Below are 57456 nucleotides of genomic sequence, written 5' to 3' on the forward strand. Positions count from 1 at the left end.
GCCTACATCCGCGCCGGGGACGTGATCGTGGCCGACGACGACGGCGTGCTGGTCGTGCCCCGCGAGGACGCGCCGGCCGTCGCCGAAGCCGCCGCCACCCGCATGGCGGGCGAGGAGGGCAGACGCTCCCGATTCCGTGAGGGCGTGCTCGGTCTGGATTTGTACGGCCTGCGCGCCGACCTCGACCGTCTCGGGGTGCGCTACATCGACGCTGAAGGAGACCCGCAGTGAGCAGCCTGGAAGACGTCCTGAACGATGCCGGGACCGGCGTCGCCGACCATCTCCGCAACCTGCCGACCGGGCCCAACGCCTACCCGGGCGTACCGCCGGAGTTCACCAACTGGCGGGAGGAGCAGTGGGCCTGGCAGCACACGTGCGTGCTGTTCAACCAGTCGTTCCACATGGCGGAGCTGCTGGTGGAGGGCCCGGACGCGCTGAAGCTGCTGTCGCGCCTCGGGGTGAACAGCTTCGCGCGTTTCCCCGTGGACACCGCCAAGCAGTTCGTGCCGTGCACCCCCGACGGCTACGTCATCGGCGACGTCATCCTGTTCCACCTGGCCGAGAACACCTTCAACCTGGTCGGCCGCATCCCCGCGCTCAACTGGGTGACCTTCCACGCCGAGACCGGCGGCTTCGACGTCACGGTCACCCTCGACGAACGCTCGGCGGCCCGGCCCGACCCGTTCGACCGGGTGCACTACCGCTACCAGATCCAGGGCCCCCACGCCGCCCAGGTGATCGAGAAGGCCACCGGGGCGCCCGCGCCCGAACTGAAGTTCTTCCACATGACGTCCATGACCATCGCCGGCCGCCGGGTGCGCGCGCTGCGGCACGGTATGGCCGGTCAGCCCGGCTACGAGCTGTGGGGCCCGTGGGCGGAGGGCGAGGCCGTGCACGCGGCGCTGGTCGAGGCCGGCGCCGAATACGGCATGCGGCTGGTCGGCGGCCGGACCTACAGCTCCAACACCCTCGAATCGGGCTGGATCCCCTCGCCCCTCCCGGCCATCTACACCGGCGAGGCGCTCAAGAGCTACCGCCAGTGGTTGCCCGCCACGAGCTACGAGGCCAACGCCAGCATCGGCGGCAGCTTCGTCTCCGCCGACGTCGAGGACTACTACCTCACCCCGTGGGACCTCGGCTACGGCCACATCGTCAAGTTCGACCACGACTTCGTCGGCCGCGAGGCCCTGGAGAAGCTGGCCGAACAGGAGCACCGCGTCAAGGTCACCCTGGCGCTCGACACGGCGGCCTTCCTGCGCGCCATGGCCACCCAGCTGGAGCACGGCGACCCGGCCAAGTGGTTCGAGTTCCCCTCGGCGGTGTACGCCATGCACCCGTACGACCAGGTGCTCGTCGACGGCGAACCGGCCGGCCTGTCGACCTGGATCGGCTACTCGTGGAACGAGCGCACCATGCTCACCCTGGCCATGGTCGACCCCGCGCACGCCGCGCCCGGCACCGAGGTCACCCTCGTCTGGGGCGAGCCCGGCGGCGGCAGCCGCAAGCTCACCGTCGAGCCGCACGCCCAGATCGAGGTGACCGGCGTGGTCAGCCCGGTGCCGTACTCGGAGGTCGCCCGCCGGGCCTACGCCGACGGCGGCTGGCGGCGGGCCGGATGACCGAGATCCCGGAGACCCCCATCCTCGACCGCGCCCACCAGCTGCGCGGCTACCGGATGAACAAGATGGCCATGGGCCTGAGCCGCCCCGAGGGCCGGGCGGCCTTCCTCGCCGACGAACGCGCCTACCTCGACCGCTTCGACCTCACCGAGGAGGAGATCACGGCCGTCATGTCCCGCGACTGGCGCACCATGATCGGCCTGGGCGGCAACCTGTTCCTCATCCTCAAGATCTCCGCCGTCGACCCGGTGCGCATCACCGAGATCGGCGCCCACCAGGTCGGCATGGACCACGAGTCGTTCCTGCGGGACCGGCTCGGGAAGAAGGAGTAGACGTTGGCCACGATCGTCGGCGGCCTGGGCACCTCACACGTCCCCTCGATCGGCGCCGCGCTGGACAAGGGCCTGCGCGACACCCCCGAGTGGAAGCCCTTCTTCGACGGCTACCTGCCGGCCCGGGAGTGGGTGCGCGAGCAGCGCCCCGACGTCGCGGTCGTCGTCTTCAACGACCACTTCAACGCCCTGTTCCTGGACCGGGTGCCCACCTTCGCGGTCGGCTGCGCGGCCGAGTACCACCCCGTCGACGAGGGCTGGGGCCCGCGCGCCATCCCGCCGTTCGCCGGCGCGGCCGACTTCTCCTGGCACCTGGTCGACCACCTCGTGGAGAACAGGTTCGACCCGGAGATCATCCAGGAGATCCGGGTCGACCACGGCCTCCAGGTGCCGATGGAGCTCTTCTGGGGCCGCCCGGCCGACGCCTGGCCGGTCAAGGTCGTGCCGATCTTCGTGAACGTGCTCCAGTACCCGATCCCGCTCCCGATCCGCCTGTACGAGCTCGGCCAGGCCCTCGGCCGCGCCATCGAGAGCTACGACGGCGACGAGAGGTTCGTCGTCCTGGGCACCGGCGGCCTGTCGCACCAGCTCCAGGGCAGCCGGGCCGGCTTCCTCAACCCGGCCGCCGACCGCCGGTTCCTGGTCGACATCGCCGAGAACCCGGCCGAGCTGGCGAGCTGGAGCCGCCAGAAGTACGTCGAGACCTTCGGCGGCGAAGGAGCGGAGGTCATCATGTGGCTCGTCATGCGGGGCGCGCTCACCCCCGAGGTCGTCGTCCGGCACCGGCACTACTTCTCCCCGGCGTCGATGACCGGCGCGGGCATGATCGTGCTGGAGAACGCGTGACCGTCTTCGTACTCGTCCACGGCGCCTGGCACGGCGGCTGGGTCTGGCAGCGGGTCGCCCCGCTGCTGCGCGCCGCCGGGCACGAGACGCACACCCCCACCCTGACCGGCGTCAGCGACCGCGCCCACCTGCTGACCCCCTCGGTCGGCCTGTCCACCCACGTCGACGACGTCGTCGCCCTGATCGAGGCCTACGACCTCCGTGAGGTCGTCCTCGTCGGCCACAGCTACGCCGGCCAGGTCGTCACCGGCGTGGCCGACCGCGTCGCCGACCGGCTCGCCCGCCGCGTGCACCTCGACGCGTTCGTCGGCCGCGACGGCGAGGCGGCCATCGACCTGCTGCCCGCCACGATCGCCCACCACTACCGCGAGTCGGTGGCCGGCCCCGGATTCGGCTGGCTCATCCCGGTCCGCAGCCTGAGCGTGCTCGGCGTGACCGAGGAGAGCGACGTCGGCTGGCTCACCCCCCGCCTCACGCCGCACCCGTGGCTGACCTACACCGAGCCGCTGCGCCTGACCGGAAAAGGCGACCAGGTGCCCGCGACGTTCATCGAGTGCGTCGGCTGGATGCGCGTCTTCACCCCCCAGGCCGAACGGGCCGCCACGCTGGGCTGGCCGGTGTTCGAACTGCAGACCGGTCACGAGGCGATGGTCACCGCGCCCGCGGACCTGGCCGAACTCCTCCTCCGCGTCGCCGCCGCCTGAACCGGCGGCGACCGGCCCCCCGCGCCGCACGGCGGCGCGGTGCGGGGGGCCGCGCTCGTGCAACCGTTTCCCGGAGGCCGGGGGCGCTTCAGCGATCTTCCCAACTGGGTGGACGCGAACGGACGCCGTCTCCGGCTGATCGTCGTTGACAAGATTCTGAAACCGATTCCTGACTGAGGTGCGGGCGGATCGGCCGCGTCCGCGTATGGCAGGATCGGCTCGTGGTCGTGACAATCAAGGACGTGGCGAGGCTGGCAGGCGTCTCGGTCTCGTCGGTCTCCCGGACCCTGGCCTCGCCCGAGAGCGTGCGGCCCGGGACCCGGGAGCGGGTGCTGCGGGCCGCCGCGGAGGTCGGATACTCGCCCAACGCTGCGGCGAGGGCGCTGACCACCGGGCGGACGTACAACGTCGGTCTCGTCGTCCCCGACCTGGCCAATCCCTTCTTCCCGACCGTCGTCAAGGCGATCCAGTCCCGGGCCCGGGAGTTCGACTACTCCGTCCTGCTCGTCGACACCGACGAAGACCCCAGCGCCGAGGTCGAGCTGATCCGCAAGCTGGTCAAGCAGGTCGACGGGTTCCTGCTGTGCGGTCCGCGGGCCGCCGACGAAGACCTGCGCTCGTTCATCGGCGAGACGCCCGTCGTCACGGTGAACCGGCGGGTCGGGCCGATCCCGTCGGTGATCTGCGATCACACCGACGGCGTGCGCCAGGCGGTGGGGCATCTGGCGGCGCTGGGGCACCGCGCCATCGCCTACGTCGGCGGGCCGCGCGCCTCGGCGGTCAACCGGGAGCGGGCGCGGGGGTTGCGTTCGATGTGCACGTCGATGGGCATCGAGCTGGTCGACCTCGGGAACGCGGCGCCCAATTTCGACGGTGGCGCGGCCGCCGCCGACCTGGTGCTGGCCGCGCCCGTCACCGCGGTCCTCGCCTACAACGACCTCCAGGCGCTCGGGCTGGTGAGCCGGTTCAAGGAGCGCGGGGCGTCCGTGCCGGAGCAGATCAGCGTCGTCGGGTTCGACGACATTCCGCTCGCCGGCCAGGTCAGCCCGCGCCTGACCACCATCGCCCAGCGCGGCGACCTGCTCGGCCGGGCCGCGGTCGACCTGCTGCTCGACCTGCTCCAGGACCGCGTGGGAGCGGGCGGCCCGCGCCGGGTCATGCCGACACAGCTGATCGTGCGGGGGTCGACCGGACCGGCGGCCGCCTGACGGGCCCGGTCGTCACAGTCCCGCCAGGGTCGCCGCCGCGCCGTGGCGGGTGAGGTCGGCGAACGCGGCGACGATCAGCTCGCGGAGCCGGGTGTCGTGGGCGAAGGCGGCCGGGAAGACGGCCCGCAGGCCGAGCAGGGCCTCCACGACGCCGGCGGGGCCCGGCCGGGCATCGGCGAGCGCGGCCCTGATCCGGCCGGCGAGCGGGTCGTCGAGCGGCAGGGGCCGGCCGTCGTCGGCCGTGCCCTGGACGAAACGCATCCACGCGGCGACCACCAGCGCCGCCCTCGGGGTGGGCCTGCCCTGTGCCCGGCGGTCGAGCACGGTCCGCACGATGCGCGGGGGCAGCTTCTGGCTGCCGTCGGTGGCGACCTGCAGGGTCCGGTGGCGGATCGCGGGGTTGCCGAACCGGTCGAGCACGCTCTGACCGTACGCGGCCGGGTCGACGCCCGCCGGGGGAGTGAGCGTGGGCAGGATCTCCTCGGCGAGCAGGAGTTCGGCGAACTCCCGGGCCCCCGGAAGGGCCAGGGTCTCGGCGATCGTGGCGCGGCCGGCGAGCGCGCCGAGATAGGCCAGCGAGGAGTGCAGGCCGTTGAGGGTGCGGAGTTTGAGCTGGTCGTAGGGGCCGGTGTCGTCGGTGAGCACCGCGCCGGCGTGCTCCCAGGCCGGGCGGCCGTGCGGGAAGGCGTCCTCGACGATCCATTGCCGGTACGGCTCCGTCTGCACGGCGGCCAGATCGTGCACCCCGAGCCGGGCCCGCACCAGATCGAGCGTGCCCGGGGTGACGGCCGGGACGATCCGGTCGACCGTCGTACTGGGAAAGGCGACGTTGCCGGCGATCCACTCCTGTTCTCTGGTGCCGGCGGCGCGGACGGCCTGGCTGACCAGGTCGCGGAGCCGGCCGCCGTTGCCGGGCAGGTTGTCGCAGCTGACGACGGCCAGCGGCCCGGCGTCGGCGCGGGCCCGCGCGAGCAGGCCGCGCGCGAGCAATCCGGTGATCACGCCGGGTTCGCCGGCCGCGACGTACGCCTTCTCCGTCAACGTCAACGTCACCACCCGGATGCGCGGATCGGCGAGCAGCGCGACGACGGCCCCGGGGTCGCCGGCGGCGTACAGGACGCCGGTGAGCGCCGCCACCACCCGCACGTCGGTGTGGTGCGCGGCCGTGGACGCCACCGCGAACATCAGATCCTGAGCCCGCAGCGCGTCGAAGACCGCGCGGGAACGGGGCGCGACGGCGACGATCCCCCAGTCGCCGCCCGCCGAGGCCATCGCCTCCTCGGTGTAGACGGCCTGGTGCGCCCGGAAGAAGGCGCCGAGCCCGAGGTGGACGACGCCGGGACCCGCCGCGCCCGGCTCGATCAGCGGCCGGCATTCGGCGGGCAGCCCGGCGAGGGCGCTTCGCCGGAGCAGCGCCCCCGGCCCCGTCATCACCACGGCAGCACCGCGGCCGGCGACCGGTCGAGCCGGAAGACCCGTTTGGGCAACCGGTAGGCCAGGTCGACGATGGTCTCCGCGGCCTCGTCCATCGGCAGGCGGTGCTCGGCCACCAGCCGGGCGAGGTAGCCGGCGTCGATCCGGCGGGCCACCTCGTGGCGGACCGGGATGGAGCAGAACGCGCGGGTGTCGTCGACGAAGCCGGCGGTGTTGTAGAAGCCGGCGATCTCGGTGACGGTCTCGCGGAAGCGGCGCAGCACGTCGGGCGAGTCGAGGAACCACCACGGCGCGCCGAGGTACATCGCCGCGTAGCCGCCCGCCATCGGGGCGAGCTCGCGGGTGAAGGTGTCCTCGTCGAGGGTGTAGACCACCAGGCGCAGCCGAGGGTCGTTGCCGTGCGCCGACAGCAGCGGGGCCAGACCGTGGACGTAGTCGGTCGCCTGCGGGATGTCGCCGCCCACGTCACGGCCGTAGGAGGCGTGCAGCCACCGGTTGTGGTCGCGCACGGCGCCCGGGTGCAGCTGCATCACCAGGCCGTCGTCGATGGACATCCGGGCCGACTCGACGAGCATGTGGGCGCGGAACGCCTCGGCGCCGGCGGGGTCGATCCGGCCGCGCAGCGCCGCCGTGAACAGCGCCTCGGCCTCGCTCTCGTCGAGCACGAGGGTCCGGGCGGTCGGGTGGCCGTGGTCGGCGGACGTGGCGCCCGCGGCGATGAACGCCTCCCGGCGGCCGCGCAGCGCGGCGAGATAGCCCCGATAGGCGCCGGTGTCCTCCCCGGTCAGCTCGCCGAGCTGGGCCACGTTGCCGGCCCAGTTCTCGAACTCGGGGTCGACCACGTCGTCGGGCCGGAACGTGGTGATGACCCGGCCGCCCGGACCGCCCCAGCCGTCGGCGGCGAGCCGGGCGTGCCGGCTCAGGTCGTCCAGCGGCGATTCGGTGGTGGCCAGCACCTCGATGTTGAAGCGGTCGAACAGCGCCCTCGGGCGGAACGCGGGTTCGGCCAGCCGGGCGGCGATCTGGTCGTACACCTCGTCGGCGGTGGCCGGGCCGAGCGTGGTATGCACGTCGAAGACGTCCTGGAGCACCCGTTCGCTCCACAACCGGGTCGGCGTGCCCCGGAACAGGTGCCAGTGTTCGGCGACCAGCCGCCAGATCTCCCGTCCGTCGGTCTGCGCCGGGCCGGCGTCGGGCGCCCCCGGGCGCGGGGCCACCCCCAGCAGCGACGGCGCCACCCCCTGGCTCAGCAACATCCGGGTCAGGTAGTGGTCGGGCACGACCAGGAGCTGCGCCGGATCGGGGAAGGGCAGGTCGTCGGCCAGCAACGACGGGTCGACGTGTCCGTGCGGGGAGATGATCGGCTGGTCGTGGGCGAGCGCGTACAACTCCTGGGCGATGGCCCTGAGGTACGGATCGGGCGCGAACAGCAGATGGGGGGAGGCCACGGAACTCCTTCGGCACGACCGGGGATTTTCACACTGAGCCAACCGTTTCCAGTTTGTCAATGCGGCATGCGGCGCTGTTCACAGGGGCGTTTCCGAGGTCCGGCGGTGACGTGGACGTCATCTATTGACAATGTTCCGGAAACGGTTCCAGACTGACCGCACGGTTACCGGGTCCGCGTCGAGAGATCGGGAGGGCCCCGTCGTGACGGTGACGATCAAGGACGTGGCCCGGCTGGCGGGCGTGTCCCCGTCCTCTGTCTGCCGCGCGCTGGCCGATCCCGGCCAGGTGCGGCCGGGCACTCGTGAGCGGGTGCTGGCCGCCGCGCGGGAGCTGGCGTACTCCCCGAACCGCGCCGCCCGCAGCCTGAGCACGGGCCGCACCGGCAACATCGGCGTCGTCCTGCCCGACATGGCCAACCCCGTCTTCCCGGGCATCGTCAAGGCGGTCCAGACCCAGGCCCGCAAGGCCGACCACGCCGTGTTCCTCAGCGACGTCGAGGAGGACCCGGCGCTGGAGGTGCACATGATCCGGACGCTGGCCAAGCAGGTCGACGGTTTCCTGCTCTGCTCGCCCCGGTCATCCGACGGGCATCTGCGGTCGTTCGCCGATCAGACCCCCATCGTCGTGCTCAACCGCCGCGTCGGCCGGGTCCCCTCGGTCACGGCCGACAACGCCGACGGGATGCTCCAGGCGGTGACGCACCTGCACGCGCTCGGGCACCGCCGGCTGGCCTACGTGGCCGGGCCGCGCACCTCGTGGTCCAACCGCGAGAGGACCCGGAGCCTGCGCCAGGCGGCCGCCTCCTTCGGCATCGAACTGGTCGAAACGGGCCACGTGCCGCCCGAGCTGGAAGGAGGCGTCGCGATCGCCGACGTCGTGGTGGCGTCGGGGGCCACCGCGGCGGTCACGTACAACGACCTGATCGCGCTCGGCATGCTGAACCGGCTCCACGCGCGCGGGATCGGCGTGCCCGGTGAGATGAGCGTGGTCGGCTTCGACGGCATCCTCATGTCCGGGCTGGTGAGTCCCGCCCTGACCACCGTCGCCGTGCCCATGGAGCAGCTCGGGCGGGTCGGCGTCGACCTGCTGCTGGAACTCCTGGCCGGCCGGCGCACCGGCTCCATCCGCCGGGTTCTCCCCACCCGGTTGCTGGTCCGGGCCTCCACCGGGCCCGCACCGCACCGCTGAACCCACGCACCCCCCCATGGAGAGCAGAGTCATGCGTACGTACAGACACCCGTTACTCGCGGTGGCAGCCGCCGCGGCCCTGCTGACCGCCGCGTGCGGAGCGCCCGGCCGCGGCGCCGGACCGGCCCCGACCGGCGGTCCCGTACCGGAGAAGCCGTCCTCACCGGTGACCCTCAACATCCTCGACGTCGCCGGCAACCTCCAGCTCACCCAGGGGATGATCGAGGAGTTCGCGGCGAAGAACACCGACGTCGTCTCCCGGGTGACCTTCACCAAGGCCACCTCTCCCGAGCTGGTCGGCAAGATCAAGGCGCAGCAGGCCGCCGATCGCGTCGACATCGACCTGGTCCTGACCGGCGTCGACGGCCTGGCCGCCGGCATCGAGCAGGGGTTGTGGACGCCGCTGCTGCCGGCCCACGCCGACCGGCTGAGCGGCATGGGCGGCTACCTGCCCGGCGCGGCGGCGATGCAGAACCTCGCCGGCGACCACGGCGTGACCGTCACCTACTACCCGTCGGGACCGCTGATCGAATACCTGCCGGCGAACGTGCCCAACCCGCCGACCGACGCCCAGGAACTGCTCGACTACGCCAAGGCCAACCCCGGCGCCGTCCAGTACGCCCGCCCGTCGAACTCCGGGCCCGGCCGCACGTTCCTGATGGGCCTGCCCTACCTGCTCGGCGACGAGGATCCGAAGGACCCGGTCGACGGGTGGGACAAGACCTGGGCCTACCTGAAGGAACTGAACAAGCACATCACCCTCTACCCGTCGACCACCAGCGAGACGATGAAGAACCTGGCCAACGGCTCGGCCAAGATCATCATTTCGACCACCGGCTGGGACATCAACCCGCGGGTGCTCGGCACGGTGCCCAAGGAAGCGAAGATCGGCACCCTCGACGGCTTCCACTGGGTCACCGACGCCCACTACGCCGTGGTGCCCAAGGGCGTGCCGGCCGACCGGCAGGCCGCCGTGCTCGCCCTGGTGAAGTGGATGCTCACCCCAGAACAGCAGGCCAAGGCCTACGACAAGGGCTACTTCTACCCCGGGCCCGCGATCAAGGACGTACCGCTGTCGATGGCGCCGGCCGAGAGCCGCCAGGCGATCGAGGAGTTCGGGCGGCCGGAGTACGACCAGCTGATCGCCGGCAACCCCCTGGAGGTGCCGCTGGGATCCAAGGAGCTCGTCGCCGCGTTCGACCGCTGGGACCGCGAGGTCGGTGGGGCCAAGGTGAGGAGATGACGACGGGCAGCCGGTTCGACCGGCTGCGCCTCGACGGGGTGTCGCGCCGCTTCGGCGGCGCCGACGCCCTGGCCGGCCTCGACCTCACGATCGAGCGGGGCGAGTTCATCACCCTGCTCGGCCCCTCCGGCTGCGGCAAGTCGACCGCCCTGAACTGCCTGGCCGGGCTGCTGCCGCTGACCCGGGGCAGCATCTGGCGCGACGAGACCCGCCTCGACACCCTGCCGCCCGAACAGCGCGGCTTCGGCATGGTGTTCCAGAACTACGCGCTGTTCCCGCACATGTCCGTACGGAAGAACATCGCGTTCGGGCTCCAGATGCGCAAGGTCGCGCGGGCCGAGGTACGCCGCCGCACCGACGAGGCGATCCGGCTGGTACACCTGGAGTCCCACGCCGACAAGCTCCCCGGTCAGCTCTCCGGCGGACAGCAGCAGCGGGTGGCGATCGCCCGCGCGGTGGTCGTCGAGCCGTCGCTGGTGCTCATGGACGAGCCGCTGTCCAACCTCGACGCCAAACTGCGGCTGGAGATGCGTACCGAGATCCGCCGGCTGCACCAGTCGCTCGGCCTCACCACCGTGTACGTCACGCACGACCAGGAAGAGGCGCTGTCCATGTCCGACCGCCTGGTCGTGCTGCGCGCGGGGCGGGTCCAGCAGATCGGCACCCCCGAACAGGTGCACACCCGGCCGGCGAACCGGCACATCGCCGACTTCATGGGCTTCCGCAACCTGCTGCCGGTCCGGGTGGGCGAAATGGCGGGCGCGGGCGTCATCGTCGACGGGGGAGGGCTCCACCTCACCGGCAGCCCGGTCGGCGAGCCGCGTCCGGGCGAACCGGCGGTCGCCGCCATCAGGCCCGAGGACATCCGGATCGCCGCTCACCCCGGTGAGGGCGTCGAGGTGACCGTGGAGGTCGTGGAGTATCAGGGACGGGAGGTGAGCGCGGAGGTCCGGACCGGCGACGGGACCCTGCTGCACCTGCGCACCGCCCGGCGGCTGGCGCCCAAGGACCGGATCGAGGTCGTGCTCGATCCCGGCCGCCTGCTCGTCTTCCCGGCCGGCCCCGACGAGCAGGGGAGCGAACCGTGACCCCCGTCGCGCTCCGGCACCGGCTGGCCGAACGGGGGATCGACGCGCGGCTCCTGCTGCTCGGCCCGGCGGCCCTGTTCGTCGCCGCCCTGTTCATCTACCCCTTCTGCTATGGCATCGCGGTGTCGTTGCAGCCCGCCGAGGGCGGTCCGTTCGCCGCCTACCAGTCGTTCTTCGCCGACGCCTACCAGCGCGACACCATCGCCACCACCCTGTGGATCGCCCTGCCGGCCGCGCTGCTCAACGTGCTGGCCTCGGTCCCGATCGCCTACCGGATGCGCGGCCGGTTCCGCGGGAAACGGGTCCTGACCACCGTCCTGGTCGTCCCGATCACCTTGGGCACGGTGCTGACCGCCGAGGGGCTGCTGAACTTCCTCGGCCCGACCGGCTGGTTCAACCGCGTCCTGCTCGGCCTGGGCCTGGTCGACGCTCCGGTGAGCCTGACCCACAACTACTGGGGCGTGTTCCTCTCCCTGGTCATCACCGGGTTCCCGTTCGCGTTCCTGCTCGTGCTGTCCTACCTGTCCGGCATCGACCCCAGCCTGGAGAAGGCCGGCGCGGTGCTGGGCGCGGGCTGGGCGCAGCGCTTCTTCCGGATCACGCTGCCGCTGCTCGCGCCGGGGCTGGCCACCACGTTCTGCCTGACGTTCGTGCTGGCCTTCAGCGTGTTCCCGTCGGCGATCCTCGTCGGCGACCCGTCGGGAACCACCCGGGTGATCTCCATCGCCGCGTACGAGGCGGCCTACGTGCGCTACGACTACGCCGGCGGGGCCGCCGCGGCGATCGTCATGGGCCTGGTCGAACTCGTCGTCATCGGCCTGGTGCTCGGGCTGCGCGGCCTCCTCTACACCGGCTCGACCTCGGGAGGAAAAGGGTGACGCGCCCGCCGCGACGGATCGTCGCCACCCCCGCCGCCTGGGCGGTGTGGGGCGCCGTGACCCTGTTCTTCGTCGGCGTCGCCGGCGTCATCGGCTCGGTCCTGGTCAACTCCTTCGGCACCCGCTGGTTCGACACCTGGTTGCCGGAGGGCTACACCACCGACTGGTACGGGCAGGCGTGGGAGGAGTTCACCCTTCTCCCGGTCCTCGGCGTCACACTCATGGTGTGTCTCCTCGTCACCGGGATCTCCGTGCTGGTCGGCGTGCCCGCCTCGTACGTGCTGGCCCGCCGGTCCTTCTACGGCCGCCGCGCCGTCTACCTGATGTTCCTGCTGCCGATCCTGATGCCGCCGATCACCTACGGCATCCCGCTGGCCACCGTCCTGTACGAGTACGGCTTCGCCGGCCACCTGTCGGGCGTCGTGCTGGCCAACCTGGTGCCGTCGATCCCGTTCGTCATCCTCACCATGACCCCGTTCATCGAGCAGATCGATCCGGCGGTCGAACGCGCCGCCCGCGTGTGCGGCGCCCGCACCCGCCAGGTGTTCCTCCGGATCCTGGCGCCGCTGCTCATCCCCGGGATCCTCGCCTCGTCGATCCTGGTGGTCGTGCGCACCGTCGGCATGTTCGAACTGACCTTCCTCACCGCGGGGCCCGACTCGCAGACGCTCGTCGTGGCGCTGTTCTACTCCATGTCCGCCTCGGGCATCCGCGCCCAGCAGTCGGTTGACGCGATGGCCGTCATCTACACCGCGATGATGCTGGTCCTGCTGGTCGTCGCGCTCCGCTTCGTCAACCCCACCCAGCTCGTCGCCCGCGTCAAGGAGGATCCCGAGTGAAGATCGAGGACGCTCGTGTGATCGTCACCAGCCCCGGCCGCAACTTCGTCACCCTCAAGATCGTCACCGACGAGGGGGTGACCGGCGTCGGCGACGCCACCCTCAACGGCCGCGAACTCGCCGTCGCGAGCTACCTGACCGACCACGTCGTCCCCGCCCTCCTCGGACGCGACCCCAGCCGCATCGAGGACACCTGGCAGTACCTGTACAAAGGGGCGTACTGGCGGCGCGGCCCGGTCACCATGACCGCCATCGCCGCCGTCGACACCGCCCTGTGGGACATCAAGGGCAAGGTGGCCGGCCTGCCGGTCTACCAGCTGCTCGGCGGCCGGTCGCGCGAGGGCGTCACCGTCTACGGCCACGCCAGCGCCCCCGACACCGAATCGGTCCTCGCCGAGGTCGCCCGGTACGTCGACCTCGGCTACAAGGCCGTCAGGGTGCAGACCGGCGTACCGGGACTCCAGACCACCTACGGCGTCGGCCGAGGCCGGATGTTCTACGAACCGGCCGACGCGGCGGTCCCCAGCGAGGCGACCTGGTCGACCGAGCGCTACCTCGCCCACACCCCGCAGGTGTTCGCCCGGGTCAGAGACGAGTTCGGGCCCGACCTGCGGCTGCTGCACGACGTCCACCACCGGCTGACCCCCATCGAGGCCGCCCGGCTCGGCCGCGACCTCGAACCCTGCCGTCTGACCTGGATGGAGGACCCCGTCCCGGCCGAGCTGCAGGAGGGCTTCCGGCTCATCCGGAAGCACACCACCACCCCCATCGCGGTGGGGGAGGTGTTCAACACCATCTGGGACTGCCGGCAGCTGATCACCGAACAGCTCATCGACTACATCCGCACCACCGTCGTGCACGCGGGCGGCATCACCCATCTCCGCCGCATCTTCGACCTGGCGGCGCTCCACCACGTGCGCAGCGGCTCCCACGGCGCCACCGACCTGTCACCCGTGTGCATGGCCGCCGCCCTCCACCTGGACGTCAGCATCCCCAACTTCGGCCTGCAGGAGTACATGCGCCACACCGAGGAGACCGACCAGGTGTTCCCGCACTCCTACCGCTTCGAGGACGGGTACCTGCTCCCTTCGGAGAGCCCCGGTCTCGGGGTCGACGTCGACGAGACGCTGGCGGCGCGATATCCGTACAAGCCCGCCTCGCTGCCCGTCAACCGGCTGGAGGACGGCACCATGCACAGCTGGTGAACCGGTCACGACGCAGTCGACCGGCATCGGCCTGCCGTTCGGGAACGAGCCGCCGACGGCGACGCCGAGCAGCAGGAAGTAGCCGTGGTGCGCGGTCACGTGCGTATTCCCTGGTGGGCGGGCGCCGCTTGTCTCGCGGCGGTCAACAGGTCCTGGACGAAACGCGAGAGCGCTCTTTTCGAGATGGATGCCATCGGCGGTGAGATGCGCCTCGGGCGGCGCTTCGAGGCTCCCCGGGGGGCAGGGATGCACAGCATTGGCTGAGGCGTGGATGCCGTGCCCCGACCCAGCTTCGCCGCGCAAGCCGCCCTATTGGGGGGCGGCCGTTCCATCCGTTGACGGCGTGGATGCCGGACGAGTCGGATCGCTTCCAGGACGCGGCCCTCGGCGCCGAGGTCGTGCCCCGACCCGGGTCCACCGCGTAAGCCGGCCGTTCCATCCGTTGGGCGTGACCGCTGTGTCGACGGGATGTTCGTAGCGCGCTGCGATGCCGGGAACGGCGACGGCGGTCAGGCGCCCGGGGCGATCGCGCAGGCGGAGACGCAGAACCAGACGCCTTCACGCTTCTGGTACACGTCCGTGTACAGAGCTTCCTGATCCGCTCCATCGGCGATCATGGTGTACGTCGCGGTGCCGTGGATCAACGCGACATCGCCGAGGATGCGGATCCTGGCTTCGCGCAGAGCCAGATCCCTGAAGGGCCGGGGCTTGGCGATGTATTCGAGGTACTCCTCGCGGTTGCGGGTGACACCCGGTGTCTGCACGATGAAATCCTCGGCGAGGAACTCATCGAAGCGCTTGGCGTCGCTGGCCTGGTCCGAATGGATGTAGTCGAGGTTGAGTTGCTCGAGGATCGCCAGGTCTTCGGCCGACTGCTTGGTCTCGTTCATTTCTGGCTCCTTCTTCACGCGGATGCACGCCCACCACCGCTGGGTTGTCGTTTCCGCGCGGTGTTGTGTGGCGTCGGCGTGAGTGATTGTTGAGCTGATCCGTCGCCCTGCCTTACTCCAGGATCGACGCAACCGATTCCACGGTTGGTGGCTCCTGCGTGCCCCGTTCGCGAGTTCCTGCAGGCGGACCGACATAGGTTCAACGCCTTGATGACGGGACTATTTAGTCCAGATTATGACATCGCGGCAGCGTTGCCAAGTGTGCGCTTGGACTCGGCCGCCCGGCCTGGGACCTGCCTCGACCAGGGCTGACCTGTGGCGATTCGGCAGTTCTAGATCACCGTTTTCCGTGGCCGCCAACCATCCTCTGGCAGCGTCTTGGACACTCGCACCCTGCCAACGATGTCACTCGCACCTTGCTCGCAATCTCAGTGACACCTTGCTCATGATCTCAGTGACACCTCGCTCACAATGTCAGTGGCCCTCCGCTCGCGATGCCATTCGCAACCCTGCTCGCGGTGCCGCTCGCGCCCTGCTCGCGATGTGATGTGCGCCGGCGGCCGCTCTCTCTGTGGGGCCGCCTCCTGGACCTGATAACGTGGACTATATGGTCCACGCGGCGGTGCTGGCGGCTTCTCGAAGCATCGTCCTGCTAGGTAGATAGACTGAGTGCTGAGTCGGAATACTGCATCGCAGGTCAGTCAATGCGATGAGAGATCGCGGTCCTCTATTCGGTCGCCTCTTGAGCCCGAAGGGGTGTCGCGCTGCTGCTTGAACGATTCAACTTGTGCAAGGTCGCCGCAACCATGATCTTGTACTGGCCGCAGGCCGCGTTCATCGCGAGAGACAGTCGATCCCCGTTCTTCCGCGGGAGGCCCAAGAATGCCATGTTCTTGTTGACCGCGATATCGCACTGGACTGGTTGATTCATGGCGCAGGTCCCGCGAGAAAGTCATCCGCCGCGGCGCCGATGGCCTGTGGCGATTTCTGATCGAATGCTCTTGGGGCGGTAGCGCGACAGGCCGCCTGACACGTGCCGCAGCAGCAATTCCCAGCGGTGACCCGCCCTTACGCGTGACGTCGACGATCAAAACCCTCGCGGTCAACGATCAAACCCTCGCGGTCAAACTGTCGGCATCACGGAAGAAGCCTTGCATGACCGGTGCGGGTCACCGCGCAGGGCGGCGCCATCGATCGGGAGACCGTGCTTCTTCTGGCCGGCGCGTTCGTAAGGCCGGAGTGCGGTTCCAGGCCGGCGACGACCTTGCGATGGGGCCGGCCCCGAGACGATCTCGACACCGGCGGTCGCAGGATCGCCCGAAAGGAGTGGATCATGCTTGCTCTACTGGTGGACCACGACGTCCCAGGCGGTTTGCGGCTCGGTGAGACCGCGGATCCCGTTCCCGCGGCCGACGAGGTGCTCGTCGAAGTGCGCGCCATCTCGCTCAATCACGGCGAGCTGCGTGGCGCGATCTTGAATCACGGTGAGTTGCTCGGCGTCGCCAAGCAGTCCGCCGGTTACGTTCCCGGGTGGGACGCCGCAGGCGTGGTGCGCAGCCCTGCGGCCAGCGGATGCGGACCGCCGGTGGGGAGCCGGGTCGTCACCTATGGACCGTCCGGTGCGTGGGCGCAGCTGCGGGCGGTCCCGGTCGGTGAGCTGGCGGTCGTGCCGGAAGAGGTGGACCTCGGCGCGGCCGCGACGCTCCCGGTGGCCGGGGTCACCGCGCTGCGCGCACTTCGCCGGCTCGGCTTCGTGCTGGGTCGGCGGGTTCTCGTCACCGGGGCGTCAGGGGGCGTCGGGCGGTTCGCGGTGCAGCTGGGAGCGGCGGCCGGGGCGCACGTGATCGCCTCGGTCGGCAGTGCGGAGCGCGGTGAGGGGCTCGCCGGGCTGGGAGCGGCCGAGGTCGTGGTCGGGCTCGACGGGGTCGAGTCGGGGCTGCACGGCGTGCTCGACAACGTCGGCGGCCCTCAGCTCGCCCAGGCGTTCGCCCTCCTCGCCGAGGGCGGGTCGGTGCAGTTGATCGGCGCCGCGTCCGGTGAGCCCACGGTGTTCGAGCCGTATGCGACGGTCGGGGAACTGCGCAGCCTCCAGTCGTTCCTCATGGGCGCGGAGCTGGCCGGGGACCTCGCCGTCCTCGTGGGGATGCTCGCCTCGGGCCGCCTCGACCCGCAGATCGGCCGGCGCCTGGACTGGACGGACGTCGCCCGCGCGGCGGAGTCGCTGTTCGCCCGCCGGATCGCGGGCAAGGCCGTGCTCGACGTGAGCTGACCGGTCAGTCGGCGCGTTCGCGTGGTGCGCGGTCGGGTACGGTCGCGCGGCCCGGGTGGCGACCGTCGACGAGGTCCCGGTACTCGGGGTGGTCGGCGATGTAGTCGGCCACGAAGGTGCAGTAGTTGGTGAGTTTCAGGCCCTGCGCTCGCAGGTCGTCGAGGGCGTGCTTGACCAGCCGGGTCGCGATCCCCTGGCCTCGGTACTCCGGCTGGATGATCGTGTGGCTGAACGTCACCCGTCGATCGCCTCGCTGCGGATGGTAGACGATCATGCCGACGACCTGTCCGCCGACCACGGCGTCGTAGGACTCGCTGTCGCCGTTCTTCAGTACGTTCATCTCAGTGCTCACGTGGTCTCTCCTCATGGGCGGACGCGGATGACGGTCTTTCCCTTGGCCCGCCCTGTCGGGTTGAAGGCCGCGACGGCGTCGTCGAGGGTGGCGACGGTTCCGATGGCCGTGCGCAGCCGTCCGTCTCGCACCCTCTGGACGATCTCCTTCAGCTGGCCGCGATCAGCCTCGACCACGAAGTCGATCGCCCGGCCGTCGGCGGGCCGTGCTCCGGGCGGGCCGGCGATGGTCACCAGTGTTCCGCCGGCTCGAACCAGACCGGCCGACCGGTTCCCGACGTCTCCGCCGATGACGTCGAACACCAGGTCGACCGCGCCGACGTCTTCCAGGGTGTCGTTCTCGAGGTCGGCGAACTCCCGCGCGCCGAAGTCGAGCGCCGTCCCGCGGTCGGCGGCGCGTCCGGTGCCGATGACGTAGGCGCCCGCCTCGCGGGCGAGCTGCGTCGCCATCGAGCCGACCGCGCCGGCCGCACCGTGCACCAGGACACTCTGCCCCGCCTGGACGCCTCCGTGCTCGAACAGCCCCTGCCACGCGGTCAGGCCGGAGATCGGCAGGCTCGCGCCCACCGTGAAGTCGACGTCGCCCGGCAGCGGCGCGAGGTTGCGCGCCTCGACGGCCGCGTACTCGGCGAGGGTGCCGTCGCGAGTCCAGTCGGTGAGGCCGAACACCCGCTGGCCCACCGACAGTCCCCGGGTGCCGTAGCCGAGGGCGCTGACCACCCCGGCCAGCTCGTGGCCGGGGATCGACGGCGTCCGGTCACGGCCGAGGCGGTCGGTCCAGGTCGAGGGCCAGGTCAGCTCTCCCGGAGTGAATCCCGACGCGTGAACCTCGACCAGCACGTCGTTCCCGGCGGCCTCGGGCCGGGGCCGCTCGGCCAGCCTCATCCCGGCCGTGCCCGCGGCCTCGTCCGTCACCACGATCGCTTTCATTCCACAGCTCCTTGATCGAGGACTATTTGGTCCAGAACGGATCCATAAAGATGCACGCTAGCAGATGAGTCATGCCTGCAAGCCTTATCAATGGGGACCATATAGTCCATTCAGTGGCGGCAGTCAAACAGGGTAGCCTGAGCTGGTGAGCACGCCGGAGAACGCTCAGCCGGGGCAGCGGCTGACACCACGCGGGGCCGCCACCCGGGCGCGCATCCTGGCGGCCGCTCTTGAGCTGATGTACGTGAAGGGCGTGAACGCGACCACGCTCGACGACGTCCGGGCCGCGAGCAACACCAGCAAATCCCAGTTCTACAACCACTTCCCGGACAAGGAGCGACTGGTCCGCGAAGTCGTCGCGGCGCGCGCCGCGCAGATCCTCGAACGCGAACGCGGCAACCTCGAGCGCCTGAAGTCGTTCCGCGGCCTGGTCCGCTGGCGCGACGCGCTGGTGCAGCGCAACGCATTGAGGAACGGCGCCTACGGTTGTGCGCTCGGCTCGATGGCCAGCGAACTGGCCGACCAGGACGACCAGGCCCGCGCCACGCTCGCCCAGTCGTTCGTGGAATGGGAGGGGCTGCTCGCGGCGGGCCTGCGGCGGATGCGGGACGACGGCGTGCTCAGCCCCGACGCCGACCCGGAAAGGCTCGCCACGGGTCTCATGGCCGCCCTCCAAGGCGGGTACCTCCTCGCCGAGACCGCACACGACATCAAGCCCATGGAGATCGCCCTCGACATGGCGCTCGACCACGTGAAGTCGTTCCTCACCACGTGACAGCGCGCGGACGCAGCCTGGTCTGCCACACGTGAGGATCATGCTGGAGTGAGCGGCGAATACGGACTGTAGGGTCCTCAGCCGATGCACTCGGTGGCGGTGCGGATCAGGCCCGCCAGGGCGAGTGAGCGGCTGTGGGCCGGCCAGGCGATGTGCGTGACCACCTGGGGTGCGTCGATCAGCGGGATGGCGGCGTGTTCGGCCCACAACCAGGCGCGGGCGGAGTCGGGCACGACCGCGAGGGTGCGTCCAAGAGCGATGAGCTGGGCGAGTTGTGTCTGGTCGCGGATCTCGGGCCCAGGGCCGGGCGGGTAGACGCCGTAGCTGGGCCAGCGGGCGAGCGGCAGGCCGGGCACGTCGGCGACCTCGGCGACCGTCAACGACGCGCGGGCGGCGAGGGGATGCCGGGCGGGCAGCACGGCGATCTGTCCTTCGGTGGTCAGTTCCTCGCTGTCGAACCCGGCGAGGGAGTTGAACGGCGTGTGCATCAGCGCCGCGTCGGCGCGGCCGTCCCGCAGCAGGCCCTCCTGGTCGCAGAAGCCGCAGAGCAGCACCTCGATCTCGGCCGCGCCGGGGACCGCCGCGTACGCGTCGAGGAGTTTCTGCAGCAGCTCATGGGAGCCGGCGGCCTTCACGGCCAGCACCAGGCGGCTGCGGGGAGCATCCACGCCGCCGGCGCGCTGGGTGCGCCGGACGGCCGCGGCGGTCGCGTCGAGGGCGGCGCGGCCTTCGTACAGGAGCACCTCGCCCGCACCCGTCAAGGCCACCCCTCGGCGGTCGCGTTCGAACAGCACGACGCCGAGGCGGCGTTCGAGCTGCTTGATCGCCCGCGACAGCGGCGGCTGGGCCATGCCGAGCCGCTCGGCGGCGCGGCCGAAGTGCAGTTCCTCGGCGACGGCCACGAAGTAGCGCAACTCACGCGTATCCACGCTCCGACGATACCCGCCGGGTATCACAGCCCACCGCATCGGTGTTGGCCGCGCCAATCGTCCCCGGACGACCATCGAGGGCATGAACGAAACGAAGACCGCGCTGGTGACGGGCGCGAACAAGGGGATCGGCTACGCCATCGCGGCCGGACTGGGCGCCCTCGGCTACCGCGTCGGCGTGGGCGCGCGGGACGAGTCCCGTCGCGAGACCGCAGTGGAGAAGCTGCGGGCCGCGGGGGTGGACGCGTTCGGGGTGCCGCTGGACGTGACCGACGACCGGAGCGTCACCACGGCGGCCACCCTGATCGACCGGCTGGACGTCCTGGTCAACAACGCGGGCATCTCCGGCCCGTTCGGCCCGGGATGGGTCCAGGACCCGACGGCGCTCGACCTCGACGCGGTCAGGACGGTCGTGGAGACCAACGTCATCGGCGTCATCCGGGTGACCAACACGATGTTGCCGCTGCTGCGCCGATCGCCGTCGCCCCGCATCGTGAACGTCTCCAGCAGCGTCGCCTCGGTGACCCGCCAGGCCGACCCCGGCATCGTGGCCGGTCCCGTCATGGCGGCCTACTCGCCGTCGAAGTCGTTCCTCAACGCCGTCACCGTGCAGTACGCCCGCCAGTTCGCCGGGACCAACATCCTGATCAACGCCGCCTGCCCCGGCCTGGTCGCGACCGACTTCACCGGCTTCACGGGCCGCGCCCCGGAGGAGGGCGCCGCCACCGCGATCCGCCTCGCCACCCTCCCCGACGACGGCCCGACCGGCGGCTTCTTCGAGGACGCCGGCGTCATCCCGTGGTGAGCGATTCCGGGGACCGATGAGAAAGGGCGCCCTGCCGTCCGCAGGGCGCCCTTCCCGGCTCGGTCCTACCGGAACGCCCACGTGAAGAGGTGCAGGGTGCCCTCGTCGGATGGGCCGAACGTGATGCTCTTCAGCTTCTTCGCCGGGTTCAGCGCGATCGGCTGCGCCGCGAACACGTGCGCCGGGATCGGCTGCATCGCCCACGAACCCCCGTACAGCCGGTAGGGGCTGGAGGCGATGATCGTGTTGCCGTACTGCGGGGAGCCGCCGCCGTAGCTGAGCAGCCAGTCGCTCATGCCCAGGCTCGCGGTGGCGGTGGTGCCGTCGGTGTACGTGAGGGTCGCGTCCACCTCGGGATAGCCCCCGGTGCCCGCCCCGAGGAAGGCGATCTGGGTCGCCCCGGTGGGGGCGGCGACCTCCAGCGGCTTCCGGCCGGGCAGGATGTCGTCCCACTCGCCTGGAGCGCGGTTCGGCCAGGTGAACGCGAAGCCGTTCCAGTTCACCGTCGCCCCCGGGGTGAGGCCGCCCGCGGCCAGCCCCTGGGCCGAGTAGCTGAAGTTGGCGCCGTCCACGTTGGCGCTGCCGGGCTTCGTGTCGTCGCCGATGCTGGCGTTGTTGTGGTGCCAGGCGGGGGTGCCGGGCTTGGCCACGTTCACCCGGATGCCGGCGAAGACCTGGCCCGAGCCGATGATCGGGATGCTGACCATGCCGAGCGGGGTGCCGCTGGGCACGGTCACCGTGATCCGCTGGGAGGCGGCGGCGCCGGCCGCCGGGTAGAGGGCGCCGCTGCTCGGGGCGACCGAGATGCCCGGCGGGGGCTTGGCCTCCCAGCGCACCGACGCGGCCGACCTGCTGGTCGAGCGGGCGGTGATGGTGGTCTCGAACGTCCGGCCCGGTTCGGCGGGGCCGCTGCCGGGGTTCAGGCCCAGCACGACCGGCTTGGCGCCGTCGTTGAAGGCGGGGGGCGCGTCGGCGAGGGCCGCGCCGAACGAGGTGTTCGGGGTGGTCGAGGTGGTGAAGTCGAGCCGGCCGCCGTTCCGCGCGATCGACTCCGGCAGCCACGCCTTCGTGGTGGCGACGCCGTTGACCTTCAGTGTCTTGACGTAGCGGTTGGCGGAGTAGGGCGCGTTGATCACCAGGTCGCCGGCCGGGCGCCTGATCGTGATGGAGTCGAACAGGGGCGTGTTGACCAGCAGTTCGGCGCGGCCGGGGATGGCCGGGAACAGGCCGATCGCCGACCAGACGTACCAGGAGCCCATCGCGCCGAGGTCGTCGTTGCCGACCAGGCCGTCGGGGGCCGAGGAGAAGAGCTCCTTCTGGATGCGCCGCACCAGGTCCTGGGTCTTGTACGGCTGCCCGGCCCACGCGTACAACCACGGTGTGGCGGCCGACGGTTCGTTGCCGAGGTAGGCGTAGGGCTGGTTCGGGCCCGCGTTGAGGACCTTGAAGAACTCGTCCAGGCGGGTGGAGGCGGCCGTGTTGCCGCCCATCGCGTCGAACAGGCCGCGCACGTTGTGGGGGACCAGCCAGTGGTACTGGGCGCCGTTGCCCTCGATGTAGGAGTTCATCGTGCCCGGGTCGAAGGGCGAGCGGAACGCGCCGTCGGCCATCTTCGGCTGGATCCACGTGTTGGCCGGGTTGAAGGTGGCCTGCCAGGCCTGGGCGCGCTTCATGAACTCGCTCGCCGTCGAGCCGTCGCCCAGGCGGGCGGCGAGCTGGGCGATGCCGAAGTCGGCGATGCCGTACTCGAGGGTGGTCGAGGGGTCCATCGGGACGTGGCCCTTGGCCATGTAGTCGGCGTTGCCGGGGCGCTGGTCGTAGCCGTGCTGCGGGTGGCCGATGTCCTTGGGGCCGACCCGGCGGGCCGACTCGGCCATCGCCTTCAGGGCGGAGGGGGCGTCGAAGTCGCGGGCGCCGAAGGCGTACATGCTGGCGAGGATCGAGTGGAACGGGTCGCCGACCATGACGCCGGTGATCGCGTTCTGGTGCGACCAGCGGTCCCAGACGTTGCCGACCGACTGCGCGTTGTCGTACATGGACTGGGCGATGTCGCTCGCCACGTCGGGGGCGAGCAGGGCCAGGAGCTGGACCTCGCTGCGGTAGATGTCCCAGCCGGAGAAGGTGGCGTAGTGGTGGTGTCCCGGCTCGACCTTGTACGTCTGGCCGTTCATGCCGGTGTACGTGCCGTCGACGTCGTCGAAGACGTAGGGCTGGAGCAGCGCGTGGTAGAGGTTGCTGTAGAAGGTGCGCTGCTGCTCGTAGCTCCCACCGGTGATCCGCACCTGGCCGAGCCGGGTGTTCCAGGCGGCCCGCGCCTTGGCGGCGACCTGGGTCACGTCGTCCTGGCCGATCTCGGCGGCCAGGTTGGCCTTCGCGCCGGCCAGGCTCACGTACGACAGGCCCACCCGCATCTGGACGGGCGTGGCGGGGTCGAACTCCAGGTAGGCGCCCGAGCCGGGGCCGCTCACCGAGACGTCGCCCGAGGTGACCACCTCGGCGTTGGCGACCTTCGCCTCCGAGGCGTTGCGCACGCTCGCGCCGCCCGGCGTGACGGTGCCGTCCTTCCAGGTGCCGTAGCCGAGAATCGGCTGGTCGAAGGTGGCGTGGAAGTACACCTTGTAGCGCATCGGCGGGCCGCAGAAGCCGCCCGTCTGCACCCAGCCGGTGACGGTGTTGCCGCTGATCCGGGTCTCGCCGTCGTCGACGCCGTTGACCGAGCCGCTGGTGTTCAGCAGCAGCGTGCCCGGCTTGCCCGCCGGGAAGCCGAAGCGGGCGACCCCGCCGCGGGTGCTCGCCGACAACTCGGTCTTGATCCCGGTGTCGAGGACCGAGCTATAGAAGCCGGGGGCGGCCCGCTCGTTCTCGTGCTTGAACGTCTGGACGTAGTCGCCCCCGTGGGTCGCGGGCGAGCGGCCGATCCGGCCGGAGATCGGGATCACGGGGAAGTCCTGCGCGCCCGTGCAGCCGGGCCCGGAGATGTGCGTCATCGAGAACCCGCGCAGCCGGTCGTCCTCCCACGCGTAACCGCCGCCGGCGTTCTCCATGGTGTCGGGGCTCCACTGCATCATGCCGAACGGCACGACCGCGCCGGGGAAGTTCATCCCCGCGCCGCCGCCGTGGCCGAAGTCGGCGGCGCCCGCCTTGGTGCCGAGGAACGGGTTGACCAGAGCGGCCACGTCGCTGACCGGCGTGGGCACGGTGTCGGCCACCGCGCCCGCCGGCAATGCCATCGCCGCCAGAAGCGCGGCGACCGTCGGTGCTGACCATATGGACAAAGGGCCCTCCATTGTTCGCGTGATCACAAAGAGGAAACGGGGCCGTGAGATGACGGGTCAATTGGCAGAACTGGCGGTCACAAGTTGCCAATAGACGTCTGCGCAGGTCACCGGCTTGCGAAGGGGTGACGGCGGAGAATAGGGGTTGGCCGCCGGAGCCGCGGCCGGGCACATTCGGCGAAACACCGGTCTGTTCTCTCAGAGAATCGGGATTCGCGGATGACGACCATGCCGATCGTCGAAATCGAGATGGATCACCGGGCTCCCTCGGCCCGGCTGGCCCGGCTGCTCGACCCCGGTTCGGCGGTGCCGCTGCACGCCGGCGACGACAGCGGGGTGCAGGCCGTGTGCGGGCGGGTGGACGGTTCGGTGGTGGTCGCGTACTGCACCGACGCGACCCGGATGGGCGGCGCGCTTGGGGGAGCGGGCGCGGAGCGCATCGTCGAGGCCATCGGCGCGGCCGAACGGCTCGGCTGCCCGGTGATCGGGTTGTGGCACTCGGGCGGGGCGCGCCTGGCCGACGGCGTCGAGTCGATGCACGGGGTCGGGCGCATGTTCGCGGCGATGACCCGGGTGTCCGGGGTGATCCCGCAGATCTCGGTCGTCCTGGGTCCGGCTGCCGGAGCCGCCGCGTACGGGCCGGCGCTCACCGACATCGTGATCATGACCGAGGACGCGCGGGTCTTCATCACCGGCCCCGAGATCGTCCGCAGCGTCACGGGGGAGCACATCGACATGGCCGGGCTCGGGGGGCCCGAGGCGCACGGCTCCAAGTCGGGGGTCGCGCACCTGGTCGCCCGCGACGCCGACGAGGCGTACGAGCAGGCGCGCCGGCTCACGGGCGTCTTCGCCCGGCCGGGCAGCTTCGACCTGGGCGCGCTCGCGGAGAGCCGCGACCTGGCCGCGATCCTGCCCGAATCGCCGCGCCGGGCGTACGACGTGCGCCCGCTCGTGCGCGCGATCGTGGACGAGGGCTTCCTGGAGCTGCAGCCCCGCTGGGCCGGCAACATCCTCGTCGGCCTGGGCCGGCTGGGCGGGCGGTCGGTGGGCGTGCTGGCCAACAACCCGATCCGCAGGGGCGGCTGCCTCGACACGCTCTCCGCCGAGAAGGCGTCCCGGTTCGTCCGCATGTGCGACGCGCTCGGCGTGCCGCTGGTGGTGGTCGTCGACGTGCCCGGGTACCTGCCCGGGGTCGCCCAGGAGTGGGACGGCGTCGTGCGGCGCGGCGCGAAGCTGCTGCACGCCTTCGCCGAAGCGGTGGTGCCCCGGGTGACCCTGATCACCCGCAAGTCGTACGGCGGCGCGTACATCGCGATGAACTCGCGCTCCCTCGGCGCCACCGCGGTCTTCGCCTGGCCGGACGCCGAGGTCGCGGTCATGGGGGCCGAGTCGGCCGTCGGCATCCTGCACCGCAAGGCGCTGGCCGCCGCGCCCGACGACGAGCGCGCCGAGCTGAAGGCGCGGCTCACCCGGGAGCACCGGCGCGTCTCCGGCGGGGTCGAACGCGCCCTGGCGCTCGGCGTCGTCGACGAGGTCATCGCGCCCGAGACCACCCGGTTCCGGCTGGCGGAGGCCCTCGACCGGGCCCCGTTCAGGCGCGGCGACCACGGCAACATCCCGTTGTGAGTCATCCGATGCGCGCGAGGGTGCCCGGCAGCTCCGTGCGGCGGGACACGTTCAGCTTGCGGAAGACGCGGGTCAGGTGCTGCTCGACCGTGCTGACGGTGATGTACAGCCGGGTGGAGATCTCCAGGTTCGTGTGACCCTCGGCGGCCAGTTCGGCCACCCGGCGCTCGGCCTCGCTCAGCTGCGCGGGCCCGCCGCCCGCCGGGTCGTCGCGGTGGGTCAGCGCCCGGGTGAGCGGTTCGGCGCTGCACTCCCTGGCCATGGCGCGGGCGCGCTGCTTGAGCATGCCGGCCCTGCGGTGCTCGCCGACGGCCTGGTAGGCCTCGGTGAGGTCGCACAGCAGGCGGGCGTACTCGTAGCGGTCGCCGCCTTCCTGGAGCAGGTCGGCGGCCTGGCGCAGCAGGGCCGGGCGGCGGTGGACCTCGCTGACGGCGGCCAGCAGGCGTAACGCCGAACCGCGCACCCGCTCGGCCGCAGGGCCGCACCGGGCGAGCTGCTCGTGCACGAGCAGCCGGGCCTCTTCCTCCTCGCCCAGCGCGATCAGGGCCTCGGCGGCGTCGAGCCGCCACGCGATGAAGCCGGGGGCGTCCAGGTCCCATCGGGTCATCAGCTCGCCGCACATCCGGAAGTCGCGCAGGGCCTGGGCGGGACGGCCGGCCGTCAGGTTGAGACGGCCCTTGCCGCGCAGGTACTGCAGGCCGTACCGGGTCTCCAGCATCGCCTCGGGGACGGGCAGGTTGAACTCCGGCAGGCAGTCGTCCAGGCGGCCCATCGCGGCGCCGGCCAGCAGCAGGGTGCCGAGCGGCCCGCCCACGGCGACCCCCCAGCTCCCGGCGGGGATGATCTGCAGGGCCCGCCGCGCGTCGGCGACCGCCGCGGCCAGGTCGCCCTCCCGCAGGAGGATCTCGGCCCTGATGGCCGACAACCGGGCCTGCCGGCTGGGCGCGCGCCGGGCCTCGGCCTCGGCGATGAACGCGTCGCACCACGGGGCGGCGCGGCCGGGGCGGTCGGTGTACGTCAGGGCCAGCAGCGCCGTCTCGACCGTGTCCATGGTCACCTCGTCGAGACGGCACCCGCGCAGGATGTGCTCGGCGGCGGCCATGGTCTCCTCGCTCGGGCCGTCGGTGAGGACGTCGGCGAGCACGTCGGCGGCGTGGATGCGGCGGCCGACGCCGAGCGCCGGGACGGGCGGCACGCCGACCTCCGGCAGGTGCGGCAGGAACGACGGGTAGAGGGCGCGGAACCACGGGCGGGCGGCGGCCAGCTCGGCCGCGGTCTCGCGGTCGGGTTCGCCGAGTTCGCGCAGCTCGCGCAGGCGGCCCAGGACGTCGAGCGCGTCGTGGGTGTGGCCGTGCCACAGCAGCGCCTTGGCCAGGACGACGGTCTCGCCGCCGCCGAGGTGCCCCTTGTGCAGGGCGTCGGTCAGCCCGGCCAGGTGCCCGGCGGGCGTGCCGGGGTCGATCCGCCATTCGGCCCGGACCAGCGCGGTGCCGATCCTGGCCCGGCGGCGTTCGTCGTCGCAGGCGCGCCAGGCCAGCCGGAGGTACTCGATCGCCGACTCGACGCCGTCGTCGCGCAGCGCGAGCCGGGCCGCCTCCTCCAGGGCCGACAGCGCCCACGGGTCGCCCGCGTGGCTGGCGTGCAGGAGGTGACCGGCCACGACGTCGGCCGACGCGCCGTCGCGGTGGGCCAGTTCGGCGGCGCGGCGGTGCAGGTGGATGCGGTCGGCGGCGTCGAGTTCGGCCAGCACGGCCGAGCGCGCCGCCTCGTGCCGGAACCGGCCGCCGTCGAGCAGCCCGGCCCCGGTCATCGCCTGGAGCGACTTGGCGACGGCGGCCTCGCTCTCGCCGAGACCGAGCAGGCGGCTGATCGAGCCGGGCTCGCCCAGCACCGCCAGCCCGTGGGCGGCCTCCTGCACGCACGGCCCCAGCCGGCGCACGCACGCCACCACCGCCTCGCCGTAGCGGTCACCGGGGGTGCCGGTGGCCGAGAGGTCCTCCCGCAGGGCGTCGACGAGCAGCCGGTTGCCGCCGCTCAGCGTGTGGACGAGCGCGCCGTACCGGTGGGCGGCCTCGGCGCCGAGCCGGGCGTCGACGCCCTCGCGGGTCAGGTGGCTGAGCCGCACCGGACGGCAGTGCGGCTGCCTGAGCACCTCGGTGTGGAACAGGGTGCGCAGATGGGGGCTGTGGTCGGGGGTGCTGAACACCAGCAGGACGTCGGCGAACCTGATCCGCCGGGCCAGGTAGGCCAGGCACAGCTGGGAGGCGCGGTCGGCGTGGTGCACGTCGTCGACCGTGATCACCAGCGGGCAGCGTTCGGCCAGGTCCAGCAGGACCGCGCAGAGGGCGTCCACGATCTGCGCGTCGACGTGCTCGATCGACTCGCCGCCCGCGTCGCCGGCCAGCTGCCTGCGGGCGCCCTCGTGCAGCAGGCCGAGCATCGCGGTCCGCCGCTCGTCGTCCAGCGGCGCGTGGTGCAGGAGCTGGGACAACACGCCCAGCGGCAGGCCGCTCTCGGCCGGCGAGCCGGTGGCCGTCAGCGGCAGCGCGCCCTGGTCGAGGGCGTGTTCGGCGATCAGGTAGAGCAGTTCGCTCTTGCCGGTCGCCACCGCGCCGGTGACCATCACGATCCGGCCCTTGCCCGCGACCGCCTCGGCCAGTGACGCGCGCAGCGTCGCCATGCCCTCATGGGTGTCGTCCACGGTTCCCCCTTGTCAGCGAGCGGTCAGTGCCCGGCGGCGGCCAGGTGAGCGTGCAGATGGCCGCTTTTGGCGAGCCGGTCGGTGGCCGCGCGGACGGCGGAGAAGGCGGCCGCCGCGACGTCGGCGTCGATGCCCGCCCCCCAGGCGACCGCCCCGCCGCCGCGGCACTCGGCGTAGATCACGGTCTCGTCCCCGGACCTGACGGCCCGGTCGGGGGTGAGCTCGTCGTGGTCGAGCGGCCGCCCGGTGCGGTGGATCACGTCGACCCGGATGCCCCACGGGCTCAGCACCGCGCCGAGGGTGGCGACCGCGTCGGCCTGGTCGCCGCCGACCTCGAACCCGCCGTCGACGTGCAGGGTCGCCGCGAGCGGTTCGCGGCCCACCGGGAGCGGGTCGGTCGGCTCGCCGTGGAAGAGGTACTCCTCGGAGAACAGCGCGCCGATCCGGCTCGGGCTCAGCTCGCCGCCGGTCGCGTCGGCGTGCCGCTGCACCCGGGCCGACAGGTCGGCCTGCAGGCCGCGCGGCAGGTTCAGGCCGTGCCAGGCGCTCATCACGTACGCCACGCCGCCCTTGCCCGACTGGCCGTTCACCCGGACCACCGCCTCGTAGGTGCGGCCCACGTCCTTGGGGTCCACCGGCAGGTACGGCACCTGCCACGGCAGCGCCTCGGGGGAGACGCCCGTCTCGGCGGCCTGCCGGACGCGGGCGTCGAAGCCCTTCTTGATGGCGTCCTGGTGCGAGCCGGAGAACGCGGTGTAGACGAGGTCGCCGCCGTAGGGGTGGCGGGGGTGGACCGGCAGCCCGGTGCACCGCTCGACGGTGCGCCGGACCGTGTTGATCTCCGAGAAGTCGACGCCGGGGTCGACGCCGTGGCTGTACATGTTCATCGCGAGGGTGACCAGGCAGACGTTGCCGGCCCGTTCCCCGTTGCCGAACAGGCAGCCCTCGATCCGCTCGGCGCCGGCCAGCAGGGCCAGCTCGGCGGAGGCGACCGCGGTGCCCCGGTCGTTGTGGGGGTGGACCGACAGGCAGACGTGCTCGCGCCGGGACAGGTTGCGGTGCAGCCACTCGATCTGGTCGGCGAAGACGTTCGGGAGCGAGCGCTCGACCGTCGTCGGGAAGTTCAGGATGATGCCGCGCCCGTGCTCGGGCTGCCAGACCCGCATGACGGCCTCGCACACCTCCAGGGCGAAGTCGGCCTCGGTCTCGTTGAAAAGTTCAGGGGAGTACTGGTAGGCCAGGTCGCAGTCGGGCAGCACCCGCTCGGCGTGGCGCATCATCGTCAGGGTGCCTTGGACGGCCAGGTCGCGCACGCCCGCCCGGTCGAGGTCGAACACGGTGCGGCGGAACAACGGTGACGTCGCGTTGTAGATGTGCACGACCGCGCGGCGGGCCCCCCGCAGCGACTCCACGGTGCGCCGGATCTGGTCGCCGCGGGCCTGGGTGAGCACGGTGATCGAGACGTCGTCGGGGATCCGGTCGCGCTCGATGAGCATGCGCACGAAGTCGTAATCGCTCCGGCTGGCGACCGGGAAACCGATCTCGATCTCCTTGTAGCCGATTCCCACGAGAAGGTCGAACATCGCGAGTTTCCGCTCGGGCGTCATCGGATGGGCGAGTGACTGGTTGCCGTCGCGCAGGTCGGTGGAGAGCCACCGGGGCGCGGTGCGGATGCGGTTTCCCGGCCACGTGCGATCGGTCAGAACAAGGGGGGTGAATTCCGAATAACGCTCGACACCCTGCATCGTGTTTCCTTTCCCGAATGACTCCCGGCGGGTGGTGTCCAAAGGGTTTCCAGCCGTCTGACCTGTGCCACCGCCGGTGAGAAACGTCATCGGCGCACGGGGCACGCGCACTTGATATCCGGCACGGCGTTGCCTAAGGTTTGACTCGTTGAAAGTTGTACGATCCCTGTTCCGTTCGCCTCAAGCTAATAGGGGCCGTCGCGGACAGGCAAGAAGGGGTGTCGGCAGTTCGGGGAAAGTACCCCTGAGTGGTAAGGGGGGTATCTAAAGTTGTATTCCCCCCTGCAACTCTCGGATTACCCCCCTTAACCGGGCTTCGATTACGGCCAACAATCCGGTCATGGCGAGCACCTGGGTATCGGGACGGGCATCCGGACCTTCCACCCTCAGACGCGCGACGAGAGCGCTGCGGTTCTGCACGATCGAGGCCCGGCCGGCCGTCCTGGCCGTGTCCATGTTGCGATTCCTGACGGGGGCGGCGCTGGCGCTGCCGGTCGCCGTCGTCCCCGACCCGGCCAAGGTGCTGCAGGGCGCCGTCGCCTGGGTGTTGTCGATCTTCGCGGTCTATGTGGGCAACGGCGTCTCGGACGTCCACGAGGACCGGGTCAACGGGTCGCGCCGGCCGATCGCCCGCAGCGACCTCGACCCGCGCACGGCGAGCGCGGTGGCCGCGCTGGCCGCGGTCCTGTCGCTGGTGGTGACCGCCGGGCTGCCGACGGCGATGACCTGGGTCGTCGCGGCCAACCTGATCCTCGGCTACCTCTACTCGGGCGCGCCGTTCCGGCTGAAGCGGCGCTCCGGCGGCACCGTCGCGGTGGTCTGCGGGTCGGGGCTGCTGGCCTACTGGGGCGGCTTCACCGTCGTCGTCAACGGGGCCGAGGGCGCCCCGCCGCTCAGCCTGATCATGTTCGCGACGGTCGCGACCTGCTGGATGACGCTGGTCGGCGTCCCGGCCAAGGACCTGTCGGACATCGAGGGGGACGCCGCCGCCGGCCGCCGCACCGTCGCGGTGATCTGGGGCGCGCGGGCGGCCAGGAACGCCATGTCGGCCGCCGCGCTCCTGCTGGCGGGGTCGTTCTGGGTGGCCGGCGTGGTGCTCTCGGCGCCGTTCGCCGCGACCGCGCCGGCTCTGTTCGCCGGAGCGGTGGCGGTCACGCTGGCGGGCCGCGCCGTGGACGCCGAAGCCGACCGGGGGCGGCGGCGCAGACCTTACCGGGCCTTCATGGCCACGCAATACGTGGTTCACATTACTGTTCTGTCCTCTAATATTGGGAAGGATATGTTGCTTTTGTGACGTAAGTGAGGGACCGTGGGCTCTCGCGCGTCCCAAATCGAGAGGGACTTCCTTGGGTGCTGATTTCGGGACGGAGAGCGATCCGGCAAGATTCGTGGATGCGTGCCGGGCCGAAATCCTCGAGGAATTCGAGTCGGAGCTGCACGCCACCGGCAACGCGCTCTCCACGGATCCGAACGCGGTTCGCCAGGCCCTTATGACCGGCCAGTACGTTCTCGACGACGTAGCCGCGACACTGCGCGCCGGAAAAGTGCAGGTCAGCGAACTCTATAAGTTTCACGCCTGGGAAGTCGGCACCAGCAGGGCGGCTTCCGGAGTTCATCCGAAGGCATCTCTTGAGGCGGGCTCACTTTTCTTCCGGTCGGCGCTCACCCATCTGGCGCGGCAAATTGCGGCCGGCTCCGACCACCCCACCGACGTCTTCGCGCTGGTCGCCGCCGGCATGGAGGAGAGCCTGTCGCGCCGCGTCCGGGAGGCCTCCGAGAGCTACCACGGGTTCCTGCTGAACGAGGTCCAGCAGGCGCAGGAGGAGGAGCGCCGCCGGATCGCCCGCGATCTGCACGACCGGATCGGCCACGGCGTCAGCGTCGCCCACCAGCAGCTCGCGCTGTCGGAACTGCACCGCAGCACCGACCCCGCCAGGGCGGCCATCAAGATCGGGGTCGCCCAGCAGGCGATCCAGGAGGCGATGGAGCAGCTGCGCCAGATCACCTCGGAACTGCACCCGCAGGTGCCGGTCAAGAGCCTGGAGAAGGCGCTGCTCGGCTTCCTCGAAGCGATCGAGGACGACGGGGTGTCGGTCGGCCTGGAGGTGAACGGCGACGAGTCGTGGGCCGAGCCGAGGGTCCTGGACGAGTCGTTCCTGATCATCCGCGAGGCGACCAGGAACGCGCTGACCCACGGCGAACCCTCGGTGATCCTGATACGGGTCGACATCGCCCCGCACGAGCTCCAGGCGTTCGTCCAGGACAACGGCCGGGGCTTCGAGCCGACCCGGGCCCGCAGCCGCGGCGTCGGGCTGGCCTCGATGCGGGAGCGGGCCGAACTGCTCGGCGGCCGGCTGGCCATCACCAGCGACCCGGGCAGCGGCTGCCGGGTCGACCTGTCCATCCCGCTCAAGAGGCAGACGCGTGAGCCAGACGAGCTCTAGCGGGGAGATATCGGTCGCGCTGGTCGACGACCACGCCCTGTTCCGCGAGGGCCTGCGCGAGATCCTCGAGTCGACCACCGGCCTGGTCGTCGCCGGCGAGGCGGGCAACTCCTCCGACGCCGTCCGGCTCGTCCGCGACACCGGCCCCGACGTGGTGCTGCTCGACGTGGAGATCCCCGGCGACGATGTGCTGGAGACCGTCGCCCGGATGCGGGCGTGCTCGCCGTCGACCCGCATCATCATCCTGAGCATGTACGACGGCCCGCACCTGCTCACCCGCCTGCTGGCCGCCGGGATCAGCGGCTACCTGCTCAAGAGCATCCACCGGCACGAGCTGCTCGCGGCCGTCCGGGGCGTGCACGAGGACCCGGGCCGGGTCGTGCTCGCGGTGTCGCGCACCAGCCTGGCCCAGGTCGAGGGGCCGCAGGCGGGGGTGCTGACCGACAAGGAGAAGGAGATACTGCAACTGGCCGCGCAGGCGCTGAGCAACCTGCAGATCGCCCGCCGGCTCGGGCTGGCCGAGGCGACCGTCAAGCGGCACATGCGCAACATCTTCGTGAAGCTCAACGCGGTCTCCCGGATCGACGCGGTCAACAAGGCGATGGCCGCGTCGCTGATCCCCGATCAGATCAGGAGAGAGTCCGACTGATCGGCCGCCACGGGCGGGAAGATCCGGCTGAGCTCGTCGCGCACGCCCGGGGCGAGCCGCACCTCCGAGGCGGACAGGTTCATCTCCAGGTGCACCTCGTCGCGGGTGCTCGGCACCGGGACCACGTGGTCGCCCTGCGACAACAACCAGCCGAGCGCCAGCCGGCCCGCCCCCAGGTCCAGCCGGGCGGCGACGTCCTCCACCGCGCGCAGCGGGTCGAGCCCGCGCCGCAGGCCGGCGGGCTGGAAGCGCGGGTCGCGGCGCCGCCAGTCGCCGGGCGTCAGCTGGTCGGCCGACCGGATGCGGCCGGTGAGGAAACCCCGGCCGACCGGGCGGGCGGCCACCACGCTGACCCCCAGCCGCCGGGCCTCCGCCAGCAGGCCGGGCTGGGCGGGCGGCCCCCACAACGAGTACTCCACCGCGAGCGCGGCCACCGGATGGACCGCGTTGGCCGCGCGGAGCTGCCGCAGCGTCGCGCCGGACAGCCCGACGTGGCGCACCTTCCCCGCCCTGACCAGGTCGGCCAGCCCCGACATGCTCTCCTCGACCGGGGCGTCACGATGGGGGAAGCGCAGGTAGTAGAGGTCGATGGCGTCGACGTCGAGGCGCCTCAGCGACGCCTCGCAGGCCCGCGCGGTGCCGTTCCCCCGGGTGCAGACCACGATCTCGGTACGCCGGCTCGCGACCGCCCGGCCGATGAGGCGCTCGACCTCGCCGTCGTCGTAGAGGTCGGCGGTGTCGACGATGCTCACGCCGGCGTCCATCGCCCGGCCGATCAGGGTGAGGGCGTCGCCGGGGTCGACCGAGCCGTACGCCCCGGCCAGCGCGAGGGTGCCGAGCCCGATATTGGAGATCACCGGGCCGTTCCGTCCAAGTCTCGTATAGCGCAATTTCCCCCCTCGGTGTGTCCCCTGTCTGCCAAAGTCCGGTAAAGCGTACAGTGGCGGTTGGGCCGCTGCCGGTTTCCCGGAGAAATAGGGGAATCCCCATCGGGCGACGGGGTCGCGGGCAACAGGGGGCTGCTAGGGGTGCCGTCGCGGGCCGCCGTTGATTAGGTTCGGAGACAGTTGAAGTCCTACCGGTAATCTGCGCGCGAGAGATTATGCAAATGGCGCGATATTGTCTCCATATTCTTCCTCCGGATGACCGCGGTGGGCATTCATGGGCCCGCTGACCGACGACGGTTTCCGATTCCTGGTGCTCGGCCCCATGCAGGTGCTGCGAAACGGCGCCGAGTTGCGGATATGCGCCAGCCGCGAGCTGGCGATCCTGGCCAGCCTGGTGCTCAACGCGGGCCGCGCGGTCAGCGTCGACCGGCTGATCGAGACGGTCTGGACGGAGTCGGCGCCCTCCAGCGCGCGCCGCCAGATCGCCATCTGCGTCTCCCGGCTCCGCCGGGTGCTGGGCGCCGGCGTCATCGAGACGTCCAGCCCCGGCTACCTGATCCGCCCGGCCCCCGACAGCATCGACTGGTTGCGCTTCCAGTCGCTGGTGGCCCGCTCCCGGAGCGAGGCCGCGGGCAAGAACCGGGAGCAGGCGGTCCGGCTGCTGCGGGAGGCGCTCGCGCTCTGGCGCGGCAACCCCTTCGAGGACATCCGGGGCCTGCGCTACGACGTGGCCCGGATGGAGGAGTCCCGGCTGGAGGCCGCCGAGGCGTGCCTGGAGCTGGAGATCGAGCTGGGCCACCACCACGAGGTGGTGCCCGAACTGCTGGCGCTGGTCGCCGAGCACCCGTTCCGTGAGCGGGTCAGGGCCCAGCTCATGCTGGCCCAGTACCGGGCCGGCCGCCGCGCCGACGCGCTGCGCACCTACCAGGAGACCCGCCGCTACCTGCGCGACCAGATCGGCCTGGAGCCCGGCCCCGCCCTGCGCCACCTGCACGAACGCATCCTGCGCGACGAGGCGGGCCTGATGCGGCAACCCGCGCACCGGGCCGGGATCGTGGTGCCGTCGCAGCTGCCGCCCCGGGTGCTGCCGTTCGTCGGGCGGGGGGAGGAGCTGGCCGCGCTCGACGCGGTGCTGCGGCCCGACCCCGACGCGGCGCTGCCCGGCACGACCGTGCTGAGCGGCCCGGCCGGCATCGGCAAGACCGCGCTGGCGCTGCGGTGGGCGCACGACCGGGCCGACTGGTTCCCCGACGGCCACCTGTTCGCCGACCTGGCGGAGACCGAGCCCGCCGCCGTGCTGGGCCGGTTCCTGCGCGCGCTCGGCGTGCCCCGCGCCGACATCCCCGCCGACCGCGACGAGAAGGTCGCGCTGTTCCGCAGCTGGACGGCCCGCCGCCGGATGGTCGTGGTGTTCGACCGGGCCCAGGACGCCGCCCAGGTGCTGCCGCTGCTGCCCGGCGGCGCGAACTGCCGGGTGATCGTGACCAGCACCGACCCGCTCGACGAGCTGGTGGCCCGGCAGGGCGCGCACCGCGAGTTCGTCAGGCCGCTGGCCGCCGAGGCCGCCAGGGAACTGGCCGGCCTGCTGCTGACCGGCCCGGCCGGGGCGCAGGCCGTGACGGATCTGCTGGCGCACTCCTGCGGCAATCCGCTGCGGTTGCGGATGGGCGCCGCCCGGATCCGTTCACGAGCGATGTCGGTCACGACCGGCTCAGGATGACGTCCAGGGCCTTCTCCAGTTCGGCGTGGTCGGCGCTCCGGGTGCGCCAGCCGACGTGGCCGTCGGGGCGGACCAGCACCGCGCCCTGTTCGCCGACGTCGTACACCTCGGCCCACTCCGCCGAATCGACCTCCACGACCCGCACGCCCGGGACCCCGGCCCAGCCGCTTCCCGGGGCGGTGAGCAGCGTGAACGCCGGTCCGAGCAGGTCGAGCGTGGACACGCCGGGCGACACCCACACGTGCGGGGCGCGGTGGCCCGGCCGGGCGGTCGGCACGTACGTCCGGTACGGGTCGGCCGGGGCGGGCGCCGGTGTGCCGTCGGGGACGACGGCGGCGGAGTCGTAGTGGAAGCCCAGCACCAGGCCCTCCGAGCCGCGCCGGCCCGCCTGCTGCTCGATGGCCTCGTTCATGGACAGCCGCCCGGCCATCATCTGGGCCGTGATCATGGCGTTGACCAGGCTCTCGTCCACGGTGCGCACGGCGATCGGGCGGCGTTCCTCCGCGTAGGTGTCCAGCAGCCGGGGGCCGGCCTCGCCGCGCAGGACGGCGGCGAGTTTCCAGGCCAGGTTGTGCGCGTCCTGGATGCCGCAGTTCATGCCGAACCCGCCCTGCGGGGTGGCCACGTGGGCGGCGTCCCCGGCCAGGTAGACGGGGTCCCTGGCGAACTCGGCGGCGACCACGGCCTGCTGGAGCCAGGGCATCACGCCCACGATGTCGACCGGGTGGTCGGGGATGCCGATCGCCGAACGCACGGCGGCCAGGCAGTACTCCTCGGTGAAGTCGCCGGCGCTGCCGCCCTTGGCGGGGTCGTAGCCGGTCTGCATGATCCAGCGGCGGCGGTTGTCGACCGCCTCGATCGCGCCGCCCGGCGTGCTGCGGACGAAGGACAGGGCGGCGCGGCGGCCGGGCGGCAGGAAGCCGAGGTCGGCGTCGAACATGATGCTGACCATGTGCCCGAGCGGCGGCGGGCCCTCCACGGCGATGCCGAGCCGCCGGCGGACGGTGCCGCGGCTGCCGTCGGCGGCGACGAGGTAGCGGGCCCTGACCAGGGTGGCGGCCCCGTCGGCGACGATCGTCGCCGCGACCCCGCCGGGCTCGATCCGCAGGTCGGTCATGGTGGCGCCGAAGCGCACGTCGGCGGCCGACGCGGCCACCCTGCGCATGATCACTTCGAGGACGTCCTGGGAGCAGAGATAGGTGTACGTCGGGCTCTGCGCCGCGTCCTCCGCGATGGCCGCCGCCTTGCGCAGGTAGTCGTCCGCGCTCAGCGAGGTGCCGACGCCGACCGCCAGCACGTCCTCGCGCGGCATGCCGGCCCGCTCCACCTCGTCCTGGAGGCCCCAGGAGCGCAGGATCTCCATCGTCCGGGTGGAGATGAGCCGCGCTTTCGGAAAAAGAGATGTATCAGGGTGTTTTTCGACGAGTAACGACGATATTTCGTGCCGGGACAACTCGATGGAGGCCGCCAGTCCGACCGGACCGCCGCCCACGATCAATGTCTCGACGTTCTCTACGCGTGGTTCAGCCACGGGGCCAGAATCATATATCGCCTAATGTGCGTCAATCGTTGAATAACCCGGTGATACAGGCGTGATATCGGGCCTTAGTAGCTTGTTTCATGAAGTTGCAGACTATTTCGAGTGTGATTTTCGAATCCCTCGAACCTGGAGGCGAGGATGCTGTTTGCCGAAGGCTCCGTAGCCCTGGTCACGGGGGGCTCACGCGGGATCGGCCGGGCCGTCGCGCTCGACCTCGCCGCCGAGGGCGCCCACGTGATCGTCAACTACGCCCGCGCCGAGGAGGCCGCCAAGGAGGTCGTCGCCCTCATCGAGGAGAACGGCGGCAGCGCGACGGCCGTGCACGCGGACGTCACCGACGAGGACGCGGTGCGGGCCATGTTCCGCCGGATCCGCGCCGACCAGGGACGGCTGGACGTCCTGGTGACCAGCGCCGGCATCACCCTGGACCGCTTCCTCGTCGCGATGAACCTGGAGCAGTTCCGCACGCCGATCGACGTCAACGTGATCGGCACCTTCCTGGTCTGCCGGGAGGCCCTGCGGCTGATGCAGCACCAGCGCCGCGGCGCGATCGTGACGCTGTCGTCCACCAGCGGCCTCGACGGCGGCTTCCCCGGCCAGACCAACTACGTGGCGTCCAAGGGCGCGATCATCGCGTTCACCCAGGCGCTGTCCAACGAGGCCGCCCCCCACGGGGTGCGCGCGAACGTCGTCGCGCCCGGTTTCGTCGCCACCGACATGACCCGCAAGGTGCCCGCCGAGATCAGGAAGCAGTACGAGTCCCGCATCCGGCTGGGCCGGATGGGACGGCCCGAGGAGATCGCCTCGATCGTCAGCTTCCTCGCATCCGACAAGGCGTCGTACATCTCCGGCTCTGTCGTGGTCGCCCACGGCGGCGGCCTCGGCTGAAGAACCCCAACCTGGAGGACAGATGACCGTCGACGAGCTCCGCGCCAAGGCCGCCGAGCGCCAGCAGACGTGCAGCCAGATCAAGAAGATGATCGTGTCCCGCCTCGACCTCGAGGTCGAACCCGACTGGATCACCGACGACCAGCCCCTCTTCGGCCGCGGCCTCGAACTCGACAGCCTGGACGTGCTGGAGCTGTACGTCGCGATCGAGGCCGAGTTCGGGGTGGCCCTCTACGACAGCGAGATGGCCGTCTTCGGCTCCATCTCCCGCCTCGCCGACGAGGTCAACCCGCGGCTCAGGGCGGCCGCATGACGATCGTGGCGGCGGCCCCCGTCACGGGGCTGACCAACGACCAGATCCGCGAGGTGCTGCCGCACCGCTGGCCGATGCTGCTGCTCGACCGGGTCGGCAAGGTCGAACCCGGCGTCAAGGGCACGGCGACGAAGAACGTCACCGGCACCGAGTTGTGGTTCCAGGGCCACTTCCCGACCGAGGCGGTGCTGCCCGGCGTGGTGATGATCGAGGCCATGGCGCAGCTCGCCGGCGTGGTCTTCGCCCTGGCCGGGGCCAGCCGCATCAGCTACCTGGCCGGGGTCAGGTCGATGCGCTTCCGCCGCCCCGTCGTCCCCGGCGACCGGCTCACCCTGACCGCCGAGCGGACCGGGGGCGGCACCGGCTTCGCCGAGTTCCGGGTCTCGGCCCGGGTCGACGGCCAGGTCGCGGCCGAAGGAATCCTCACCATCGTCGATCCGGCGGGCAACGCCGCCGCAGGAAAGGTGTGACCCGATGACGCTCACGCACCCCGAGGACACCGTTTACGGCCAGGTGGGCGACGCCACCGTCCCGCTCCGCTTCACCGACCTGTCGGCCGAGTACAAGGTGCTCAGGGAACGCGCGGTGGCGCTCGACCTGAGCGGGCACACGCTGATCGAGATCAGCGGCCCCGGCGCGGTCGACTTCGCGCAGCGCGTGCTGGCCCGCGACGTCGAGTACCTGACCTCCGAGCGCTGCATGATGAGCCTGGTCCTCGACGACGAAGGACGGGTCGTCGACCAGGTCCTGGCGTTCGGCCGCGAGGACGGGCTGCTGCTGGAAAGCTCGGTCGGGGCGGGCACCCGCCTGCTGGCGCACCTGCGGTCCGTCGGCGACGACGACGTGGAGATCACCGACCGCTCGGCCGACCTGACCGTGATCGGCCTGGAGGGCCCGTACGCCTGGGGCGTCGTCGGCCGCCTGATCGACGGCGAGCTGGCCTCGCTGCCGTTCGAGGCCGTGTCGGACACCGTGTGGAACGACGTCGAGATCGTCTTCGCCCGGACCGGCTTCACCGGCGAGTACGGCTACCAGATGATCGTGCCGATCGAGTCGGCCGCCGACCTGTGGCGGGCCACCCTGGAGCACGTCACCCCCTCCGGGCAGGAGGCGCTGGAGCTGGCCATGCTCGAGGTCCGCCAGCCCATTCCCCGGCTGGAGACCGCCGGCGACGTCAACGTGATCGAGATCGGCGCCAACTGGCTGGTCGACGTCACCAAGGACGAGTTCGTCGGCAAGGAGGCCGTGCTCGCCGCGTTCGAGTCGCGGCAGGGCCGCCGGACCGTCGGCTTCTCCGGCGGCGACACCGTGCCCGAGCCGGGCGCGCGCGTCCTGGCCGGCGGCGAGGACGTCGGCGAGGTCGTGTTCGCGGTGCGCAGCGTCGGCCTCGGCACGACCCTCGGCCTGGCCAGGGTGGAGGCCGGACTGGCCGCCGCCGGGCTGGAGCTCACCGTCGAAGGCGCCGGCGTGACCACGCTGACCAGCCCTTACATCGTGCCCAAGAGCTGGAGCATTCCGATCATCTGATCGGTTCCGCCAGGTAAGGAGATCCAGAATGGCGCTGCGGCCCGTCGTCGTCACCGGCTTGGGAGTCATCTGTGCCATCGGCCGGGACCCCGAAGAGTTCTGGCGACGGCTCACCACCGGACAGGGCGGCCTCACCCCCATCCGGGACCCGGCCTTCGAAGTTTTCGAGGCCCGGTACGCCGGACAGGTCCCGGACGAGTGGGTCACCGGGCAACTGCCCGAGCCCGACACCGCCCTCGACCGCACCGCCGCCCTCGCCCTGATCGCCGCCCGCCAGGCGATCGCCCAGGCGGGGCTGACCGGCGTCGACCCCGCCCGGTTCGGGATGATCCTCGGCAAGTGCCAGGCCACCCCGGACGCGGCCGGCCACTACCAGCCCATGCACCACACCCAGGACGTGATCGCCGACCGGCTGGGCATGCGCGGCCCTCGCATCCTGGTGTCCACCGCCTGCGCGGCCGGCGGCAACGCGGTCGGGCTGGCCAAGGACAAGATCCTCTCCGGGGAGGCCGACGCCGTCCTGGCGGGCGGCGTCGACCCCCTGCTGTTCGGCACGTACGCGGGCTTCGCCGGGCTCAAGGCCCTGAGCACCGGCCCGTGTCGGCCCTACAGCCACTCCGACGGATTGAACCTCGGCGAAGGGGCGGCGTTCCTGCTGCTGGAGCCGCTCGACCTGGCGCTGGCCCGGGGCGCGGTCCCGCTGGCCGAGGTCGCCGGCTACGGCCTGTCGGCCGACGCCTACCACGCCACCGCCCCCGACCCCACCGGCCGGGGCGGGGTGTCGGCCATGCGGCGGGCGCTCGCCGACGCCGGCCTGACCACCGGCGACGTCGGCTACGTCAGCGGGCACGGCACCGGCACCCCGGCCAACGACGCGATGGAGGCCAAGGTCATGCGCGTGGTCTTCGGGCCGCGCGCCGGGCAGGTGCCGACCAGCAGCATCAAGTCGTTCGTCGGCCACACCCTGGGCGCGGCCGGCGCGGTCGAGGCGGTCGCCGCCGTGCTCGCCCTGCGCGACGGCCTCGCGCCGCCCACGATCGGCTTCGACGCCGGCGCCGAGCCGGGCGACCTCGACTTCGTGCCGAACGCCGCCCGCGAACTGTCGACCGACACGGTCGTCTCCAACAACTACGCGTTCGGCGGGAACAACGTCTCGCTGGTGCTGACCACGCCCGGCTCCGGCCGGGAGCACGCCGAACCGGCTCCCCGCGAGGTCGTCATCACCGGGCTCGGGCCGGTCAGCGGCCTCGGTGCCGGCGTCGCCGAGACCACCGAGGCGATCCTGGCCGGACGCCCCGCGCTGGGCGAGCGGCCCTCGCTGGAGGGCCGGACGTTCGCGCCCCGCTCGCTGTGGCGGCACATGAACAACCTGTCGCGCATGGCCATCGCGGCCGCCCGGCTGAGCTGGGAGGACGCCGGGCTGAAGCTGCCCAGGAAGGAGCTCGACGACGTCGGGCTGGTGTTCGCCACCGGCGCCGGGTCGGCCGAGAGCACCGGCGGCTTCGACGACAGCATCGCGGCCAACCCGAACAAGCCGGCCGTGCTCAGCTTCTCCAACGTGGTGCTGAACGCCACCGGCGGCGCGGTCTGCCAGACCCTCGGGTTCCGCGGGCCGACCACGACGATCTGCAACGGCGGGGCGTCGGCGTCGATCGCGCTCGACTGCGCGCAGGAGATGATCCGGGCGGGCAAGGCCGAGGTGGTCCTGGTCGTGGCCGCCGACGAGCACGTCGGCATCGTGCCGCAGGACGCGGTCGTGTCGCCGTACGACCGGGACTCGGCACGGGTGCCTGGTTCGGCGGCGGTCGCGTTCGTGGTGGAGGCGGCCGACCACTGCGCGGCGCGGGGCGGCACCCCGTACGCGAAGGTGCTGGGCCTCAGCCACGTCGGCGGGCCCTTCGACGGGCTCACCGGTCTCGCCGGGCTCACCGAGCCGTTCGACCTGGTGGTCGGGGCGGCGACCGGTGGCGGCGACGACGCCGAGGAGGCCGCCTCGGTGCTGGCCGCGCTGCCGGGCGTGCCGCTGACCGCGTCGGCCGGGCTCACCGGCGACTGCCAGGCCGCGACCGGCGCCCTGAACATCGCCCTGGCCGCGCTCGCCATCAGGGACGGGGTCGCGCCCGCCCTGACCGGGCTGGCCACCCCGGTGGAGGGCGGGCCGGCCGACTACCTGACCGAACCGGAGCTGCCGGAGCCGGCCCGGCGGGCGCTGGTGCTCAGCGCCGCGCCCGGCTCGGTGCGCGGCGCGGTCGTGCTGGGGGCGGTATGACCCTCTTCGACGTGACCGAGACCGATCGGCTGCTGACCACGACCCGGTCGGTGCGCCGCCGCCTGGACCTCGACCGGCCGGTGCCCAGGGAGGTCGTCGAGGAGGCCCTGGAGATCGCCGTCCAGGCGCCCACCGCGAACAACCACCAGAACTGGCGCTGGCTGGTGATCAGCGACCCGGACGTCAAAGAGAAGATCGCCGAGATGACCCGGGCGTCGTGGTTGTTCCACCGCAACGACGTGTGGACCAACGCGGGGCGGCGGCGGAACACCGCGCAGGCCCGCCGCAACAACGAGTCGGTGGTCGCGCTCGACGAGACGATCGCGCGGGTGCCGATCCTGGTCATCCCGTGCGTGCTCGGCCGCCCCCCGGACATGGAGGCGATCGACGCCGCCTGGCGGGAGCGCATGGCGACCAAGCCGCCGGAGGACCCGGGCCACCACGTCCGGCTCGGCCCGATGCGGGCCAGCATCTTCTACGGCTCGATCTTCCCCGCCATCTGGTCGTTCCAGCTGGCGCTGCGCAGCCGCGGCCTCGGCAGCACGATCACCTGCATGCACATCCCGCACGAGCGGCAGGTCGGCGAGCTGCTCGGCATCCCGACCGGGGTGACGCAGGTCTGCATGATCCCGGTCGCCTACACGGTGGGCACCGACTTCCGCCCGGCGGACCGGGTCGGCGCGAAGGAACGAACGTACTGGGAGAGGTGGGAGGCATGACCGATGTCGTGATCGTCGGAGGCGGCATCGCGGGCGCGTCGGCGGCCTGCAGATTGTCCGCCGGCGGCCTGGAGGTCGTGCTCCTGGAGAAGCAGCGGGAGTACCACGACCTGGTCCGCGGCGAGTGGCTGGCGCCCTGGGGCATCCGGGAGGCGCAGCGGCTCGGCGTCTACGACTGCTTCGGCGCGGGCGGGGCCTGGGAGATCCGCGAGTGGATGACCTGGGACGAGGCGGTCGACGACGACGAGGTCGAAGCCGTCGACATGACCGGGTTCATCCCCGGCATCGGCGGCCCGATGTCGTTCCCGCACCACGCGGTGTGCGAGCTGATGGCCGCCCAGGCCGTGGGCTCGGGCGCGCGATTGGTGATGGACGCCTCCCGCATCCACGTCACCGCCGGACGCGAACCCGTCGTCACCTACCGGACCCCCGAGGGCGAGCACGAGATCCGCCCGAGGATGGTGCTCGGCGCGACCGGCCGGGGCTGCACCGTCGGGCGGCAGATCGGCGTCACCATGCGCAACTCCATGCACCACTGGGGCGGCGGAATGATGGTCGAGGGCCTGGACTCCTGGCCGGCCGACGTGCAGGCCATGGGCACCGAGGGCGACGTGATGTTCATGGTCTTCCCGCAGGGGTACGGCCGGGCCCGCCTCTACCTGAACTTCCCCGCCGAGAACAAGCTGCGCTACCGGGGCGAGGGCGGGGTCGAACGGTTCCTGGCCGCGTTCGAGCTCGACTGCCTGCCCGACCGGGGCAAGGCCGTCACCGAGGCGGTCCCGGCCGGGCCGCTGTCGGTGTGGCCGTCGGTGTCGAGCGTGCCCGAGGGGCCGCCGCTGGCCGAGGGGGTCGTGCTCATCGGCGACGAGGCCGGCAACGCCGACACCGTGCTCGGCACCGGGCTCTCCTGCGCGATGCGCGACTCCCGGACCGTCTGCGACATCCTGCTCGATTCCGGCGACTGGTCGCCGGCGGCCTTCGACCCGTACGTGCGGGAGCGCGAGTTCCGGCTCGACCGGCTCGCGTTCGGCGCCGACATCGTCAGCCGCCTGCACGTGGAGTTCGGCGAGGAGGCGGTCGAACGCCGTCGCCGGGCCCGCCGGTTGATGGCGAAGAACTTCGCCGCCCAGGTCACGGGCCTGCTGAACATGGTGGCCCCCGAGGATGTGCCCGAATTCGGCTTCAGCGAGTTCTTCGCGGAACGGTTGTTCAGGGAGACGGCATGACTGAGAAGAAAGTGCTGCGCGTCAACGACGTCGACATCGCCTACGTGGACGAGGGCGAGGGCGACCCCGTCGTCCTGCTGCACGGCTACCCCGACTCCTCCTACCTGTGGCGGCACCAGATCCCGGCGCTCGCCGAGGGCGGCTTCCGGGTGATCGCGCCCGACCTGCGCGGCTTCGGCGACTCCTCCAAGCCGCAGGAGGTCGAGGCGTACGGCATGCAGACGATCGTCAACGACGTCGTCGCGCTCACCACGAAGCTCGGCGTCCGCCGCCCGCACGTGGTCGGCCACGACTGGGGCGCGGCCATCGCCTGGATGTACGCGTTCCTGATGCCCCGCCGGATCGACCACCTGGCCGTGTTGTCGGTCGGCCACCCGGGCGTGTTCGCCCGGCCGTCGATCGAGCAGCGCATGGCCTCCTGGTACATGCTGCTCTACCAGTTCCCCGGGATCAGCGAGGAGCTGCTGCGCCGCAACGGCTGGCGGCTGTTCAAGGAGATCATGGGCAAGGACGGCGACCACGACCGCTACCTGCGTGACATGGCCCGGCCGGGCGCGCTGACCGCCGGCCTCAACTGGTACCGCGCCAACCGCTCGCCCGAGGCGGAGCTGCGGCCGGCCCGGCCGTTCCCGCCGGTCCTGGCCCCGACCCTGGGCGTCTGGGGGGCCGGCGATCAAGCCCTGCGTGAAGAGGGCATGCTCGGCTCGGCCAAGTTCGTGAAGGGCCCGTGGCGGTACGAGCGGGTCGAGGAGGCCGGGCACTGGATCCCGCTCGACGCCCCCGACGTGGTCAGCAAGCTGCTGCTGGGCTTCCTCGGCACGGAGGACTCGGCCCAGGCCGAACGACGCCCGCGCCGGCGGCTCTGATGCTCGGCTACCTGTTCCCCGGTCAGGGCACCGTCCGGGTCGGCATGGGCGCCTGGTTGCGCCGCCGGCCGGTCGCCCGCGCCGTGCTCGACGAGGTCGACGACCTGCTGGCCCGGCCGATCTCGCCGCTGTGCGTACGCGGCCCGCTCGACCGGCTGGTCGCCACCGAGCACGCGCAGATCGCGGTGACCGCGTGCAACCTGGCGGCGCTGGCCGTGCTGCGGGAAGAGGGCTACGAGCCGGGCGTGGTCGCCGGGCACAGCGTCGGCGAGCTGACCGCGCTGCACGCCGCCGGGGTGCTCGGGCTGGCCGACACGGTCCGCCTGGTGGAGACCAGGTCGCGGCTGATGTCGCAGGTCGGCGAGACGGGCGGGATGCGCGCGGTGATGGGCCTGCCGGTCGAGCGGGTCGAGGAGCTGGCCGCGCTGGCCGCCGCTCCCGGCGAGCCGCTCGTGGTCGGCCTGGAGAACGCGCCCGGACACGTGGTCGTCTCCGGTTCGGCGGCGGCGCTCGACCGGCTGACCGGCCTGGCCGCCGACGCCACGAAGATCGTGTCGCTTGCGGTGGGCAACGCCTTCCACTCGCCGCTGATGGCCGCCGCCGTGCCGGGGTGGGCGGAGGCCGTCCGGGCCGCGCCGATGTCGGCGCCCCGGGTGCCGGTCGTCCCCAACGTCACCGGCCGGCCCACCGAGGACCTCGACGCGCTCAGGGACGCGCTGATCGCGCAGCTCACCGGCCGGGTCCGCTGGACGGACACCGTCACGGTCGTGGACGCGCTCGGGCCCGCCGTCGAGGTGGGCGACAGCAAGGTGCTGGCCGGGCTGTCCCGCCGGGCCGGCGCGCGCTGCCTGAGCATGGCCGACCCCGGCACGCTGCGCCGGCTGGCCAGGGAGTTCGCGGCATGAGCCGGTGGGGCAGCGCCATGGTCGCCTTCGCCGGGCTCACCCGGCCGCAGGACCTGCTGGACGGCATGCGGATCGAGGACGTCTACACCCCCGCCGAACGGCTGCGCTCCGGCGCGGGCCGCTCCCTCCAGCACTGGGCCGGCCGGCTGGCCGCCAAGCGCGCCGTCCTGCGCCTGCTCGACGTCCCGCCGACGGCCGAGCACCTGGCCCAGGTCGAGGTCCTGCCCCGGCCCACCCCGGCCTGCGCCCGCACCGCCGCCTGCAACGACGGCCATCCCCCCTTCGTCCGGCTCGGCCCCGACCTCGCCGCCCGGATCGACCAGCGCATCCGGCTCTCGCTCAGCCACACCTCCGGCCGGGCCCTGGCGATGGCCGTGGCGTCGGCGGGGCTCCCGGAAGACGTACCGGAAGGGGACGTGTGATGGACGCCAGGAAGATCGCCGAAGCGCATCTGGACGGGTGGCGGGACGCCGACCCCGCCGCGGTGGCCGCCGCCGTCACCGCGTTCCGGGACCCCGACACCGGCGGGTGGCTGGAGGGCGATGCGCTGGCCGCGCACGCGGCGGCGTTCCTGGAGCGGTTCAGGAACCCGCGCCTCCAGGTCGAGCGGGTGACCGGGGACGCCGACGCCGTGACGGTCTGGTGGACGATCGAGGCCGGCCACCGCGACTCCTATCTGGGCATGCCCGGCGTCGGCGGCGTCGTCACGATCGCCGGGTCCGACCTCGTCACCGCCGACGGGAAGGCCAGCCGCTCGTTCGACCGGCTGGCCGTCGCCGAGGCGCTCGGCTACCGGGCCGCCTTCGTGCCGGCCGCCGACGAGGGCCGCGAGTTCGGGGTGAGCTCGCGGACGGCGAGCGGCCGCACCGACCGGCCCGGCGCGTTCACCCTGACCTGGCTGGAGGTCCGCGACGCGGCCGAGGCCGCCGAGGTCGACCTGCTCAGCGTGGAGATCGTCAAGGGGCTGCGCGCGTCCAAGGGCTTCCTCGGCGTCGCCACGTTCGACGTCGGCGACCGCAAGTACACCCTGGCCGCCTTCGACCGGCCCGAGTCGGTCCGCGCGGTCCACGCCCGCCCGCACCAGCGGGCGGTGCGCAGGTTCTTCAAGGCCGGGCTCTGCGCCCGCGCGATGACCGGCGTCCTGATCCCCGAGGTCATCCGCGAGTACGCCCGCTGCGCCGACTGCGGCGCCGTGGTCCGGCCCGGCGACGGCGCGGCCTGCGGCTGCGGGTGGACCCCCGGCGACGTCCCAACACTGTGACGGGAGCAACGATGAGCGACTTCACCTTCGAGCACGCGCCGGGGGACGGCGACCGGCCGGCCGTGGTGTTCATGTCCGCCCTGTTCGCCGGCGGCTGGATCTGGGAGCACCCCTACCGGCGCCTGGCGGCGGCGGGGGCGCCGGTGCTGCGTACCCATGAGGCCATCTGCGCCCTCGACCGGCGGGTGGCCGGGTCGATCGAACGGCTCGGCGACGCGCTCCTGGCGGCCTGCGACGAGGCCGGCGCGCACGACGTGGTCGTGTGCGCCAACTCGCTCGGCGGGCTCGTCGCGATCGACCTCGCCGGACGCCACCCCGACCGGGTGCGCGGCATCGTGGTCAGCGGCGCCCCCGGCCTCACCCCCGACCCCGACGTCGGCCTCAGCTTCGACCGGCGGGCCAGCGTGCGCCCGGTCGGCGCGGAGTTCGGCGAGCGGATGATGGCCGCGCTCTTCCACGGCGAGGAGCGGTACTTCACCCAGGAGCAGATGGACGGCGTCGGCACCATGCTGCTGGAGCCCGAGGCGATGGTCAGCATGGCCCGCAGCATCAAGGCCACCCGCCGCTACCAGGTCAGGCCCGCGCTCGACAAGGTGCGCTGCCCGTCGGCGTTCGTGTGGGGCCGGCACGACCGGATGACGCCGGTCGGCCCCTGGCTGGAGCTGCTCGCCGAATACCCGGAGGCCGAGGTCGTCGTCGTGGAGGACAGCGGCCACATCCCGATGATCGAACGGGCCGCCGAGTACACCACGATCCTGGAGTCGTTCCTGGACCGGCACGGCCGGGTGCCGGCATGACCCCCGCCGTCCTGGTCGGGGTGGACATCGTCTCGGCCGACCGGCTGACCCGGGCCGCCGAGCGCGGCGGCGCGACCTTCGCCCGCCACCTCACCACCGTCGCCGAACGCGACCGGGGCCCGGGCACCGCGACGTTCCCGGTCAAGGAGAGCTTCATCAAGGCCGTCGGGGGCCGCCCGCCCGGCTTCAGCTGGCACGACTTCGAGGCCGCGGCGCAGCCGCCGCCGCCCTGGGCCGCCGGTCTGCTCGACGAGGCGGCCGCCGAGCTCACCGCCGCCACCGGCCTGGCCCTGACCGAGGGCGCGGCGTACGTCCTGCGCGGCGCCTGCCGGGAGGCGGCCCGGCTCCGCCTCGACGGCCCGGTGGCGGGCGCGGCCCGCTGGGGGAGCGGCGCGGGGCTGCTCGTCTCCCTCGCCGTCGTCTACGTCGACAGGAAGGACACCCGATGTCCATGACCAGAACCGTCCGGCCCGGCGGGTCGGTCCAGGAGGCCCTGGACGAGGCGGGCCCCGGCGCGACGATCCTGCTCGCCGCCGGTGAGCACCCGGGCAACGTCTGGATCAGGCACGACGGGGTGACCCTGCGCGGCGAGGGGGCCGTGCTGGTCCCCGGGCCGGGTCTCCGCCCCGACGTGCCGAAACTGCATGACGCGGGCGAGGACGTCGTCTCCGGCGTCGTCGCGCACGGCGTCCGCGACGTCACCCTCGACGGGCTGACGGTGCGCGGCTTCTCCGGCGCGGGCGTCTACGCCCACTCGGTCACCGGCCTGTCCGTCCGCGACGTGACCGCCGCGGGCAACGCCGTCTGGGGCGTCTACGTGCGCGAGACCACCGGCTGCGAGGTGCTCCGGTGCCGCGCCTCCGGCAGCCAGTACGGCGGCGTCGCGGTCAGCTTCTGCGGCCGGGGCGAGGCGCTCGTCGAGGGCAACGAGACCTTCGCCAACGCGTTCGGCGTGTTCGTCGACAACTCCAGCGGGGTGCGGGTGCTGCGCAACCTCAGCCACGGCAACGCGATCGGGCTGATGCTGCTCAACCAGACGTACGAGGGGGAGCCCGACGGCGGGGTGCGCGACTGCCTGGTCGCCGGCAACGTCGTCCACGGCAACGGCCTGGCCTCCGGCGGCGACGACCCCGGCGCGCTCGGCGCGGCCGGCCCGCCGATCTCCGGGGTGGGCATCGCGCTGATCGGCACCGAACGGGTGTGCGTGGTCGACAACGACGTCCACGACAACCACCCCAGCGGCGCGTCGGTGATGGGCGCGGCGTTCGTGATGGGCTCCTCGAAGGGCTGGGGCGGCGACGACGCGGTCGCCAACCACGTCCTGTGGAACAGGGTCACCGGCAACACGCCGCTGGACTACCAGCTCGGCGTCGACCTCGCGCTCCAGACCTTCGCGGCCAACGTGGCCGCCAAGGGGGAGCCCGGCGAAGTGGCGGGGTGGCGGTCATGACCAGCACGCTGACGTGCGAAAACTTGAGCAAGACCTACGGCGGCGTGGTCGCGGTGCGCGACGTCGGGTTCACCGTCGCGCCGGGGGAGGCGTACGGGCTGCTCGGCCCGAACGGCGCCGGCAAGACCACCACGATCTCCATGCTGGTCGGCCTGCTCAAGCCCGACACCGGCACGGTCGTGGTCGGCGGTGCGGACCTCGCGGCCGACCCGATGGCGGCCAAGGCGAAGATCGGCTACGTCCCGCAGGAGATCGCCCTCTACCCCGACCTGACCGGCCGGGAGAACCTGCGCTTCTTCTGCCGCCTGTTCGGCCTGCCGCGCCGGGAGGTGCGCGCGCGGGTGGAGGAGGTGCTCGACCTGGTCGGCCTCGCCGACCGCGCCGACGCCAAGCTCGACACCTACTCGGGCGGCATGAAGCGGCGCATCAACATCGGCGCCGCCCTGCTGCACCGCCCCGAACTGCTGATCCTGGACGAGCCCACGGTCGGCGTCGACCCGCAGAGCCGCAAGTCCATCCTCGACGGCCTCGAGCGCCTGGTGGCCGACGGCATGGCGCTGATCTACACCTCCCACTACATGGAGGAGGTCGAGCGCATCTGCAGCCGGGTCGCCATCATCGACCACGGCTCCATCGTCGCCGAGGGCACCCGCCACGAGCTCGTCGAACTGGTCGGCGGGGCCGACCGGATCGAGCTCACCCTCGACGGCGACGTCGAGACCGCGCTCGCCAAGCTCCGCGGCCTGGGCGGCGTCACCGAGGCGGTCCGCACCTCGGCCGCGTCGGTCCGGCTGATCGCCGAAGGCGGCCGGTACCTGCTGCCCTCGGTCATCTCCACGGTCGACGGCATCGCCGCCGTCACCGCCGTCGAGGTCGTCGAACCCGACCTCGAGGCCACCTTTCTGCACCTCACCGGCAGCACGCTCAGGGACTGACATGTTGCGATCGCTTCTCACGGTGAGCGCCCTGGAGCTCCGGACCCGGGTGCGGGACCGGACCGCCCTGATCATCGCCATCATCGTGCCGGTGGCCATGGCCACCCTGTTCGGGGTCGCCCTCGGCGGCGACGACCCGCCGCTGCGGGCCACCGTCGGCATCGTCGACCAGGACGGCGGCGAGTTCCCGGCCGGCGTCCGCCGCGAGGTCCTGGCGTCCACTGAGCTGTCCGGCGTGCTGACGCTGCGCGACCTGCCCGGCCGCGAGCAGGCCCAGCGTGCCCTCGACGCGGGCGACATCGGGGCCGCGATCATCTTCCCCGCCGGGTTCAGCGACAGCGTCGGGGCGGGCGAGGGCGGCCGGGTCGGCGTGCTGACCTCGGCCGACACGCCGCTCGCCGGGGTGGTCGCGAACGCCGTGGTGGACCGGATCTCCAGCCTGGTGCGGGCCCGCACGCTCGCGGTCCGCGCCTCCCTGGAGGCGGGCGTGCCGGCCGCCGAGGTCAAGGAGTTCGTGGAGCGCAACGGCGCGGCCGGACCGGCGCTGACCCTGGAGAATGACCCGATGGCCGGCGGCAGGGTCGACCTGTCGGTCTACTACGGCGCTGGCATGGCCGCGCTGTTCGCCTTCTTCGTGGTCGGCGCGTCCTTCCGCAGCCTGCTGATCGAACGCAAACAGGGCACCCTCGACCGGATGCGGGCCGGACCGATCCACGGCTGGGTCCCGATCGCGGGCAAGGCCGTCGTCGGCTTCGCCCTCGCGATGGTCAGCGTCTGCGTCACCTGGGGCTCCTCGGTGCTGATCTTCGGCTCCACCTGGGGCGACCCGGTGGCCGTGTTCACCCTGCTGCTCGCGCACGTGCTGGCCGCCACGGCGATCACCATGCTGGTCGCCAGCCGGGCCAGGACCGACGCCCAGGCCGACGGGGTGATCATGGTGATCTCGTTCGTGGCCGCGTTCTTCGGCGGCAGCCTGGTCCCGCTCTACACGCTGCCCGACGTGCTCCAGACGATCGCCCTGTTCACCCCGAACGCCTGGACCACCACCGGGCTCACCGGCCTGGCCGGATCGGGCGCGGGACTGGCCTCGGTGGCCCTGCCGATCGGCGTCCTGCTCGCGATCGCCGTCGCCGCCTTCGGGCTCGCCGCGACCGGCTTCAGGAAGGGACTGCTCGGATGAGACCCCACCCCGTGTTCGCGCTCGTCGCCGCCAACCTGCGCCGCCACTCCCGCGACCGCGTCGGCCTGTTCTTCATCGTGGTGATGCCGTTCGTCAGCATCATCTTCGTCGGCATGGCGCTGGGCGGCGGCGCCGCCGCCTCGCGGTTGCCGGTCGGCGTGGTGGCCCAGGACGCCGATCCGGTCGCCGCCGCCGTCCTGGCGGAGCTGCGCGCGCACCCCGACCTGGAGATCACCGCGGTCGGTGACGAGGAGGAACTGCGGGCCGGCGTCCGGGGAGGGGCGCTGGCCGCCGGGGTCGTCATCCCGCCGGGCTCGACCCGGCTGGAGCTGGTCATGACGCAGTCCAACGGCAGCGGCATGGCCGCCCGCAGCGCCGTGGACGCCTCCGTCGGCCGGGTCGCCGGCGTCATCGAGGCCACCCGCGCCGCCACCTCGGCCGGCGCGACCCCGGCGCGGGCCGCCGAACTGGTGCGCCAGGCGCAGGCCGCCTCGGCCGACGTCGAGGTGGTCAACTCCGACACCGCCTCAGGCACCCCTCGGGGGTTCGCGTACACCGCGCCCGCCAACCTGCTGCTGTTCACGTTCATCAACTCCATGGCCGTCGCCGCCGCGCTCGTCGAGAGCCGCCGCATCGGCATGCTGCCCCGGGCCTTCACCGCGCCGGTGCGGCGCGGGGCCGTGCTGTTCGGCGAGGCCCTCAGCCGCTTCATCGTGGCCGCCGCCCAGGCGGTGCTGATCATGGTGGTGAGCTCGCTGCTGTTCGGCGTCTCCTGGGGCGAGCCGCTCGGCGTCGCCGCCGTCGTGGGCGTCTTCGCCCTGGTCGCCACCGGCGCCGCGATCCTGATGGGCAGCCTGGTGCGCTCGTCGGCGCAGCCGTCGGCGATCGGGCCGCCGCTCGGCATCGTGCTCGGCATGCTCGGCGGCTGCCTGTGGCCCGCCGAGGCGGCCGGCCCGACGCTCGACACCATCGGCCATCTGTTCCCGCACGCCTGGGGGATGGACGCGCTTCTGACTCTTTCCCGGCCCGGGACCGGACTCGCCGACGTGCTGCTCGAGGTCGCGGTCCTGGGCCTCATGGCCGCCGTTCTGCTGAGCCTGTCCCTTGTCCTGTTCAGCCGACGAACGAGAACCCTCTGAGGAGGCAGCACCATGATGAATTCGACTGCCAAGTGGCCCGCCGACATCGCCGGCGTCTACCGATACGCGACCAGCAAAGGCGCCATCGACGCCCTCGACGTGGCGGCCGGTGAGCTCGGCATCGGCATGCGCGAGCTGAACGAGGCGGTGAACCAGCTCGTCGAGAGCCGCCTGTTACGCGCCGTCGACGGCGCCGCCCGCCGGTTCATCCCGGTCGACCCGCAGGTCGCGGCCAACGCCCTGGTCTCCTCGGTCGAGCGGGAGATCTACCAGCGGCGGGAGCTGATCGACCAGATCCGCGACTTCGTCGGCCCGGCGCCCTCGCCGATCGAGTACCTCGCCGGGTCGCTGGAGGTGCGGGGTTTCCTCAAGATGGCCGGCGACGCCTGCCGCACCGAGGTGCTGGTCCTGCAATCGGGCGAGGACGACGCCGAGGAGCTGGCGCGGGCCTACCTGCCACTGCTCTCGCGCGGCGTCACGGTGCGGATCGTCTGCCGGCACCGCAACCGGGCCGACCTGACCACCCGCATGAAGCTCAAGCAGCTCATCGACGCGGGCGCGGCCATCGGCACGGTCAGCCACGTGCCGCGCTCCGCGGTGGTCTTCGACCGGGAGCTGGTCGTGCTGTTCGGCCTGTCGGACGGCGAGACCAACGTGGCGCGGGTGCACAACGACGGCATCGTCGGGTTCCTGCTCGACCTGTTCGACCACCTGTGGGACACCGCGACGCCGCTGGAGGGCCCCGAGTCGGGCTACGCCAACGTCGCCGACGACCTGCGGCAGGCCATCGCCGGGCTGATGGCGAAGGGCTACACCGACGAGGTGGTGGCCCGCAAGCTCGGCATGTCGGTGCGCAGCTGCCGCCGGCACATCGCCACCCTGATGCGTGACCTGGAGGCCACCAGCAGGTTCCAGGCGGGGGTGCAGGCGGCCCGCACGTTCCTGGCCAGCGGCGCCTGAGGGGGGTCCGCCGCGCCGGCGGCGGACCCGTGTTCTCATCGCGTCGCCACCACGACGCCGGCCAGGGCCAGCGCCCGGTCGCAGACCAGGTTCAGCCCTCTGACCAGCTCCTCCACCGTCATGCGGGGGCTCAGGCACATCCTGATGGAGCTGTTGGCGTCCTCCGCGCCCACCCCGATGGCGGTGAGCACGGGTGAGGGTTCCTGGGAGTCGGAGTTGCACGCCGACCCGGTCGACAGCGCCACCGACGGCAGGCTGGCGACCAGGCTCTCGCCGCGCACCCCCGGCAGCACCACGTTCAGCACGTGCGGGACGCCGGCCTCGGGACGGCCGTTGAGGCGCAGGCCGGGGATCCGGCGGGCGAGCAGTTCCAGGGCGGTCGCGCGCAGCAGCGCGACCCGCTTCGTGTCCTCCTCCATGCGGGCGGCGGCCAGCTCGCAGGCCTTGCCGAGGCCGACCGCCAGGTGGGTGGGGATGGTGCCGCTGCGCAGGTCGTACTGGCCGCCGCCGTAGGTGATGGGGCGGAGCCTGCGGCGGATCTCCGGGCGGACGTACAGGACGCCGATGCCCTTCGGGCCGCCGATCTTGTGGGCGGACATGGCCAGGGTGTCGACGGCCGTGCCGGTCACGTCGATCGGGATCCGGCCCGCGGCGGGGGCGGCGTCCACATGCAGCAGGGCGCCGCCCTCGTGGCAGATCGCGGCCATCTCGCGGACCGGCTGGACGGTGCCGATCTCGCTGTTCACCCAGGCGACCGTGGCCAGCCGGGTGTCGAAGTCGACCTGGCCGGCGAACCGGGTCAGGTCGACCACGCCGTCGCCCCGGATCGCCATGGTCCGGACGTCGACGCCGCGCCCGCGCAGCGCGCGGGCGACCGACAACGACGACTTGTGGTCGGTGGGGCAGAACACCGCGTTGACCGGGGCGCGGTCGTCGTGGCGGAACACGCCGAGCAGCGCGATGTTGTTGCTCTCGGTCGCGCCGGAGGTGAACACGACGCCCGACGGGTCGCCGCCGAGGAGCCGCGCGACCGAGTCGGCCGACCCGTCCACCGCCCTGCGGGCACGCTTGCCCAGCAGGTGAGGGGAGGACGGGTTGCCGAACTCCTCGCGCAGATACGGCAGCATCGCGTCGAGCACTTCCTCGTCCACCCGGGTGGTGGCGCAGTTGTCCAGGTAAATGACGTCCATCGTTCCGCCCCTCAGCTCCGGAAGGTGCTGACCGTCACCAGCTTCGAGTAGATCTCGTCGGTGGACATCTCGCCGCTGCCGCCGGGGTCGGCGATCACGACGGTCATGCCGCCCAGGCCGTAGAGGCTGAGCGCGATCTCGACCCCCGTCCGCACCGGGGACATGCACTCGCCCGGGGCGAAGATCACGATGGTCCGGTAGCCGGCCTGGTGGACCTCCGAGATCATCTCGGTGATCTCGCCGGCGCAGCCGGTGACGCCGCAGCTGATCAGCGTGCGGTAGTTGCCCGATTCGTCCAGGAACGAGACCTCGGTGTCCTTGGCGCCGGACTCCAGCACCCGCTTCTCGAGCTTGCCCTGCTTGACGAACTTGTCGGCCGCCTTCTGGAAGCGGTACTTGAGCCACGTCTCCGGGAACGCCAGCGGGTGCTTGCGGCTGGGCAGCACGCTCCCGGCGTCCAGGCCCGCCTCGCGCAGGATGCGCTCGTAGCTCTCGGGCAGGCCGGTGAAGCCGTCGAGGAACTCGGCGCGCAACTCGCTCGCGGGGCGGCCGCCGGTGGGGACGTACTGCCAGTCGTTGACGAGCAGCAGCAGTTTGGCGTCGGTGACGACCTTCGCGTACGAGGTGATCAGGTCGACCGAGAGCTGCCAGGTGTAGGCCGGGAAGACGCCGACCCGGCCGGCGATCCGGTCGCGCATCGTGGCGGAGGTCTGCTCCTCCATGACGCCGGGCACGAGCCGGCCGGTGCCCTCCTCCTCGAACAGCATGAAGTGGCCGCCCATGATGACGAGCTCGTCGAGCTTGGCGGCGGCGAGCTCGCGGTCGATGGCGGTGCGCAGCTCCTGCTCCGAGCCGACGAGCTGGTCGAACTTGCTTATGGATTCCGTGAACAGTTCACTCATGATCGAACTCCGGGGTGTAGTGATTGTCCCGCCAGGGTGCTCAGCGGTGTGCCGCCGGTGAGCTGGTGGAGGGTGACTCCCGACCACCCGAGGTCGTGGAGCAGGGCGAGCACCCGCGGGATCCGCAGGACCCTGCCCCCGGCCTCGGCGTAGTTCCGGGCCGGGTCGACGCCGGCCAGGCCGTTCGCCCGGCCGACGGCGGCCGCCAGGGCCGCCACCGCCTCAGGGTCCGGGACGGCCCCCACGCCGGGCGCCCGGCCGGGCGGCGGCGCCGGGGCGAAGCCGGCCAGGGCCGCGACGTCGCTGATCCGCAGGCCGTCCGGCGTCGCGTCGTAGGTGAGGATCGTGGTCTCCAGGGCGCGCAGGAACCGCTCGACGGCGTCGGCGTCCATGACCGAGGAGGCGGCGTTCATCGCGACCACGACGGAGTCGAGCCACTGGTCGACCCGGACGTAGGTGTCGGTGCCGTGGGTGTCGGCCGCCGGCTGCCAGGTGATGCGGCTGCGCCGCGCGCGCGACTCCAGGGTGGGCTGCTTGATGAAGTTGAACTCCGACGCGAGCCGGGCGCCCTTCCCGGCCAGCAGCTCGACCACCGCGTCGTAGGGCACGTAGGCGTGCTCGCGCGCCTGCTCGAACCGGTCGGCGACGCGGGCGAGCAGCTCGGCGAACGGCGGGTCGTCGCGCACGTCGACGCGCATCAGAAGCGGCGAGAACATGCAGGTCAGGACCTGTGAGTACGGCCCTTCCTCGCGGTTGCCGGTGAACGTCAGATGGTCGAACGACGGGCCGCCGGTGTAGGCGGCCATCAGCGCCGTGTAGGCCGCCAGGTGCACCTGCGACGGCCACACCCGGTGGCGGGCGGCGATGCGCTGCGCGGCGCCCAGCAGGGCGGGGGAGACCAGCGACGCCCGCAGCGTCTCCGCGGGCGGTCCGGGCCGGCGGCGGGCGGCGAACCCGTCGGCCGGCATGCCCTCGATCTCCTTCTCCCAGTACGCCAGCGCCGGCGCCGGGTCGAGGGACGCCTCGTGCCGGGCGAGGTCGGAGGGGCGGTGCCGGACCGGTTCGATCGCGGTGGGCCGCCGGGCGACCACGCCCGCGCAGCTCGCCCACATCTCGCGCTTGAGCTCCGTGACCGTCCACATGTCGACCGCGAGGTGGTTCAGCACCACCACCGCCCGCCGGGGCTCGCCGCCCTCGGTGATGACGACGACCCGGATCGGCCACTCCCCGGCGAGGTCGAACTCGGCCGTGCCGAGCCGTTCCACGACCTCGGCGGGCATGGCGGTGCCGTCCTTCTCCGCCGACAGGACGACGAGGGGGCACGGGCCGGGCGGGCGTACGACCCGGTAGGGGTCGCCGT

At 72.1% G+C, this 57456-nt stretch carries 52 protein-coding genes (2 of these 52 only partly in view); 38 read left to right on the plus strand and 14 right to left on the minus strand.

All coding sequences use genetic code 11. From position 1 onward, the window contains the following. From AW274_RS16385 to AW274_RS16410, 6 genes are all read left to right on the plus strand, one after another. Positions 1 to 231, plus strand: partial view of a 4-carboxy-4-hydroxy-2-oxoadipate aldolase/oxaloacetate decarboxylase gene (locus AW274_RS16385; RefSeq protein ID WP_083974362.1) — the 3' end only. Its footprint begins 468 nt before the window's first position; only the last 231 of its 699 coding nucleotides appear in the window; its start codon lies off the left edge, out of view; the stop codon is at positions 229 to 231. After that, the gene (desA, locus tag AW274_RS16390) at positions 228 to 1619 is read left to right on the plus strand and encodes a syringate O-demethylase (RefSeq protein WP_062432528.1); all 1392 of its coding nucleotides are present in this window, start codon (positions 228 to 230) and stop codon (positions 1617 to 1619) included. Before AW274_RS16385 ends, desA begins: the two co-directional genes overlap by 4 nt. Next, positions 1616 to 1951 carry an extradiol ring-cleavage dioxygenase gene (locus AW274_RS16395; RefSeq protein ID WP_062432533.1) on the plus strand — a complete coding sequence of 112 codons (336 nt, stop codon included), beginning with the start codon at positions 1616 to 1618 and terminating at the stop codon, positions 1949 to 1951. Before desA ends, AW274_RS16395 begins: the two co-directional genes overlap by 4 nt. Positions 1952 to 1954: 3 nt before the next feature. Continuing rightward, positions 1955 to 2797 carry a class III extradiol dioxygenase family protein gene (locus AW274_RS16400; RefSeq protein WP_062432538.1) on the plus strand — a complete coding sequence of 281 codons (843 nt, stop codon included), beginning with the start codon at positions 1955 to 1957 and terminating at the stop codon, positions 2795 to 2797. After that, the gene (locus AW274_RS16405) at positions 2794 to 3501 is read left to right on the plus strand and encodes an alpha/beta fold hydrolase (RefSeq protein WP_062432543.1); all 708 of its coding nucleotides are present in this window, start codon (positions 2794 to 2796) and stop codon (positions 3499 to 3501) included. Before AW274_RS16400 ends, AW274_RS16405 begins: the two co-directional genes overlap by 4 nt. A gap of 242 nt (positions 3502 to 3743) precedes the next feature. After that, positions 3744 to 4709: a LacI family DNA-binding transcriptional regulator gene (locus AW274_RS16410; protein ID WP_232320145.1), complete on the plus strand. Its 966-nt coding sequence runs from the start codon at positions 3744 to 3746 to the stop codon at positions 4707 to 4709. 12 nt (positions 4710 to 4721) lie between these two features. Here the strand turns inward: AW274_RS16410 and AW274_RS16415 are convergent, their stop codons facing one another. Together AW274_RS16415 and uxaC are read right to left on the minus strand one after the other, a co-directional pair. Beyond that, on the minus strand, positions 4722 to 6140 hold the full coding sequence (locus AW274_RS16415) for a mannitol dehydrogenase family protein (protein ID WP_062434546.1): 1419 nt from the start codon (positions 6138 to 6140) through the stop codon (positions 4722 to 4724). Then, positions 6140 to 7591, minus strand: coding sequence for a glucuronate isomerase (gene uxaC, locus AW274_RS16420; protein WP_062432549.1), 1452 nt, complete (start codon positions 7589 to 7591; stop codon positions 6140 to 6142). The genes AW274_RS16415 and uxaC overlap by 1 nt, the downstream gene beginning before the upstream one ends. Before the next feature lie 202 nt (positions 7592 to 7793). Here uxaC and AW274_RS16425 point away from each other — a divergent pair, with 202 nt between their 5' ends. Genes AW274_RS16425 through manD form a run of 6 tightly spaced genes read left to right on the plus strand, consistent with a single transcriptional unit; the run spans position 7794 to position 14033 of the window. Further along, on the plus strand, positions 7794 to 8780 hold the full coding sequence (locus AW274_RS16425) for a LacI family DNA-binding transcriptional regulator (protein WP_062432552.1): 987 nt from the start codon (positions 7794 to 7796) through the stop codon (positions 8778 to 8780). 31 nt (positions 8781 to 8811) lie between these two features. Next, a complete protein-coding gene (locus AW274_RS16430; RefSeq protein ID WP_157520328.1) occupies positions 8812 to 10023 on the plus strand; it encodes an ABC transporter substrate-binding protein in 1212 nt (403 codons plus the stop codon). Continuing rightward, the gene (locus AW274_RS16435) at positions 10020 to 11111 is read left to right on the plus strand and encodes an ABC transporter ATP-binding protein (RefSeq protein ID WP_062432558.1); all 1092 of its coding nucleotides are present in this window, start codon (positions 10020 to 10022) and stop codon (positions 11109 to 11111) included. Before AW274_RS16430 ends, AW274_RS16435 begins: the two co-directional genes overlap by 4 nt. After that, positions 11108 to 11989: an ABC transporter permease gene (locus tag AW274_RS16440; RefSeq protein ID WP_062432561.1), complete on the plus strand. Its 882-nt coding sequence runs from the start codon at positions 11108 to 11110 to the stop codon at positions 11987 to 11989. The genes AW274_RS16435 and AW274_RS16440 overlap by 4 nt, the downstream gene beginning before the upstream one ends. Then, positions 11986 to 12828, plus strand: a complete 843-nt coding sequence (locus AW274_RS16445; RefSeq protein ID WP_083974365.1) for an ABC transporter permease — start codon at positions 11986 to 11988, stop codon at positions 12826 to 12828. The genes AW274_RS16440 and AW274_RS16445 overlap by 4 nt, the downstream gene beginning before the upstream one ends. Next, positions 12825 to 14033, plus strand: a complete 1209-nt coding sequence (gene manD, locus AW274_RS16450; RefSeq protein WP_062432564.1) for a D-mannonate dehydratase ManD — start codon at positions 12825 to 12827, stop codon at positions 14031 to 14033. Before AW274_RS16445 ends, manD begins: the two co-directional genes overlap by 4 nt. Before the next feature lie 509 nt (positions 14034 to 14542). Here manD and AW274_RS16460 read toward each other — a convergent pair. Next, positions 14543 to 14923, minus strand: coding sequence for a nuclear transport factor 2 family protein (locus AW274_RS16460; RefSeq protein ID WP_062432568.1), 381 nt, complete (start codon positions 14921 to 14923; stop codon positions 14543 to 14545). Positions 14924 to 16256: 1333 nt separating this feature from the next. On the opposite strand from AW274_RS16460, the gene AW274_RS16465 reads away from it, so the two are divergent. After that, positions 16257 to 17192, plus strand: a complete 936-nt coding sequence (locus AW274_RS16465) for a zinc-binding dehydrogenase (RefSeq protein WP_062434552.1) — start codon at positions 16257 to 16259, stop codon at positions 17190 to 17192. A gap of 4 nt (positions 17193 to 17196) precedes the next feature. Here AW274_RS16465 and AW274_RS16470 read toward each other — a convergent pair whose 3' ends face one another. Both AW274_RS16470 and AW274_RS16475 read right to left on the minus strand, forming a co-directional pair. After that, entirely contained in the window at positions 17197 to 17544 is a 348-nt protein-coding gene (locus tag AW274_RS16470) for a GNAT family N-acetyltransferase (protein ID WP_198169250.1), read from the minus strand. 11 nt (positions 17545 to 17555) lie between these two features. Beyond that, complete coding sequence (locus AW274_RS16475; protein WP_062432574.1) at positions 17556 to 18473, minus strand: NADP-dependent oxidoreductase; 918 nt, start codon at positions 18471 to 18473, stop codon at positions 17556 to 17558. Between the two features lie 145 nt (positions 18474 to 18618). On the opposite strand from AW274_RS16475, the gene AW274_RS16480 reads away from it, so the two are divergent. Continuing rightward, on the plus strand, positions 18619 to 19248 hold the full coding sequence (locus AW274_RS16480) for a TetR/AcrR family transcriptional regulator (protein ID WP_062432577.1): 630 nt from the start codon (positions 18619 to 18621) through the stop codon (positions 19246 to 19248). A gap of 77 nt (positions 19249 to 19325) precedes the next feature. On the opposite strand, the gene AW274_RS16485 is transcribed toward AW274_RS16480, so the two are convergent. Beyond that, positions 19326 to 20177 (minus strand): LysR family transcriptional regulator, encoded by an 852-nt coding sequence (locus tag AW274_RS16485; protein ID WP_269750577.1) that lies wholly within the window; start codon positions 20175 to 20177, stop codon positions 19326 to 19328. Positions 20178 to 20259: 82 nt separating this feature from the next. Between AW274_RS16485 and AW274_RS16490 the strand changes: the two genes are divergently transcribed. Next, positions 20260 to 20982, plus strand: coding sequence for an SDR family NAD(P)-dependent oxidoreductase (locus AW274_RS16490; RefSeq protein ID WP_062432583.1), 723 nt, complete (start codon positions 20260 to 20262; stop codon positions 20980 to 20982). A 65-nt stretch (positions 20983 to 21047) separates the two neighbouring features. Here AW274_RS16490 and AW274_RS16495 read toward each other — a convergent pair whose 3' ends face one another. Further along, complete coding sequence (locus tag AW274_RS16495; RefSeq protein ID WP_232320146.1) at positions 21048 to 24257, minus strand: GH92 family glycosyl hydrolase; 3210 nt, start codon at positions 24255 to 24257, stop codon at positions 21048 to 21050. A 228-nt stretch (positions 24258 to 24485) separates the two neighbouring features. On the opposite strand from AW274_RS16495, the gene AW274_RS16500 reads away from it, so the two are divergent. Further along, positions 24486 to 25883 (plus strand): acyl-CoA carboxylase subunit beta, encoded by a 1398-nt coding sequence (locus tag AW274_RS16500; RefSeq protein ID WP_232320147.1) that lies wholly within the window; start codon positions 24486 to 24488, stop codon positions 25881 to 25883. A 1-nt stretch (position 25884) separates the two neighbouring features. Here the strand turns inward: AW274_RS16500 and AW274_RS16505 are convergent, their stop codons facing one another. Beyond that, complete coding sequence (locus AW274_RS16505; RefSeq protein ID WP_232320148.1) at positions 25885 to 28584, minus strand: AAA family ATPase; 2700 nt, start codon at positions 28582 to 28584, stop codon at positions 25885 to 25887. A 23-nt stretch (positions 28585 to 28607) separates the two neighbouring features. After that, positions 28608 to 30329, minus strand: a complete 1722-nt coding sequence (locus AW274_RS16510) for a 2-isopropylmalate synthase (protein WP_062432592.1) — start codon at positions 30327 to 30329, stop codon at positions 28608 to 28610. A gap of 340 nt (positions 30330 to 30669) precedes the next feature. Here AW274_RS16510 and AW274_RS16520 point away from each other — a divergent pair, with 340 nt between their 5' ends. The 3 genes from AW274_RS16520 to AW274_RS16530 all read left to right on the plus strand — a co-directional run bounded on the left by AW274_RS16520 (position 30670) and on the right by AW274_RS16530 (position 33422). Next, on the plus strand, positions 30670 to 31623 hold the full coding sequence (locus AW274_RS16520; RefSeq protein WP_063813398.1) for a UbiA family prenyltransferase: 954 nt from the start codon (positions 30670 to 30672) through the stop codon (positions 31621 to 31623). A 94-nt stretch (positions 31624 to 31717) separates the two neighbouring features. Next, positions 31718 to 32773, plus strand: coding sequence for a sensor histidine kinase (locus tag AW274_RS16525; RefSeq protein ID WP_062432598.1), 1056 nt, complete (start codon positions 31718 to 31720; stop codon positions 32771 to 32773). Beyond that, positions 32754 to 33422, plus strand: a complete 669-nt coding sequence (locus AW274_RS16530; protein WP_062432600.1) for a response regulator — start codon at positions 32754 to 32756, stop codon at positions 33420 to 33422. Before AW274_RS16525 ends, AW274_RS16530 begins: the two co-directional genes overlap by 20 nt. On the opposite strand, the gene AW274_RS16535 is transcribed toward AW274_RS16530, so the two are convergent. Beyond that, positions 33398 to 34279, minus strand: coding sequence for an aldo/keto reductase (locus AW274_RS16535; protein WP_198169251.1), 882 nt, complete (start codon positions 34277 to 34279; stop codon positions 33398 to 33400). The genes AW274_RS16530 and AW274_RS16535 overlap by 25 nt on opposite strands. A gap of 304 nt (positions 34280 to 34583) precedes the next feature. On the opposite strand from AW274_RS16535, the gene AW274_RS16540 reads away from it, so the two are divergent. Further along, positions 34584 to 36029 carry an AfsR/SARP family transcriptional regulator gene (locus AW274_RS16540; protein ID WP_062432605.1) on the plus strand — a complete coding sequence of 482 codons (1446 nt, stop codon included), beginning with the start codon at positions 34584 to 34586 and terminating at the stop codon, positions 36027 to 36029. Here the strand turns inward: AW274_RS16540 and AW274_RS16545 are convergent. Beyond that, positions 36010 to 37560: an FAD-dependent monooxygenase gene (locus tag AW274_RS16545; RefSeq protein WP_062432607.1), complete on the minus strand. Its 1551-nt coding sequence runs from the start codon at positions 37558 to 37560 to the stop codon at positions 36010 to 36012. The genes AW274_RS16540 and AW274_RS16545 overlap by 20 nt on opposite strands. Positions 37561 to 37707: 147 nt before the next feature. Between AW274_RS16545 and fabG the strand changes: the two genes are divergently transcribed. Genes fabG through AW274_RS16635 form a run of 18 tightly spaced genes read left to right on the plus strand, consistent with a single transcriptional unit; the run spans position 37708 to position 54004 of the window. Then, positions 37708 to 38457, plus strand: coding sequence for a 3-oxoacyl-ACP reductase FabG (fabG, locus tag AW274_RS16550; protein WP_198169252.1), 750 nt, complete (start codon positions 37708 to 37710; stop codon positions 38455 to 38457). Positions 38458 to 38479: 22 nt separating this feature from the next. Next, complete coding sequence (locus tag AW274_RS16555; protein ID WP_062432609.1) at positions 38480 to 38770, plus strand: acyl carrier protein; 291 nt, start codon at positions 38480 to 38482, stop codon at positions 38768 to 38770. After that, a complete protein-coding gene (gene fabZ, locus AW274_RS16560; RefSeq protein WP_062432611.1) occupies positions 38767 to 39240 on the plus strand; it encodes a 3-hydroxyacyl-ACP dehydratase FabZ in 474 nt (157 codons plus the stop codon). The genes AW274_RS16555 and fabZ overlap by 4 nt, the downstream gene beginning before the upstream one ends. Positions 39241 to 39244: 4 nt before the next feature. After that, positions 39245 to 40297, plus strand: coding sequence for an aminomethyl transferase family protein (locus tag AW274_RS16565; protein WP_062432616.1), 1053 nt, complete (start codon positions 39245 to 39247; stop codon positions 40295 to 40297). A 28-nt stretch (positions 40298 to 40325) separates the two neighbouring features. Continuing rightward, positions 40326 to 42566: a beta-ketoacyl-[acyl-carrier-protein] synthase family protein gene (locus AW274_RS16570; RefSeq protein ID WP_062432618.1), complete on the plus strand. Its 2241-nt coding sequence runs from the start codon at positions 40326 to 40328 to the stop codon at positions 42564 to 42566. Between the two features lie 11 nt (positions 42567 to 42577). Beyond that, positions 42578 to 43285, plus strand: coding sequence for a nitroreductase family protein (locus AW274_RS16575; RefSeq protein ID WP_232320149.1), 708 nt, complete (start codon positions 42578 to 42580; stop codon positions 43283 to 43285). Continuing rightward, complete coding sequence (locus tag AW274_RS16580; protein WP_062432622.1) at positions 43282 to 44511, plus strand: NAD(P)/FAD-dependent oxidoreductase; 1230 nt, start codon at positions 43282 to 43284, stop codon at positions 44509 to 44511. Before AW274_RS16575 ends, AW274_RS16580 begins: the two co-directional genes overlap by 4 nt. Continuing rightward, positions 44508 to 45377, plus strand: a complete 870-nt coding sequence (locus AW274_RS16585; protein WP_062432625.1) for an alpha/beta fold hydrolase — start codon at positions 44508 to 44510, stop codon at positions 45375 to 45377. Before AW274_RS16580 ends, AW274_RS16585 begins: the two co-directional genes overlap by 4 nt. Continuing rightward, positions 45377 to 46282 (plus strand): ACP S-malonyltransferase, encoded by a 906-nt coding sequence (locus AW274_RS16590; RefSeq protein ID WP_062432628.1) that lies wholly within the window; start codon positions 45377 to 45379, stop codon positions 46280 to 46282. The genes AW274_RS16585 and AW274_RS16590 overlap by 1 nt, the downstream gene beginning before the upstream one ends. Continuing rightward, positions 46279 to 46704, plus strand: a complete 426-nt coding sequence (locus AW274_RS16595) for a holo-ACP synthase (RefSeq protein ID WP_062432631.1) — start codon at positions 46279 to 46281, stop codon at positions 46702 to 46704. Before AW274_RS16590 ends, AW274_RS16595 begins: the two co-directional genes overlap by 4 nt. After that, on the plus strand, positions 46704 to 47543 hold the full coding sequence (locus tag AW274_RS16600) for a hypothetical protein (RefSeq protein WP_062432633.1): 840 nt from the start codon (positions 46704 to 46706) through the stop codon (positions 47541 to 47543). Before AW274_RS16595 ends, AW274_RS16600 begins: the two co-directional genes overlap by 1 nt. 11 nt (positions 47544 to 47554) lie before the next feature. Further along, entirely contained in the window at positions 47555 to 48340 is a 786-nt protein-coding gene (locus AW274_RS16605; protein WP_062432636.1) for an alpha/beta fold hydrolase, read from the plus strand. Then, positions 48337 to 48795, plus strand: a complete 459-nt coding sequence (locus AW274_RS16610) for a holo-ACP synthase (protein ID WP_062432638.1) — start codon at positions 48337 to 48339, stop codon at positions 48793 to 48795. Before AW274_RS16605 ends, AW274_RS16610 begins: the two co-directional genes overlap by 4 nt. After that, the gene (locus AW274_RS16615) at positions 48792 to 49790 is read left to right on the plus strand and encodes a right-handed parallel beta-helix repeat-containing protein (RefSeq protein WP_232320150.1); all 999 of its coding nucleotides are present in this window, start codon (positions 48792 to 48794) and stop codon (positions 49788 to 49790) included. Before AW274_RS16610 ends, AW274_RS16615 begins: the two co-directional genes overlap by 4 nt. 23 nt (positions 49791 to 49813) lie before the next feature. Next, positions 49814 to 50725 (plus strand): ABC transporter ATP-binding protein, encoded by a 912-nt coding sequence (locus AW274_RS16620; protein WP_232320151.1) that lies wholly within the window; start codon positions 49814 to 49816, stop codon positions 50723 to 50725. 1 nt (position 50726) lies between these two features. Next, a complete protein-coding gene (locus AW274_RS16625; protein WP_062432643.1) occupies positions 50727 to 51905 on the plus strand; it encodes an ABC transporter permease in 1179 nt (392 codons plus the stop codon). Then, complete coding sequence (locus AW274_RS16630) at positions 51902 to 53044, plus strand: ABC transporter permease (RefSeq protein ID WP_062432645.1); 1143 nt, start codon at positions 51902 to 51904, stop codon at positions 53042 to 53044. Before AW274_RS16625 ends, AW274_RS16630 begins: the two co-directional genes overlap by 4 nt. A gap of 12 nt (positions 53045 to 53056) precedes the next feature. Beyond that, the gene (locus AW274_RS16635; protein ID WP_062432647.1) at positions 53057 to 54004 is read left to right on the plus strand and encodes a hypothetical protein; all 948 of its coding nucleotides are present in this window, start codon (positions 53057 to 53059) and stop codon (positions 54002 to 54004) included. Between the two features lie 35 nt (positions 54005 to 54039). On the opposite strand, the gene AW274_RS16640 is transcribed toward AW274_RS16635, so the two are convergent. The 3 genes in view from AW274_RS16640 to AW274_RS16650 are tightly spaced (at most 11 nt apart) and all read right to left on the minus strand, a layout consistent with a single transcriptional unit that may run on beyond the window. Next, positions 54040 to 55194: a cysteine desulfurase family protein gene (locus AW274_RS16640; protein ID WP_062432649.1), complete on the minus strand. Its 1155-nt coding sequence runs from the start codon at positions 55192 to 55194 to the stop codon at positions 54040 to 54042. Between the two features lie 11 nt (positions 55195 to 55205). Next, positions 55206 to 56096 carry a hypothetical protein gene (locus AW274_RS16645; protein ID WP_062432651.1) on the minus strand — a complete coding sequence of 297 codons (891 nt, stop codon included), beginning with the start codon at positions 56094 to 56096 and terminating at the stop codon, positions 55206 to 55208. Then, positions 56093 to 57456, minus strand: partial view of a condensation domain-containing protein gene (locus AW274_RS16650; protein ID WP_083974369.1) — the 3' portion only. 199 nt of this gene lie beyond the right edge of the window; 1364 of the gene's 1563 nt are visible here — the last part of the coding sequence; its start codon lies beyond the right edge, outside the window — the gene reads right to left on this strand; the stop codon is at positions 56093 to 56095. Before AW274_RS16650 ends, AW274_RS16645 begins: the two co-directional genes overlap by 4 nt.

It is taken from the genome of Herbidospora daliensis (genome assembly GCF_001570585.1).
GTDB classification, from domain to species: Bacteria; Actinomycetota; Actinomycetes; order Streptosporangiales; family Streptosporangiaceae; genus Herbidospora; species Herbidospora daliensis.

Bases quoted from the DNA above. Each gene is read 5' to 3' on its own strand.
- AW274_RS16395 (WP_062432533.1), top strand. From the start codon at position 1,616: ATGACCGAGATCCCGGAGACCCCCATCCTCGACCGCGCCCACCAGCTG.
- AW274_RS16415 (WP_062434546.1), bottom strand. From the start codon at position 6,140: ATGACGGGGCCGGGGGCGCTGCTCCGGCGAAGCGCCCTCGCCGGGCTG.
- AW274_RS16430 (WP_157520328.1), top strand. From the start codon at position 8,812: ATGCGTACGTACAGACACCCGTTACTCGCGGTGGCAGCCGCCGCGGCC.
- AW274_RS16435 (WP_062432558.1), top strand. From the start codon at position 10,020: ATGACGACGGGCAGCCGGTTCGACCGGCTGCGCCTCGACGGGGTGTCG.
- AW274_RS16460 (WP_062432568.1), bottom strand. From the start codon at position 14,923: ATGAACGAGACCAAGCAGTCGGCCGAAGACCTGGCGATCCTCGAGCAA.
- AW274_RS16465 (WP_062434552.1), top strand. From the start codon at position 16,257: ATGCTTGCTCTACTGGTGGACCACGACGTCCCAGGCGGTTTGCGGCTC.
- AW274_RS16475 (WP_062432574.1), bottom strand. From the start codon at position 18,473: ATGAAAGCGATCGTGGTGACGGACGAGGCCGCGGGCACGGCCGGGATG.
- AW274_RS16490 (WP_062432583.1), top strand. From the start codon at position 20,260: ATGAACGAAACGAAGACCGCGCTGGTGACGGGCGCGAACAAGGGGATC.
- AW274_RS16500 (WP_232320147.1), top strand. From the start codon at position 24,486: ATGCCGATCGTCGAAATCGAGATGGATCACCGGGCTCCCTCGGCCCGG.
- AW274_RS16510 (WP_062432592.1), bottom strand. From the start codon at position 30,329: ATGCAGGGTGTCGAGCGTTATTCGGAATTCACCCCCCTTGTTCTGACC.
- AW274_RS16520 (WP_063813398.1), top strand. From the start codon at position 30,670: ATGGCGAGCACCTGGGTATCGGGACGGGCATCCGGACCTTCCACCCTC.
- AW274_RS16540 (WP_062432605.1), top strand. From the start codon at position 34,584: ATGGGCCCGCTGACCGACGACGGTTTCCGATTCCTGGTGCTCGGCCCC.
- fabG (WP_198169252.1), top strand. From the start codon at position 37,708: ATGCTGTTTGCCGAAGGCTCCGTAGCCCTGGTCACGGGGGGCTCACGC.
- AW274_RS16555 (WP_062432609.1), top strand. From the start codon at position 38,480: ATGACCGTCGACGAGCTCCGCGCCAAGGCCGCCGAGCGCCAGCAGACG.
- fabZ (WP_062432611.1), top strand. From the start codon at position 38,767: ATGACGATCGTGGCGGCGGCCCCCGTCACGGGGCTGACCAACGACCAG.
- AW274_RS16565 (WP_062432616.1), top strand. From the start codon at position 39,245: ATGACGCTCACGCACCCCGAGGACACCGTTTACGGCCAGGTGGGCGAC.
- AW274_RS16570 (WP_062432618.1), top strand. From the start codon at position 40,326: ATGGCGCTGCGGCCCGTCGTCGTCACCGGCTTGGGAGTCATCTGTGCC.
- AW274_RS16580 (WP_062432622.1), top strand. From the start codon at position 43,282: ATGACCGATGTCGTGATCGTCGGAGGCGGCATCGCGGGCGCGTCGGCG.
- AW274_RS16585 (WP_062432625.1), top strand. From the start codon at position 44,508: ATGACTGAGAAGAAAGTGCTGCGCGTCAACGACGTCGACATCGCCTAC.
- AW274_RS16590 (WP_062432628.1), top strand. From the start codon at position 45,377: ATGCTCGGCTACCTGTTCCCCGGTCAGGGCACCGTCCGGGTCGGCATG.
- AW274_RS16595 (WP_062432631.1), top strand. From the start codon at position 46,279: ATGAGCCGGTGGGGCAGCGCCATGGTCGCCTTCGCCGGGCTCACCCGG.
- AW274_RS16600 (WP_062432633.1), top strand. From the start codon at position 46,704: ATGGACGCCAGGAAGATCGCCGAAGCGCATCTGGACGGGTGGCGGGAC.
- AW274_RS16605 (WP_062432636.1), top strand. From the start codon at position 47,555: ATGAGCGACTTCACCTTCGAGCACGCGCCGGGGGACGGCGACCGGCCG.
- AW274_RS16610 (WP_062432638.1), top strand. From the start codon at position 48,337: ATGACCCCCGCCGTCCTGGTCGGGGTGGACATCGTCTCGGCCGACCGG.
- AW274_RS16615 (WP_232320150.1), top strand. From the start codon at position 48,792: ATGACCAGAACCGTCCGGCCCGGCGGGTCGGTCCAGGAGGCCCTGGAC.
- AW274_RS16625 (WP_062432643.1), top strand. From the start codon at position 50,727: ATGTTGCGATCGCTTCTCACGGTGAGCGCCCTGGAGCTCCGGACCCGG.
- AW274_RS16630 (WP_062432645.1), top strand. From the start codon at position 51,902: ATGAGACCCCACCCCGTGTTCGCGCTCGTCGCCGCCAACCTGCGCCGC.
- AW274_RS16635 (WP_062432647.1), top strand. From the start codon at position 53,057: ATGATGAATTCGACTGCCAAGTGGCCCGCCGACATCGCCGGCGTCTAC.
- AW274_RS16640 (WP_062432649.1), bottom strand. From the start codon at position 55,194: ATGGACGTCATTTACCTGGACAACTGCGCCACCACCCGGGTGGACGAG.
- AW274_RS16645 (WP_062432651.1), bottom strand. From the start codon at position 56,096: ATGAGTGAACTGTTCACGGAATCCATAAGCAAGTTCGACCAGCTCGTC.